The sequence below is a fragment of the Treponema socranskii subsp. socranskii VPI DR56BR1116 = ATCC 35536 genome, assembly GCF_000468115.1.
Taxonomy (GTDB): domain Bacteria; phylum Spirochaetota; class Spirochaetia; order Treponematales; family Treponemataceae; genus Treponema_D; species Treponema_D socranskii.
In genome coordinates, this window is sequence record NZ_AVQI01000001.1 from 1 (window position 1) to 47,888 (window position 47,888).

Sequence of the window (47,888 nt, forward strand, 5' to 3'; positions counted from 1 at the left end):
ATATACCGAAAGGGTATATCGCGCAACGCAAATGAAAAATAAATGCAAATAAAAATAAATCGGAGATATATCATCAGTGTCGTAAGTACAACAGCGAGAGGTAAAGACCTATTAAAATTATTATTAAAACAGCCGAAAATCGACGGCAACAATAAGGAAGTTATCATAAAAAGAAAATTGTAACATATACCGTAGATACAGGGTTTATGTAATTGGTAATGAGTAATTACATATTAAACGGAAAAAACAACGTTTTGGAGAAGTAATAATAAAAATGAAAACGATTTTCTTTGCCGTTTCGGCGCTTGCCCTGTTCGTAATGACTGCGTGTAAAGATCCGAGCGACGGTACGGGAACACTACCCGAAGCTCCCTTTGTCGAAGGCGTCTCATTCATCTTAAGTCCCGATAAGCGCACCATCACGGTTAAGGTAAAAACCGCCGTCGGTAATGTTACGGTAGAAGGCTGCGAAGAAACGACGCTTACAAGCGATACCGAAGCCGAACTGCATGCACAAGGCACAAGGGTAACGCTGAAAGGCGATATCACCGAGCTGAAATGCGACAACAATCAACTCATCTCTCTTAACGTGCAGGGCTTAACCGCTTTGAAAAGTTTGGAGTGTGTCAACAATCGGCTTACCGCTCTTAACGTGCAGGGCTTGCCGGCTTTGCAAGAGCTGGAATGTCGCAACAATGAGCTTACCTCTCTTAACCTGCGAGGCATGACCGCTTTGCAAGGTCTGTGGTGCAGCGGCAATAAGCTTACCGCTCTTAACGTGCAAAGCTTAACCGCTTTACAAACGCTGCGGTGTAACGGCAACCTGTTTACCGAGCTTGACGTGCACGGCTTAAAGACTTTGCAAAATCTGTCCTGTAAAAACAATAAACTTGTCGCGCTCAACGTGCAAGGTTGTACCGCTTTGGAGGAACTGGAATGCGATGCCAATCAGCTTACCGAGCTTAAGGTACAAGGCTTAAGGGCTTTGCAAACGCTGCGCTGTTACGACAACCGCCTTACTTCTCTTGACGTGCACGGCTTAGGGGCTTTGAAAGAGCTGGAATGCAACGACAATCTGCTTACCGCTCTTAACGCGCAAGACTGTACAGTTTTGGAAAAGCTGCACTGCCGTAAAAATCAGCTTACTGTTCTTAACGTGCAAGGCTGTACCGCTTTGCGAGGGGTGGACTGTTTGAGTAATAAGCTTGACGCACAAGCATTTACAAAGCTCTTTAGCGATTTACCGCAGTCGATCATTTATGCGTACTGCTATCTGTACACCGAAGAAAAAGGTGTTTCAGAAGGCAACTGCAAAGATTTTACAAATTCTCCGGACTTGAAAGCAGCCTTTGAAAAAGCAAAAGATGAAAAAAAGTGGACGATGTATAAGATTGATACAGACAAAAGTATGGTTGAGATTTAATGTAATTAACGGGTAATGGAACATACAAAGTTCCGGGCTGCGTGACTCGGAGATGCGCGCGGCGATGTACGGTTTTTTCGGCACGGAGGATAAAAAAATGAATACGCGAAACGCCCTTTGTATCGCGGCGCTTGCATTTATTTTGAGCACGCTTAGCTGTGTACCGCCTTCCGATTCTTCAGTGTCTCATATTACGATTACCGTACGCGGAGGAGAACACGTACGTATTATAAAAAATTCTTTTACCGTACCGGCGGGTCTTACATGGGCCGGTATTCTTGCATATGCGGATGGGTGCGTAAATTATGACGATAGCTGGGAGTTTAGTCTTTGGCGGATCGGGAACGAAACGGGACCGGAATTAAACGGTTATTATCAAGATATCTCCGTTGATGAGGATACGACCGTCTATGTCCAAGCGCAGGAAGCCGCACAGGAAATCGAAGACGGCATTTCGCTCATCCTGCATTCCGATGTATTGGCCGATCCCGATAAGCCGAGGGGAATTAAAATTAAAGTGATAACCGCCGATAAATCGCCTATCAAAGTAGAAGGCTTCAAATGGAAAAAACAACTGACGGCAGAAGAAGCGGCAGCGGAAGAATTGTATCTGTATCCGGAACGTACAAAGGTTACGCTTCGGGCAAAAAACATTACGGAATTCTATGTCGGACGCTGGAACATTGAATGGCAGTGCGGCGATTATTATCCTAATCATATTACCGGCATCAATGTACGGGGCTGTCCTTCTTTGAAAAAACTTGACTGCAGTTGTAATCTGCTTACCTCTCTCGACGTACAGGGTCTGAAAGATTTGGAGGAACTGCATTGTCAGGAAAATAACCTCACGTCTTTGGACGTGCAGGGGTTGTCCAAGCTCCGGGTTCTCGGCTGTACTCGGAATCGGATCAGAGCGCTCGATGTACAGGGATTGCGTTCTTTAAAGCAGCTCGACTGCAACGGTAATCGGATTAAAGCGCTCAACGTGCGGGGCTTGCCTTTGGAACTTCTCTATTGCGCTTCCAACGGCATCGATTCCCTTGACGTGCAGGGGTTGCCGCTCAAAAAGTTCTACTGTCCGGGAAACGATCTTACCGTACTCGACGCGCAGGGTTTGCGCTCTTTGGACTACTTGGCGTGCGACGGAAACGAGCTCACGCAGCTCAATGTGCAGGGCTGCACTTCTTTACAGCAGCTCATTTGCCGTGACAATCGACTCACTTCGCTCAACGTCCAAGGCTTACGCGCATTGAAATACATGGACTGCAAAAGAAATCCGCTTACGTCCCTCAATGTGAGAGACCTCGGTGTTTTGAAGACTCTTGACTGCAGTGAGAGCCGGCTTGCGTTTTTGAATGTGGAAAATTGCGCTGCGTTGGAAGAACTGCATTGTGAAGACAACCGCTTAGCTTCGCTCGATGCAAGCGGATTGAGTTCTTTGAAAAAGCTCCATTGCTACAGCAACTTCTTAAATGCGGACGCTTTTATAAAAATCTTTACCGCGCTGCCGGAACGGACTGCAGCCGATAACGGGGAATGCGAACTCTTTACCGAACGCCCCGGTGTCACCGAAGGCAACTGCAGGAATTTTACTTCCCCCCAGGCATTAAAAGACGCGTTTGTTGCGGCAAAAGATAAAAAGCATTGGAAGATGTATAAATACAATAAAAACGGAAATCAGGATTCGGCGGGTTAAGGGAGTCTGCGTTTGTTCGGCAGAAATTAATATTTTCCGCCGGTTCGGCGTTGCGCACCGGCGCGTCCTCTGCTATAATGGCGCTATGACACGGGAAGATAACGCTGCGTCGCGCGCCGTACGCCGTTCGACGCTTAAATCGATCAACGCGAAAAAGAAAGAGCGCATCAGACAGATAAAAGCGAATTACGATTCGGAAATCCGCGAAATAAATATCAAATACGCAAAGGATCCCGAACGCTTGCGCGCAAAATACGCCGCCGACGACTATGCGAAAAGCGAACGGGCGAAGCGGCGCGCCGAACGCAGAATAGCGCAGGAAAAACGCCGCATCGAACTGCGCGGAAAGGAACGGCAGTTTTCGCTCGGTGAAGAGATCTCCAGCGCGATCGTACAGGGACTCGGCGCGCTCGTATCGGTTGCGGCGACCGCCGTCCTTGCCGACCGCGCTCTAACCCATGCGAACGGCGCGCTCCGCGTGCTCTACGTTTCCACATTTGTCTGCAGTACGGGATTGATGATCGTCATGTATATCATGTCAACGCTGCACCACGCGCTCGTGCCGGAGGGTGCAAAAGAAGTGTTCGATCGTCTCGCTCACTGTTTTGTCTTTCTCGTGCTCGGAAGCGCATACACGTCGTTTATATTGATTTTCGCGCGCAGCGCCGGAGGCTGGGTGCTGTTCGGTCTCGTGTGGGGAACTGCGATCGTCGGTATCGTGCTGTATGCGGTATGGGGCAGCGAGTTGAAAATTGTCAATATCGTATTTTATTTTGTCATCGGCTGGACAGGGCTCTTTCTCATGCGACGGTTTTACCTCGAACAAGCGCTGCGAAGTTTCGTGTACCTCGTCGTTTCGGGTCTTTTATACAGTTTGGGATGTACCTTTTTTCTCTTACGTAAAGTCAAATACATGCACGCCGCCGGCAACGCCCTTATGCTCTTGGGAACGCTGTACTTGTACGCGTCTCTGTTCTTTTCCGTCGCATGAGCTTTGCCGATAACGTGTGTGAAGTTTCGCTCGATCGTACTATTGCCATATCTTCAAACGGCGCAGTTTTTCGTTCGGCCTACGCCGGACAGGAGCACCGCGAAGTGTTCCGTTCGCTCTCTTTTGCGAAAGCCGTCTCAAGTGCGGATACTGCGAACGGAACGAGCGTGAGCGAGGGGCGGATGGCCGGATCGCAAAACCGCTCCGTCCGAAAAAGGATTTTTCGATAAAAATATCTGCAATAAAATAAACATTATTTTATTTACTATCATCAAATGATAAAATGAATACGCTATGACTACGATACAAGCTGTTTTTTAAACACTTACTATAACCGTCGGTTCGGCGATCCGATGTCGCTCCCGTTGCTTTCGGTTACAGTCCCGCCTTTTTCGCGTCATTCCAAAACGCATCTTCGTCTTGCAGGTGATCGCCGTCCATCGGAATGCCGGCCTCTGTCATCCGCTCTTCGATGTAAGCAAAGCGCCTGTAAAACTTGCGGTTCGCTCTGTCCATCGCGGTTTCGGGATCGACACCTGAGTGCCGCATATAATTGACGACGGCAAAGAGGAGGTCGCCGAATTCTTCTTCGAGGTGCAGCGCCGCGCGTTCGGCCGGACTCATGCGATCGCTCGGTGCGCTTTGCGGCGGGGATGCCGTATGTGTACCGGCTGCCGCCTGTGAGCCGGAAGTGCCGTCCGCAAACTTTGTATCATGCAGCGCTTGGGATGCTTCCCGCACTTCTTCAAGTTCTTCGTACACTTTTGCCGAAACACTTTCGATCGATTGCCAATCGAAGCCTTTTTTTGCCGCTTTTTTTTGCATCTTATACGCGCGGAGGATGGGAGGAAAACCTTCGGGCACTTCGTCGAGGATCGTTTTCACGCTCTTTCTTCCTTCGACATTTTCTTTGATCCTGTCCCATTGATTTAAAACCTGTTCGCCTGTCGTCACTTTTTCCGTCACTTCCGACATGCCTTCGCTCTGCGGAAAAACGTGCGGATGCCGCCGTATCAATTTATCGGTGAGTTCGTTGAGGGCTTCCGCGACGGAAAAATCGTTTTGCTGTTCGTACATATACGCGATCATCGACGCGTTGAGTATGACGTCTCCGAGCTCTTCTTTTGCATGCGCCGCATCCCCTGTCGAAACGGCGTCGACGGCTTCGAAAGTCTCTTCGATCAGATCGCGCCGCATCGTGAGCGGCGTCTGCTCTCTGTCCCACGGACAGCCGCCCGGCGCGCGAAGCGTTCGTATCGTTTCGTACAGCCGCTTGTACGCCGCCGCCGTCCTGTCTGCGCTTGTATCGTTTTGTATATCGCTCATAGTATAATCCTTAACAATTATTAAGTCAAATGTCGAGTTTTGAAAATATTAGCAAAAGATATGCTTTCGGCGAAAATGACCGGCATACAATCTTTGTAGACGCATGTGAACGCGGCTCTCACAGCGGAATCCCCGCTTACGCTCCGGTTGTGCTTTTAAAGCAAAACTTGCGCAAGCTGAACGCACAAAGTCGCACGCGTGTCTCCCGCTGTTACGCCGCATCCCGCACACGTCAAGCAGTTCTGGTATACGGTCGCAACTTCGCTGTAAGCATAATTTTATTTATTTTCAAAACTCGCCATCTAATGTATTGCCGGTGAGGGTACGGAGCGATACCGCGCCGGCACACGTATCAGTCGGCGGACACTTTTTTCTTACCCCACGCCGCGACGAGTTTTGCCGGATCGTTTGAAAGAATTGCTTCGATAAACGGGATCGCCGCTGCGCTAAACGTCTGCGCCATCGTTATGCGCTCGTCGCTTGTAAAAGGCGAGAGCACGTAGCCGGCGACGTCGGGATTGTCCGGCCGCCCGATGCCGAAGCGGAATCTCCAAAAATCCGCCGTATTTAAAACGGCTTTCGTCGAACGGAGCCCGTTGTGTCCGCCGAGTCCGCCTCCTTTCTTTAAGCCGATCGTGCCTGCCGGAAGTTCAAGCTCGTCGTGCACGACGAGTATGTGATCCGCCGTGAGTTTGTAAAAGTTTGCGAGTTCACCGATGCTTTCACCAGACGCGTTCATATAAGTTTCGGGCTTTAAAAAATATATCGCGTCGGAAGCGGTTCGGGCGTTTGAAGTGCCGAGATGATATTCGTCCGCCCAAGAAGCGAGGCGGGATGCATCGAGCGAACAAAAAGCGCCTTTGAATTTATGCTGCCACGAAAGGCGGTGTGCAAAGGGCAATGAATCCGCAAAAAGCCACGCGGCGTTGTGGCGCGTATTTTCGTATGTGCGCCCGTAATTTCCGAGAAAAGCGACAAGCCGAATCATAGACGGAGTATAGCACAAAAACGGCGGAGTGGGAAATCGGACGGAAAAAGCTGCATATTTACGATAAAACTCATATCACTTTTCCTTTTCTTATCTGCGATATATAGCGGTAGATACTTGCCTGTGAACACTGCAAACGTATCGAAGCTTTGTTGACGGCACCCTTTAAAAGAAATATACCGTTTTTTTCAAGCGTCGCGATGATATGTATTCGCTCTTCGGCGGTAAGCCGTTCCGGCTCCACGCCTATTTTGGCAATTTCATAATCGATCGCATCGGCGGCAACGTCTTCCGCCATATTGTGAAATTTTTCGGTGCTGTCGGCATTTATACCGCGGCGTGCGGTTTCGGCACTGTAGTATTTTTCGATAAAGTGATCGGGATGGCAGAGATGTAAAACCGTATCTTTGAATTCCTGATATCTAGTGTCGTCGAAATTGATGCAGAGCATTCCGAGCAATTTTCCGTTTTCTTTTATAAATTGCGTACAGGAGCGAAGATTTTTTCCGCTTATTGAAACGCCTTGATAATGAAGACAGTAATCCTGTTTGAGATAAAGCTTTTCTTTTATGATTTTAAGCGCAAAATTCGTCAACGGTGCGCCGATTTCACGACCGCTGACGTTATTTGCAATAGCGATAACGGATTTATTTTTATCGGTTAAATCGTGAAGCACGATTTCATAATCCGGCCCCAGCGCATGTCCGAGAAATTCCGTCAATAATACATACTGTTGTAATATGGAATTCATTGTGTCCTTCTTTGTCTCATATATTCTAAGTCGAGTATATCAGATTTTTATCGCGTCCGCAAATTATATCGCAAATGCTTGCATAATTATTATATAGATAATAAATAATTCGCAATATAATAAAATTATACTATAAATTTACGGTAAATTGCAAGAAAAATACAAAAAAACGATAATTTTATTTTTTATTTGACAGATATTTATACTCGTGATAAAATTATATCACAAATATACCGTATTTGCGATACGGATACCGTAAGACAATTGAGATTGTACCGATCAATATCAGCAGTGTTATAGGAGGTATTTTATGGAAAACGGTAAACGGTTGGAATTCCGAGGCGGCAGTTTTTGCGCTTTGATTCCTTTTGTAATTTTTATCGTCATAACAATTTCACTGTCGTTTTTTAATGCAGCTGATTTAAATATGATGATCGGTGCCGGCGTTATCGGTTTGTTGGCAGGTATGGTGTTCGCAAAGGATATCAATTATTATTGGGATACCGTTCTTGAAGGACTCGGATCGAAAGTCGGTATGACGGCGGTGTTGCTTTGGCTGATAGTCGGTATTTACGGCAACATCCTTAAAAGCGGGCATATCGTAGAAGGACTCGTGTGGCTCAGCGTCAAACTGAACGTAAGCGGTTCGGCCTTTACCGTCGCTGCCTTTGTTTTTGCCGCTGTCTTCGCTATGGCGACGGGTTCCGGATTCGGAACGATCTCTACCATGAGTTTTATTTTGTATCCTGCAGGTATTTTACTCAGTGCAAATCCCGCCGTCCTTGCCGGTGCGATCCTTTCGGGCGCTGCGCTCGGAGACAACCTCGCCCCCGTATCGGATACGACGATTATCGCGGCGACAAGTCAGGAATATATCAACAAAAACGGTACGGCAGATATCGGCGGCACCGTACGTACGAGGACGAAATTCGTGCTTATCGCCGCCGCCATCGCAATCGTTCTGTTTTTTATCTTCGGCGGTGCGGGGCGCTCGACGGATGCGGCGCTTGCAGAACAGCTTCTTGAAAAATATCAAAATCCTGCCGGTCTCTTGCTTCTGATCCCGACTATTCTGGTTATCGTGTTAGCGGTTAAGGGCGGCAATATCTTTGTCGCGTTGGGAACGGGTATTGTGGCTGCGATCGTCATCGGGCTGAGCTTCGGTTTATTCGATTTTTCTGCCGTCGTAGCGTTACAGGGCGGAAAGCTTAGCGGCGCAATTCCGGAAGGCGTGGCGGGTATGACGACCGTTTCCATTTTATTGATAATGGTCGTTGCAATGGGCAATCTTTTAATAAAGAGCGGCTGCATGGATCAAACGGTAGATTGGTTGAACAGCAAAGTTATCAAATCTTCCTGCGGCGCCGAGCTTTCGATTTTCGTCCTTTCAACCGTATTCGGTATTTTAATCGCCGCTATCAATACGATTGCAAATATCTGCGTCGCGCCTTTTGTCAATGTCATCGGCAAAAAGAACGGTCTCCATCCGTACAGACGCGCAAATATTTTAGCAACGACGATCTGTTCGTTCCCGTTCTTCCTCCCTTACGGCGGCTGCGTACTGCTGCTGCTGGGCGGATTGTCCAGCATGAAAGATGCGTATCCGTTTTTACCGAGTCTTGCCCCTACCGATATGCTGTTCACCGCATTTTACAGTTGGGGTATTTGGATAGTCATGCTTGTCGCCTGTATTACGGGATGGGACAGAACTTTTGAGGGTGCCGGAGGAGAAACCGTTAAAACAAAATCGAATTGACGGTATTGTACCTTGGAATTTTTCGATGCGGCAGTTTGAAAATCAATAATTACCGTTTTCACTGCTGCCGCATCCTAACGGAGGAAATATCGATATGCATGCTTTGACAAAGATGATAAAAGACGATATGAAGCCGGCTCTCGGCGTAACGGAACCGGGAGCTATCGCATTTGCCGTTGCAAAGGCAAAACAGTATGCAACGGGAGAACTGATCAAAGTTCATGTCGCTATGAACAGCGGTATGTATAAAAATGCGTTTACCTGCGGCATCCCGAACAGCAGCGAAGTCGGGAACGTTTTTGCTGCAGCGCTCGGCTATGTCGCGGGAAATGCGGATAAAGGCTTGGAAGCGCTTGCAGATGTCACCGAAGCGGATAATGCCGAAGCACATCGGCTTGTCGATGCGGGAAAAATCGCAGTCGCTTTGAGCGGCATAACAAGCAGAATTTTTATCGAAGCGACGGTACAGACGAAAAGCGATACGGCTGTTGTAACGATTCGCGATTCCCACACGAATATCACGAAAATAACGGTAAACGAAAAAACCGTTTTTGAAGGAGAGGGCGAAAAAGAGGGAGAAAGCGAGCAACACGAAGAAGCTCATGCGATTCACACGTATACGCTGCAGCAGTTATATGAATATGCATCCACTGTGGACTATGATGAAATCGCTTTTATTAAAGAAGCGTATACGGTAAACTTAGCGCTGTTTCATGAAGCGATAACGAATCCGCGTACGACGTTTGCCAAACGCTTGCTCAAAAATAACGGCGGCAAAGAGATTTCCGATGATGAACAAAAGACTGCGACGCTGTTTTGCAATGCTGCGATTGAAGCCCGCGTAATCGGTCTCGATAAACCTGCGATGAGTATTACCGGTTCGGGTGCGCACGGGATTATCGCAACGATGCCGCTGTATGCCGCTTGCAAAGTTAACGGATATTCGGAAGAACAGTTGTTGCGGGCTACGGCGCTCAGCTATCTCGTGTGTATGTTTATAAAAGAATATTCGGGGCGGCTCTCTGCGTTTTGCGGGTGTGCGATTGCAGCGGGATCCGGAGCCGCATGCGCTCTTGTTTATCTCCGAGGCGGGAACGTTACAATGATGTCCCATACGCTGAATAACATCGCGAGCAGCATTACCGGCATGATTTGCGACGGCGGAAATCAGGGGTGTACGATGAAAGGAATTGCCGCCGTCGACGATATCTACAGAAGCGTCGATTTTGCGATGAACGACATCTATATCGATGACGTGCACGGTATCAACGGAAAGACACCGGAAGAAACTATGAAAAACATGGGATTGATAGCATCGCCCGGTATGGTCGGAACGGAAAAAGTAATCGTGGAAATTTTTGAAGATAAATTAAAACGATAATCTTCTGAACGTAATCGTCAAATATAAAAGGCGCCGATTGATTCAAATCTGAAATCATCGACGCCTTTTTTAATAATTGTTATACACTGCTCGGTTGCCCTTTATAGCCGTATGCGGCTTCCGCTTTCTCGCATCACCCTCGCTTTTTCCACAGCATGACGCGCATCGAATTCGCTACGGCGAGGAGGGCCACGCCCGTATCGCCGAAAACGGCAGTCCACATATTTGCGATACCGAAGGCCCCGAGCGCCATAATGCCGATCTTTACGATGAGGGAAACGACGATGTTTTCGGTGACGATGCGTACGGTTTTCCGTGAAATCGAAATCGCATCCGCTATCTTTGCCGGTTCGTCGGTCATGATGACGGCGTCCGCCGATTCTATCGCAGCATCGCTTCCGAGTCCGCCCATCGCGATCCCCGTGTCGGCCCGCGCGAGTACCGGTGCATCGTTGATGCCGTCGCCGGCAAAGAGGAGCGTCGGACGCCGCGGTTTTTCGCCGAGCTCCGCAAGCAGCGCTTCCACTTTATCGACTTTATCTTGGGGAAGGAGTTCCGAAAAAACGGTATCGACTCCGATTTCGGACGCGACTTCTTCCGCCGTTTCTCTGTTGTCGCCGGTGAGCATGACGATTTTTTTGACGCCGAGCTTCCGAAGCTTTTTGACGGCGAAGGCCGCGTCGTCTTTCGTTTGATCGGCTATGACGATGTGTCCCGCATACAATCCGTCCACTGCGACGTGTACGACCGTTCCGAAATCGTTTAAGCTGCACGGAACGATGCCTTCTACCGCGTGCGATTCCATGAGTTTCATATTACCGGCAAGTACGCGCTTTCCGTCGAGGACGACGCTGATGCCCTCTCCGCTTATCTCTTCCGCATCGGCGATCTTTACGAGATTGCAGCATGCTCCGGAATGCGCCGCTTTGATCGAATTCGATATCGGATGATTCGAATAGGTTTCCGCATGCGCCGCGATTGCGATGAGTTCGTCCGCCGGTATGCGCTCTTCGTCCGTCGGGTGAACTCCCGTAACGGCGAATACGCCTTTTGTTAAAGTTCCCGTTTTATCGAATACCGCCGTCTGTGTCCGCGCAAGCGTTTCGACGCATTCGCTTCCTTTGATAAGGATGCCGTTTTTGCTTGCCGTTCCGATGCCGCTGAAAAATCCGAGCGGCACCGATATGACGAGCGCGCAGGGGCAGGAGACGACGAGAAAGATGAGCGCGCGGTACACCCACGTGTGCGCATCACCCGTGATGAGGGACGGAATGAGCGCAAGCAAAACCGCCGCTACGCACACGATAGGCGTATACGCTTTTGAAAACCGTGTGATAAAGCGTTCCGATTTCGCCTTTTTTTCCTGCGCCTTTTCGACCAGTTCGATGATGCGCGCGGCGGCCGATTCTCCGGCGATCTTCGTCGTTTCGATTTCGATCACGCTGTCCGTATTGATCGCGCCCGCCATAACGTCGCTTCCGACGAATACGCGGCGCGGCACCGCTTCTCCGGTAAGGGCGGACGTATCGAGAAACGATTTCCCCTGTACGACCGTGCCGTCGATCGGAATGCGCTCCCCCGGTTTGACGAGTATGGTTTCGCCGACGTTCACATCGTCGGGCGATACTTCGATTATTTTATCGCCGCGTTTTACGAATGCTTTGTCCGGCCGGATTTCCATGAGCGATTGAATCGAATCGCGCGATTTGTCGACCGCTTTGTCCTGTGCGTATTCGCCGATTTGATAGAGCAGCATGACGCCGACCGCTTCGGGATATTGACCGACTGCAACGGCTCCGAGAGATGCGACGCTCATCAAAAATTTTTCATCGAAGAAATTTCCTTTAATAATATTTTTTACCGCGTCGATGACGACGCTCCTGCCGCACACGAGGTATGCTGCGAGTAAAAGTACGATTGAAACGAGTTCATCCGCCGACGCGAATTTACCGAGCGAAACATCGATCGCCCTGAAAGGATGCGCGTGTTCGACGATTAAGCCGAGTGCAAACAGCACCGCCGCAATGACGATTTCACGGACGCTTAATTCGCTCTCTTCTTCATGTTCATGTTCATGTCCGTGTGTATGTCCATGTTCGTGTTCGCTTTTGCAGCATGCATGACAGTGACATTCGTGACTCATAGCTCCTCCTAATAAAAACTTTTGCAGGAAATATCAATTTCCGAAAGAGTTTTTAGCCGTGCGCGCTTCTCGCAACGAGGAGCTTCGCTCCGACGTTTCAAGCGAGCGCACACGTTTAATAACCCGAGTTTGTTGAAAACAAACTCGTACGAAAGAAGTGCGGCGCAATTTCAGCCGTACTTCTTTCGCTCCTCCTAATAATAAATTTTATTCTTTGTAAGTCGAAAGTCGAAAAATGCTTGACGCATTTTTCTTTTATCCGATGCGCTCATAAATCCTCCGCACTGCTCGGATTTATTCGCTTATATGTTCGATGCCTTGGCTTAAAATCGTCGTTACGTGGCCGTCGGCGAGGGAATAGATAAGCGATTTTCCGTTTCGCGTATATTTTACGAGACCGTTCGTTTTTAAAATACGCAGCTGATGGCTTATCGCCGATTGCGTCATTTTGAGAACGCTTGCGATGTCGTTTACCGCCATATCCGATTCGAGCAGTACAAACAAAATCTTTATGCGCGTCGAGTCTCCGAAAATTTTAAACAGTTCCGCCAAATCGAACAGTTCGTCTTCATCAGGCAGTTTGTTTAAAATATCCTGAAAACGCTTGTCGCTTTGTCCGCCGTCACTCTTTTTTTTCGCCACGCCGATTCTCCATACGCGATTTGTTTTATTATAAAACAAATGAACAACTGTTCATATATTAGCAGTAAAAATGCTGTTTGTCAAGTAAAAAATAAAAAGGCCGTCGCAAAAGTTAGTGACCTTTTTGACAGCCTCTCTTTCGATATAGTTTTATCGATTTTACTTATTTGCAGCCATATCTGCTGCAGTTTTAAGGTATTTTCCCGCGGAGTAGCGGGAGAGCGAAAACTTGTACGGCGTTTCGCTGCACGTGCCGTAGTATTTCGCCTCGTCGCCGTCTCCTTCTTTATATACGCTCACCGTAATCGCGTTGCCGCCTGCCGTTATGACGGTAACGGATTCGCTTGCGGCGGGCAGGACAAAATCGTCGTCGAGCCATGAGTCCGCATTGAGAGTTGCAAGCGATGCCGCCCAACTCGCCGCTTTTTCCGCATCGACGCTTACCGCGCCTTCGCTTCCAGTCCATGCAGCGGGATCGCCCGATTTTACAATCGACAGCACCGTGCTTCCCATGCTTTCGGAAACGGCGGTGAGGTCACTCGTATCGACGGCGTACACCGATTTGCTGCGCAACGCGGCGACGTCTTTTTTGAACGTGTCGCGCAGCGTTCCCGATACGAGGTATATGTCTTTTTTGCCGTCGAGCGTAAGGTAGGACTGCGAACCCGTCGACGACGTTTTTCCTATCGTGAGTGTGCGCACAAGTTCGTTCCCTTTGTATGCCTTTACGACAATCGCATTCGCCTTGTCGATTTCATAACGCTCATCGACCGTATCGTTTCCGGCTTGGGCGACAGTGTCGAGAACGCGTATGTTTTTTACCGCATTGACAAGCGCGTCGGCGGCATTCGTATCCGCTTTGTAGCACCTTTCTCCGACCGTCCAACCGTCATCCGATTTTGCAAGTTCGATTACGGCGCTCGCGTTTTCGATTGTAAGCTTATCGGGATCCGCGCCGAGCGTTTTGTTTTTTATCGAACTTCGCAGAGAAGAGGCGAGCTGCGCGATATATATGCCGAGCAAAAGTACGCACGCCGTCAAAAGAATTATTTTTCGTTTGCTCATTTTGTATCACCTTCCTTCGATTTCGTATCGATGATGCGTGCATCGTTCGGATTGTATTTTGCGCGGATGCGTTCTCGGCGTTTGTTGCGCATGCGCCACACGATAAAGCCCGCGATGACGACGATGACGGCCAGTCCGAATTCGTTGAAATACTGCACGGCAAATGCGAGCGCGCTTCCTGAGTTATGCAGCGTATTGAGCGAAAGCCCTTTCGTACGCATGGCGCAAAAATCGCCGTTGCCGTTCATATAGTCGATGACGTTGCGCGTAAAAAGCGCGACCGGCTCGGAGCTGTTTTCTTCGATGAGCTGCGGACCGGTGATTTCGGACGTTCCCGCGACGAAGATTTTTCCGCTTTGCACGTTTTCAGCCAAGTGTGTTTTTGCCGTAAGCGCTCCTTCTGCGGATGAAGCGGGATCGGAATCGAAAGCGCTTTTGAATTTTCCTTCGGCGAGCGCTGCAAGCGTTTCCGCTTTTTCGACGGACTTGTCGTAGGGCGGCGACATCATCGGACTCAGCTGGATATTGTCCGAAAGCAGCCACGATTTCGGAGACGACTGCACGAGCTTTGTTACTTTAACATCTGCGTTGCTTTCGGCGCCGCTCGTGTCAATTGCGGAGGTTTGCAGAAAAATGATCCTGCCGAGGTTTTCCGTGATCGCGTTCTTTTTTGCAAGCTGTTCGGCAGGGATAACAGGCGCCCACCAGTACGATACGTTTCCGTAATTTTGCTGACGCGCTTTATAACAGTTTTCGTCGAGCACGTAGTTCGTTTCCGGCTTAATGCCGTAAGCGTTTAATAATTTTTCAAGCTTTGTCGAAAGCGGCGCGAACGACGGCGCTTGATAATAGCCTGCCGACTGCGAATCGAAAGGGTCGACAAAAAAGAGAGCGTTGCCGCCGCGCATGATAAACTGATCGATTTTATACAACTCTTCGTCGGAGAATTCCGTTTTCGGCCCGTTGACGATGAGTGAAGCGACATTTGCGGGAATCGCATCTTTTGAAAGATCGATTTCATCGAGTTCGTACATATCGTTTGTAAGCGATATGAGAGGAGAAACTCCGGCCTGCGAATAAAGCGGCGCCTCTCCGTGCCCCGTTACGTAGCCGATCTTCGTCGCCTTTAAGAGCAGGCTTTGAAGACTTTCCGAAAGCGATTGTTCGAGTTCTCCGAGTCCCGCGATGACGTAGCCGATGAGCGATCGCTGCATCGAAAGCGGGATGAGGCGGAACGCGTTTCCGTGTTCCAGCACGAGGCCGATCGCACCCGAGCCTGTCGAACCGTTTTCCGTCGTCCAATTGATGAGCGGTATGCCGAAGCGCGACTGCAGCGTATTCAAATCGGATGAAGAAGGATTTATTTTTTCATAATCGATTCTGCCCATGCTTTGCTTGTTGACGCTTTCGTACGCTTCGCGCACGGTCTTTTCGATATCGTCGAAGCCCCGTATGTCGAACTGTTTGAGCGCATCGGTTACGTAGAGCGTCAGTTTGATGCGCTCGTCTTTCGGAAGACCTGAAAGCACGTTCGCCGCCGAAATCATTTTGCTGATTTTCGTCGTAAGCTTGTATTCGAATCCCTCGGACGACGTGATGCCGTCGAGTGTTTCGACCGAGTCGGCGTAAGAGATGACGAGTCCCATATACGCCTGCTTGAAGCCTACTTCATTGTTTGCGACCTGTTGTATCTGCACTTGCTGCAGTCCGTACTGCTGTGCGAGCGTTTCGTTTTCCGCTTTACTCATATCGACGATCGAATAGGAAAAGTTGCGGTTTGCCGCTCCCTTGTATTCGACGAGGATGTCGCGTATGTACTGCGCGGTCGTGCTGTACGGAGCGGGCAAGTTGCTGCTGAAAAACGCGCGGACCGACAGCGGTTCGTCGAGCGTTTTGACAAGCTGTCTGCTCGCCTCCGACAACGAATAGGATTTCGGGCGTGTCAAATCGAAACGCAAAAATGCCCTGCGCCCGACAAGGTTTGCGAGAATTAATAAAACGATGAGAAGCGCAAAATCGCTCGAAGGGGAGCGAAACCGGTTGATGATTTTTTTCATTTTTACTTCCTTTCATTTTGCTGAACGATCACCGTGAGATAAAAGAAAAATACGGTGAGCGAAGCGAAGTACAAGAGGTCGCGCGTGTCGATGATGCCTCGTGCGATCGATGAAAAATGCGACGATGCGGAAATGTACGACAGTGCGGCGACGATTTCTGCCGGCAGGAAAATCAAAAACGAATCGATCAGCGTTAGCGAAATGCAGATGATAAAGGCTGAGAAAAACGCGATGATTTGATTTTTTGTCACCGACGACGCGAATACTCCGATCGCCGAAAAGGCGGCGCACAAAAAGAAAGCGCCCAAAAAGCCTCCGACGACAGGCCCCATATCGGGAGAGCCGAATATGAAAAGCGGAATGACGTACAGCATTGTCGGAGCGACCATGACGGCAGCGCTTAAAAAGGCTGCAAGCCATTTGCCTGCAGCGACGGAGCTTTCGGTGACGGGAAGCGTCATGAGCGTTTCGATCGAGCCGCTTCGCTTTTCTTCGGCGAACAACCGCATCGTCAGCGCCGGAATAAAAAACGAAAGCAAAATCGGAAGGAGCGAAAAATAATTCCGCAGCTCCGCCCGATCTTGAAAAAAGAAAAAGACGAAAAAGGTGATACCCGCGATGATGAGAAAGAGTGCCGTGACGATGTATGCGACGGGACTCGTAAAATACGCGGCGAGTTCCCGCTTCATGATGACGGCGGCGGGAGAATGTTTTTTGTTAAGCGTGTCGCTCATTTTTGCGCCTCCGCTGTAGTGAGTTCGTGAAACACGTCTTCAAGACTGTTCCGCTGCATTGCAAGTTCGTATAACCAGCCGCCCTTCGCTGCGATCGCTTTGAAAAGAGCCGGCCGGACTTCAGCCGTTCCTGAAATCGAAACGAGGAGAGAAAACGCATCCGCATCTCCGATTAAGGCTTCTCCGCTTACCGCCGAAACGTTTTCGACTCCCGCAATCGATTTGAGTTCGGCTGCGATATCGTCTTTTGAACATCCGCCTGCGGTCAGTTTGAGAGCGGCTTTATGGCCGTATCGTTCGCGCAGTTCATCGGTCGGACTGTCGGCGACGAGCTTGCCGTTTGCGATGATGATGACGCGGCTGCACAGCGTTTCCACTTCGCCGAGGATGTGCGTCGAAACGATAACCGTGCGCGTCTTTCCGATTTCGCGGATCAAGTTTCGCACTTCGCCGATTTGATTCGGATCGAGTCCGCTCGTCGGTTCGTCCAAAATCAATATTTCAGGATCGTGCATGAGCGCGTGCGCGAGCCCGACACGCTGCCTGTAGCCGCGCGAAAGCTCGGAGATATTTTTATCCATCACTTCTTTGAGGCCGCACTCTTCGCACAGACGGGGGATTTTTTCATCGGCATTTTCGCCCTGCATGTCCGCGATATAGCGCAGGTAATCTTCGACTATCATATCGCCGTAGAGAGGCGCGGCTTCGGGCATGTAGCCGATCTTTCGTTTCGATGCGACGCTTGCATCTTCGATGTTCGTACCGTCGATCGAAATCGTACCTCCGGACGGTTTTAAAAAACCGGTGATCATGCGCATCGTCGTCGTTTTGCCCGCGCCGTTCGGGCCGAGCAGACCGACGATTTGCCCCGTCGGGATCGAAAAGCTCACATCGTTTACCGCACGGAATGTCCCGTAATTTCGGGACAAGTGCGAAACTTCTATCATATATCCTCCATAAAAACTTTTGCAGGTACTTGCAGCGAAGCTTCAAGCAAAGTTTTGGCATCCGAAAAAAAATCAGTCGTACGCGTATTTCGCAGAAAGCGCGTCGGCGTATTTTAAAAACAGTTTGTACTATATCCATTAAAAAAAATTATGACAAGCGCAGGTTACGGGAAAACGCGGAAGTGCCGCACAGGAAGGTACGGAACCGTATTTTTTATGAGGTATTTTGTATCATTGAAGATACCGATTAAACGGTAATAAATAAAAAGATTCGGATTAAAAAGGCGCCGATAATCGCTCTATACCGATAAAAACAATAGAGGAATAAAATCATAGACGGCAAAAACTATTGCCGGTATACACATCGCCCCTCTACGGGCAGCCAATTAAGAACATCTTGAATATGCGTCTCCCAGTAGTTCCAATCATGCTTACCCTGCGGTGTACAGTTCTTAACGGAACATCCTTTTTCGCTGAGTTTTTGGGCAAAATCGGGTATCGCTTTGCAGATAGGATCGTCTTGTCCGCCCGTAAAATAAAACTGCGGTAAATCGGCGATAGTATCTTTGTATTGCTCCAACATTCGATATAAATTGAATTGATTTTCTTTTAATCCGCGTTCAAACAAGAGCCGCTTATAGTTTTCCGGCATTTTCTTTGAATAATTCATATCCATACGGTTTATAGCGGAAAAATCGGCTAAACCCGACATAACGGCGCAACACGAGTATTGATGCGGATTTTTAAATGAAAGGTACAAAGCGCCGTAGCCGCCCATCGAAAGGCCTGCAACAAAAGTATCTTTTCGCGCCTTTGATAGCGGAAATATCGTACGCAAAAATTCGGGAAGTTCTTTTCCGCAATAGGTCGCAAATGCGGAAGAGCCCGGCAAGTCGATATATGCGCTGTTTTCAACGGAAGGCATAATAACGGCAAGACATTTTTCCTGAGCATAGCGTTCAATATTGGAAAACAGGGGATAGTCGTCTCCATAGCCGTAACTGCCGTGCAAAAGATATAGGGTTTGGAAAACCGTATCGTTTTCAAAATAATTCTTTGAAACGTCATTTAAATAATCGTCGGGAGAAGTAAGCGGTATAAAAACTATACAACGCGTATTTTTCTTCAATGCCGAAGAATAAAAATTACATTCGATATGTGCCATTTTATATTCCTTTAGAAACGGCCGTTTTAGACGATAACCACTGCAAAGCCCGTTCCAATCCGGCATCCCAATATTCCCAATCGTGAATACCGTTCCTTTCTTCATAAGTTATATCGATGCCCATAGCTTTTATGCGTGCATATCCTGCTTTGTTCATGTCGTATAAAAAATCCTGCATTCCGCAGCTTTGAAAGATCTTCGGTATGCTTTTTTTGTTTTGTTGCAGCATGTGAAGTTGATAAAATATATCGGCATCCGTATTTTCAATGTGCGCGGGATCTTTGAATATATTTGTCCAGCAAAAGGGCAAATTTTTTTGTCGTTTTATTTCGTTGACAATATCGATTGCGCCTGAAAGGGAAATAATAGCACCGTATTTTTGCGGCTTTGCAAGCCCGATATGCAAAGCGCCGTAACCTCCCATTGAAAGACCGGCTATACAGGTTTGTTCCCGTTCGGTCGATACGGGGAATAATCGTTCAACGTATGCAGGTACTTCTTCGGAAACATAGGTAAAATAATTCGAACCGCAGTACATATTTTGATAAAAACTGTTATCTGCGGAAGGCATTGCTACAGCGACTTTATACTTTTGAGCATATCGTTCAACGCTCGTAAACCGGCACCAATCGCTGTAATCGCCGAAAGCGCCGTGAAGCAGATATACGACGGGAAAGCGTACTCCTGAGAAAAAATACGTTGAATCCTTTTCGTTCAATAATTCATCGGCATCCGGTGTCGGTATAATGACATTCAGGTCGGTTCCGAAACACAGTGTCGGTGAAAAATATTTTACAGTAAACAGAGCCATAATATTCCTTTTAAAAATTTATTCTGCCGCTTTTTTCAAACTTTTTAAATAATCTATGTAGACGGCACCCAAAATAATAACGCCTTTTAACGATGTTTGCCAAAAACTGTCGACGCCCAAAAGGTTTAGGCCGTTATTCAAAACACCGATGATCAGGGTGCCCAAAAACATTCCGCCGATCGACCCGATTCCGCCGGCCATACTTACTCCGCCTAATGCGCATGCGGCAATCGCATCCATCTCCGCTCCGCTGCCTGCTATCGGGTTACCGCTGTAAGAACGCGCGGACAATACGATACCGGCCATGGCGGCCATTAAACCGCTGAAGGTAAAAACAAGCATTTTTATTCTTTGTATTTTTATGCCGGAATAAACGGCAGCCCGCGGATTTCCGCCGACGGCATATATGTGCCGTCCGATACTTGTTCTGTTGAGCAAAACATACGCAATGATAAATACGGCAATCATATACAATATAGGTAAAGGAATTTCCCAAAGATAGCCTGCTCCCAAATTATTATATGCGGGATTATCTATGCGGACAGTCGTTCCTTTTGTTACGATATATGCGGCGCCCCGAAGTATACTCATCATTGCAAGCGTTACGATAAAGGGCGATAGCGTTGTCCGCGAGATTATAAAACCGTTTACGGCGCCGAAGCACATGCCGAGCAGTAAAGTTGCTATAATGCCGATAGCTAAGGGGATCGATGAATTTGCAAAATTGCCGCCTACAACACCGATAACCGCAATCACGGAGCCGACACTTAAATCGATTCCGCCGGATATCATTATCAGCGTCATGCCGGTGGCTAAAAAAAAGTTTGAAGAGATCTGCCGCAATACATTGAGGATATTTCTTTGAGTTAAAAAGATAGGATTGATAATACTGACAATGACACATAATACGCCAAGTCCTATTAAAATACCTCCGTTTCGATGTATATAGTTTATAATTAAAATTTTACATCGAGAAAAAAAAGATTTTTTGCTTTCATTCCCTTTCATGCTGTGGCTCCTTGATAATTAATATCGTATGGCATAATGCATTATGTTTTCTTGTGAAATCTCGTTTTGTTCGAGAGTTCCCGTAATTTTCCCGTCACACATTACGATAACGCGGTCGCTCATATTGATTAATTCGGGCATATCCGAACTTATCATGATTATGGATACGCCCTGGTCGGTAAGTTCATTCATTATCTGATAGATTTCGCTTTTTGCACCGACGTCGATGCCTCTCGTAGGTTCATCCAAAATTAAAACTTTCGGAACGGCGGCAAGCCACGATGCGATTATAACTTTTTGCTGATTCCCGCCCGAAAGCGCGCTGATTTTTGTATCTCTATGTGCAACTTTTATGGACAATTCCTTTACAAAATCTTCGTATATGGCATCTTCCTTTTCTTTGTTATATGAAATTCCCGATATGAACTTTTTTAGAACTTTCAATGTCATGTTATACTCAACCGACATTACCGGAAATAGACCTTCATCTCTTCTGTTTTCGGGTACCAAAGCAAAGCCTTTTTTTATCAGGTCGAACGGATTGTACCTTTTCGGAAGTTTTACACCTTCCAGTTCGATGCTCGCCGATATTTTTTTATCTATACCGAAAAGAGCGAGCATCGTTTCCGTACGACCGCAGCCGACAAGTCCGCCGAAGCCTAAAACTTCTCCTTTGTAAAGATCAAAACTTATGTTTTTTACTTTTTTTGTCGTAAGATTTTCAACATGTAGTATAGGTTCTTTTGATCGGGCTGTATGACTGCGTGAATAAAAATTACCTAAACTGCGGCCCACCATGAGCGATATGAGCTCATCGTTTTTTGTTTCCGATATTTTTTTTGTCGCAATATATCGGCCGTCGCGCATAACGGTTACTCTGTCCGCAATTTCGTACAGTTCGCTCATTCTGTGTGAAATATAGATGATACCGATGCCTTTTTCTTTTAATGTCCGTATCGTCGCGAATAATTTTTTAACATCGGTACTTGTCAATGAGGATGTCGGTTCATCCATAACGATTATACGCGCCGAAAATGAAACGGCTTTTGCAATTTCTACAAGCTGCTGCTGGGCTATCGTTAAATTGCAAACCCGTTCCGTTACTGGCAAATCTATACCGAAAGAGTGTAATGCTTCATTGCATTTTTCTATCATAGCTTGCGGATCCGAAAATCCGGTTTTCTTATGAATCTCGCGGCCTAAAAAAATATTTTCATATACGGTTAACTGCGGGACAAGGACAAGTTCTTGATGTATAATACTTATGCCATTTTTTCTTGCATCGGAAACGGAATCGATGTTCGAGGAGATACCTGCAATTGCAATGGAGCCTTCATCTTTCCGGTATATTCCGCCGAGAATCTTAATCAGCGTTGATTTACCGGCGCCGTTTTCTCCCAATAGAGCATGAACTTCGCCGGCATACAAATCAAAAGATACGTCATTTAAAGCATATACACCGGGAAATCTTTTATGAATATGATTCATCTGTAAAAGCTTCTTTGCCGTTTGCAATTCGGTATCTCCTCGTTTATTTTAGGGTTTATTGCCAGTTGTTTACATCAAAACCGGCAATATTTTGCTGGTTGATTGCAACCGTGTCGATTGAATATGTCTTTTCGACTTTTTTGCCGGCAAGAACATCATAGGCAACTTCGGCGGCTTTTTTTCCTATGGTAGCGGGAGATTGAGCAGCCGTTGAATATAATTTCTTTTGCTGTATCGATTTTTTTGCAGACGGAGAGCCGTCAACGCTGAACACTTTCATTTGTTTTTGCATTCCCGCACTTTCTACGACACCTTGTGCAATGAGTCCGAAATCGTCATTTAATCCCCAAAAGGCGTCTAAATCGGGATGCGCTTGAAGAAAGTCTTCGAATGTAGAGAGAACGGCATTCATGCTGGAATAATGCGCTTGTTCAACAATCGTTATTCCTGAACCGGCAAGAGCGTCTTCCAGCCCCTTCATTCTGTTTACAACGGATTCTGCAAGAGGATTATCGATCAGTGCGATTTTAGCATTTTTGCGCAAAACTTTTTTCATTTCTTCACCGCATATTTTGCCTGCCTGATAATTATTGGAAGAAATAAAGCTCTCCGTAAATTGGGGATCGGCAACACCTGAGTCGACAACTACAACTTTTACTCCGGCTCTTTTACACGATTCAAGTGCGGGTTTTACGCCGTTCTTGTCAACGGGATTTAAGAACAACAAAGTGATACCTCTCGTAATCATATCTTCGATAGCGTTGTTTTGTTTTGTTTGATCATTCATTCCGTCAATTGCAATGAGCGTGTCTCCTCGGCTTTTAACGACCGATTCGATTGCATTTTTCATTGTAATTTGAAACGGGTTGGTTTGATCCATACAAGTAAAACCGAAGATCCGTTTTCTTTGTGAAGACGGATTCGCATCCTTGTCTCCCATCGAAAAGATTTGAGCCGCAAGCATAAACAGAATCATTCCCATGAGTGTGAATCTTTTTTTCATCTCAGTCCTCCTGATAAATATATTTCAATGGAACAAAACGATTAGTTCCATGAATTCCGTATAATAAGCTCATTCGGTACGTAATGTTTTTGCGGTATATGCTTCGGATTTCGAAGTTTGTCGAGCAGGACTTCGCCGGCAATTTCCCCTATCAGCTTCGGGTTTTGCGTAATGGTTGTTAAAGAAGGCGTAATGACTTTGTTCCATAATGTGTCGTCAAAAACGGTAATGTTCACGTCTTCAGGAACCCTTCTGCCCGATTCAAGTATATATTTGAGTGCGCCGCTTCCGAGACTGTTCATTGTAATAAAGAGAGAATCGATATCGGAGTGTTTTAAAAACAGTTGTTTTGCAGCGCTGTATCCCAAATCATCGGAAGGGAGCACCGTAACGGAATATGTCATATCGTACGGTATCTTATTATCTCTAAGCGCTTGCATAAAACCGTCGTAACGATGTTTAACGTTTGAAAGCATAGAAGGATCGTCGTTGATAATACTTCCATTAATAATGCCGAATTTTTTCTTTCCGCGCCGTATCTGTTCCGTAACGGCATTATACATTGACGCCCGCGAATCGGATAACACGACGTCATATTGACCATCGGGCAAAAGAGACGGTTCACGGTCGATGAAAACAACCGGCATATCGGCTAATTCGGCAATTATTCGCTTTTGATTTAGAACCGGCAAGGCAAGCAGCATTCCTTCAATTTGAAATTTTTTTAATTGCCGAATAACGGTGCTTGTTACTTCATCATTTTCTTCGCTGTTGCCGAGCAAAAAAGAATAATTGGCTTTGGATAGTACAGGTTCACCGCCGAGCATAATCCACATATAAAACGAATTGGAAAATTCGAATTGCGGTAAAAAAGGCGCTATTATGCCTATCAGATTTGAAGATTGTTTCCTAAAGGCAACGCCTAAAATATTGCGTTCATAACGGAGTTCTTTTATCGCAGTATGTACTTTTTGTGCAGTCGTTTCGGAAACAAAACAAGTGTTGTTGATAACATGAGAAACGGTAGCTATCGAAACTCCTGCGAGCTTTGCAACATCTTTTATTGTAGCCATAAAGCCCCATTGAAACGTTTATATAAACGTTTCAATGGGTAAAGTATAAACCCTAAATTTCAAGTTGTCAAATTTTTTCGTAAAAATTTGACAACTGTCTAAGACAGCGTAAGTGCTTTTTAAAGTCTGTAATTCGTGGGCGGTCACGATGATCTGCGCGCAAATTGCGAATCCTAACGGACTATGCAGCCTTACCGAATTCCCCTAGCAGCGTTTGCACAAGCTTACCAGCCGCCGGAAGCGCCGCCTCCGCCGAAGCCGCCGCCCCCGCCTGAAAATCCTCCGGAAGAACCGCCGCTTGAAAAGCCTCCGCCTGAACTCGACGAAAAAAAATCGTTTCCGAATGCCGATCGGTATATCCTGCTTGAAGGATATCGCCTGTTGTAACGAGCGCTTATCATCGCGAACAGCACATTGATGAGAAAAAAGACGATAAACGCGACGATGGGAATGACGTCTGTGGGGACGGCTTCGTTTGTGACGCGCTTTGAAACGAGGTCGGCGTCGTCTGCAACGATTCCGACCATATTTTTTACGCCTGCGGTAATGCCTTCACCGTAGTCGCCGTTTTGAAAATGCGGCGCGATAACGTTCCGTATGATAAGGCCGCATTTCATATCGGTGAGTTTGTCTTCGAGACCGTAGCCGACTTCGATGCGTATTTTTCGTTCGGCAAGCGCAACGATGAGGATCGCGCCGTTGTCTTCGTCTTTTTGTCCGAGTTTCCATGTATCGGCGACTCTGATGCCGAACGATTCGAGCGAATCGCCTGCAAGCGTTGCGACGGTCAAAACCGCGATTTGCGCGCCTGTCGCCTCTTCGAGCGATTCGAGGAGAGATGTAAGCGCTTCCGTTTCCGAAGCGTTTAAGAGATTCGCATTGTCGACGACGCGCTCGGTGAGCGGGGGAACGTCGAGCGCCGAAAGCGGAAAAGCCGCGATCAGCAAAAGCGGACAGAGCAGCGCCGTCACACGGAAAAATTTTATCAACGAAGATGACGGCGCGCTTTTCGAAATCCGAAATGTTCCGGCCTCAATTCGATTCAATACCATTCCGCGTCCTCCAGTACGATAAGGCCGTCCGCGAGTTCGTTCGGATTTTCTTCATGTGCGGGAAAGTGTTCGGCGAGGAGTTCTCCGCATTTTTCGATCGCGCCGATAAAAGCGTCTGCCGCATTTCCGGATTTTATCTCCGCCGCGAGTTCATCCGAAATGATGCGCCACAGGTCGTGCGATATTTTTTTTGAAATGCCCGAGTCGGCGACGATGCGTACTTGTCGTTCCAAATACGAAATGAAAATCAAAATGCCCGAATGCTCGGCCGTATCGTAAACGCCGCATTCGACGAAGAGTCGGAATGCACGCCGCGTAACGCTTGCAATCCGAACGCTTTTCGGCACAACGATGCGGTCGAGCGCAGGTATATTAAAAAGTCTGAATGCCGCGGCTATGCTTACAAAGCACACAAAACCGTACAAGCCCGGCAGCATCCACGTCCGCTCCGTCCACGCAAAGAGACCGTACGTATCGGTTATTTTTCCGGCAAAGGGCAAGAGAAAAGCAAAGACGACGGCTGAAGCGCATACGGCGGCAAGCAGTTCCCAAAACGCATAGTGCGCGCTTTCCGGAGCGAGTACGATTTTGATTTCACCTGTCGTCTTCGATTCGGCTTTTGCAACCGCTTCCGCGATTCTATCGAATTCGGTGTTCGAGAGTTTCAGCTTTTTGAGCATGGTCTGCGTTTTCATATATCATTCACTATGCCTGCGGCGGCTTTTAAAACTGCACTTTCGGAGCCGACTGCGCTTCACCGTCTGCGCTGAAATATTGCTTTGCGGCAAATCTGCCGAAGGACGCGATAAAATTATTCGGAAGCCTTCTGATATATGAGTTGAACTCTTGGGCGGCTTCGTTATAACGCTGTCGCGCAACGGCGATGCGGTTTTCGGTTCCTTCGAGCTGATCCTGCAGTGCGAGAAAATTGGTGTTCGCTTTGAGTTCGGGATAATTTTCCGCGACGGCCAAAAGCCGCTGCAAGCTTCCGGAAAGACTGCTTTGAATTTGCTGGTAACGCGCAAAGGCTTCCGGATTCGTTAAAATCGATTCGTCGACATTGACGACACCGCCTGCACGCGACCTCGCTTCCGTAACTTGCGTGAGTACGTCGCTTTCGTGACTCGCGTATCCTTTGACGGTCGAAACGAGATTCGGAATCAAATCATACCTGCGCTGATATTGATTTTGCACTTCCGCCCATCGGCTCGTGACGCTCTCGTCCATCGTCACCATATTGTTGTAAACGCCGCACCCGCGCGATGCGAACAAAAAAACGATTGCCGCGGCTGCGATGAGCGCCGTCAGTCCCTTTGATAATTTTGCCATGATCATTCCTCTGTAAAAATAATGTATATGCGTTTATACTATACCGCTTTTTCGCTGCAGAAATCTATACGCCATATTGAAAAAAAAAGCTATTATCTATAATATAAAACAATAAGAGGCGTAAAATATGACAGATGAAAAATATGATTTTACGATTGAAACGCTTGGACAGTGTAAAATCTCTTCTCCGATCCAGCTTTCCAATGTCATCGGAGATTTCCGTGCAAACTATGTCAAAGACGATTCGTTTGTGCGTTACAGTGTAAACGTATTTCACGGCGGCGAAGAAGACGATCAGACATCGGCAAACCTCATGCAAAAAGCAGGCCCTCGTCAATATATCTATTTCGATCCGAATCACGTAAAGGCGGGCATCTGCACGTGCGGCGGACTCTGCCCCGGTCTCAACGATGTTATCAGAGCGATCGTGCGCAGTTTGTACTACCGTTACGGCGTGCGCCGCATACTCGGTTTTCAATACGGCTTCAAAGGTTTTTTTCCCGATCAGGGATTCGAAACGATCGAGCTGACACCCGACAAAGTCGACGAGATTCATAAAATCGGCGGTTCCGTACTCGGTACGAGCAGAGGCGGCGGCGACCGCGTTTCGGACGTGGTCGACTGTATCGAAAAGCTCGGCATCAGCATGATGTTTATCATCGGCGGCGACGGAACGCAGCGCGGCGCACTCGATATCGCAAACGAAATAGAGCGGCGCGGATTGAAAGTTGCCGTCATCGGTATTCCGAAAACGGTCGACAACGATCTTTTGTTTATCGATCGGTCGTTCGGTTTTGAAACGGCGGTGCAGCAGGCGAAGGAAGCCGTCGCGTCGATCCACATGGAAGCGCATTCGCAGATCAACGGCATCGGCTTGGTAAAACTCATGGGGCGGGAATCGGGATTTATCGCTGCCGAAACGGCGCTCGCGTGCCACGAAGCGAATTTCTGTCTCATACCCGAAGTTCCGTTCGATATGGACGGACCGAACGGATTCCTTTCGTACCTCGAACAGCGCTTAAAAGAGCGTCACCACGCCGTCGTTATCGTTGCAGAAGGTGCGGGACAGGAACTGCTCACAAAGACGAACGAAACGGATGCTTCAGGCAATATCAAACTTGCGGATATCGGCGTATACCTTCGCGACGAAATCACGAAGTATTTTAAAAACAAGCACTTTCATATCAATCTAAAATACATCGATCCGGGTTATCAAATCCGAGCGGCCGTTACGACGGCGAACGATTCCATCTACTGTGAGCGCCTCGGCAACAACGCCGTCCACGCGGCGATGGCCGGCAAAACGAAGATGGTCGTCGGTCTCGTGCACGATAAATTCGTCCACATTCCCATAAGCGAAGTGACGCGCCATCGCAACGTCGTCGACACCGAAGGCGCGCTGTGGCGCGATGCGCTCGAAGCGACCGATCAGCCGATCCTCATGGTAAACAATATGGAATCCGCCCGCGAGCGCACGGCAAAGGCCGCCTGCGACAGCAGAAAAAAACCGAGCGAAAAATAACATGAAACCTCTTTCCCTCTCCGAAACGCTGAAACAGAACGAATATCCCGGCCGCGGCATCGTACTCGGAAAATCCGAAGACGGCTCTGCCGCAGTTGCCGCGTATTTTATTATGGGCAGAAGCGAAAACAGCAGGAACCGCATTTTCGTTTCCGACGGTGAGGGGATCCGTACCGAAGCTTTCGACGCTTCTAAAATGGAAGATCCGAGTTTAATAATTTACGCTCCGGTGCGCGTGCTCGGTCAAAATACGATCGTTACGAACGGAGACCAAACCGATACGCTGTACGAAGGCTTGTCAAATGGGCTGACATTCGAACAGGCGCTCCGCTCCCGCACATTCGAACCGGACGAGCCGAACTACACGCCGCGCATTTCCGGCCTGTTGCACGTCGAAAACGGATTCTGCGACTACGCGCTTTCGATCCTCAAAAGCGACAACGGAAATCCTGAAAGTGCGTGCCGCTTTACATTCGCATACGACAATCCGCAGGACGGCGTCGGACGCTTTATACACACGTACCGCGGGAACGGAAATCCGCTTCCGAGCTTTGAAGGAGAACCGGTACCCGTCGTCATCCGCGGCGATATCGACGTCTTTACGAATCGAATATGGGAAAGCCTCAATGAGAACAATAAAGTGTCGCTCTTTACACGTTTTATAAAAATAGAAACCGGCGAATGCGAAACGCGCATCGTCAATAAAAACGCTTAATCGGCCGAGTCCGGCATATCCGCGTTATTCGATTTCGTAGCTTTCGCCGTATTTTACGATCGTCACATTCGGGTAGCCGTGTTCGGCGAGGTAGCCTTTGAAAAACGCCTGAGCATCTTTTTCGCCGTGCACCATAAAGATCTGTTTGAGGCGGCTCGTGTCGACAGCGTCGAGCCACGCCGTGATTTCCGTATAATCGGCGTGAGCGCTGAACGCGTCTATCTGTTCGACGGACGCACGCACCTCATAAAAGTCGTTCATTATCTTCACTTCTTTGTCGCCGTCGAGGATTCTGCGTCCGAGCGTGTTTTCCGCCATATAACCGACCGCGAGAATGATATTGCGTTCGTCGCCGATATTGTTTGCGAGGTGATGGAGTACGCGCCCGGCTTCGCACATACCGTCCGCGCTGATGATGATCATGGGACCGTCTTTTTTGTTAAGCGCTTTGGATTCGTCGACGCTCGCCGTAAAGTTGAGCGAGCTGAAGCCGAAGGGATTTTTGTGATGTTTTAAAAACGCTTCGTTCGTCTCTTCGTCGTAACATTCGGGGTGCACTTTGAACACGCTCGTTGCGTTCGTCGCCATCGGAGAATCGACGTAGATCGGGATGTTCGGTATTTTTTTTGCATCGACGAGCAAGTGCAGGTAAAACACCAATTCCTGCGCGCGTTCGATCGCAAACGAGGGGATGATGATTTTTCCGCCGCGGCGAACCGCTTCATTGACGACGCGTTCGAGTTCGTGCATAGCGAACTCTTTTTCGGCGTGCTTGCGGTTGCCGTATGTGCTTTCGATGTAGATGTAGTCGGGCGCGGGCACCTTCGTTTCGGGATCGCGGATGATCGGCTGGTTGCGTCTTCCCAAATCGCCGGTATACAAAATGCGCGTTTCGTTTTCGCCCGCGTGTCCCGGATGCGGCGCGTTGATTTTTCCGTGCAAGCCTTTTATCGTAACGCTTGCAAACGCCGAACCGAGGATGTGCCCCGCGTCGAAAAATTCGAGTTCGACGTCGGGCGCGATGTACATTTTTCGGTTGTACGAAAGAGAGACGATTTGATTCGCGGTTGCGATGCAGTCGCGTTCCGAAAAAAGCGGCTGCCACGTAAATCTTTCGCCCCGCCTATCGGCTTTTTTCTTCAAAAATTCGGCGTCTTTCGCCTGGATACGCGCGCTGTCCATCATGACGATGTTCGCTATGTCGCGAGTTGCCGGCGTCGCATAGATATTGCCGGTAAATCCCTTTCGCACGAGTACGGGAAGCTGTCCGCAGTGGTCGAGGTGTCCGTGCGTCAAAATCACCGCTTCGACTTTATCCGCTGCGATCGTAAAATTGCGGTTTTTTTCGTCGGCCGTTTTCCGCTTGCCTTGAAACGCGCCGCAGTCCACCATAAACGTACGCCCGTCGATTTCAAATATGTGTTTCGAACCGGTTACTTCTTCGGCCGCACCGAGCGAATACAGCTTGATCCCCATCGTACAACTCCTTGCATACGTATACTATTGCAATTTACCGCATTGCTCAAGTAAACGAATACGACACGCAATGAGAGTATGCGATAAAAGTATTTCCCTTTTTTTTAATATATGGTATACTTTGTTAATCAATTTTAAACCGATTTTCTATCGGTAATTCGGAGATATCATGGCTGTACAAAAAATGGCAGTCGATCTTGAAAAGATCAAAATGGCGATTCATTCGGGCATCCCGCTTTCGATCACGACATATACGCTGCCGCGCGAGATGGAAACGTATATGGGCGACATACTCAGTGCATTTTTGACCGAGTTGGATCAGCAGCAGATGATTCAATATTTGAGTTATTGTTTGAGCGAGCTTATGACGAATGCGAAAAAGGCGAATACAAAGCGCGTCTATTTTGCGGAAAAAAAGCTCAACATCATGGATCCGGGCGATTATAAAGCCGGTATGACGACGTTTAAAGTCGACACGCTTAACAATATCGAACATTATCTGCAGCTGCAAAAACAAGCGCGTTTATACGTAAAGCTTTTCCTGCAAGTCCGCGCAAATAAAATAAAAATCGAAGTACATAACAACTGTCCGCTCACTGTTTTCGAATACAAGCGCATTCACGACAAACTCACACGGGCGCAGCAGTACGCATCGATGGAAGAAGCGCTTTCGCAGATTCTCGACGATTCCGAAGGCGCGGGACTCGGCCTCATCATTATGATTTTGATGCTAGAAAAGATCGGCTTAACTGAAGAGAATTTTCAAACGGTTTCGGAAAACGGCGAAACGATCACGCGCATCATATTGCCGGTCAGCGAAAAGACAAAGCGCGAACTTTCGATCGTCGCGCTGGAATTTATTAAAACCATAAACGATTTGCCGCAGTTCCCCGACAATATCGTGCGGCTCAACAGACTTTTAAACGATCCCGATTCGAAGATGTCGGACATAGCGATGCAGATCAGCAACGATGCGACGCTTACCGGTGAATTATTAAAACTCGTCAACTCCGCGGCTTTTGCGCTTGCAAATCCGTGTGCGAATATAGCAGATGCGGTAAAGCTCGTCGGCATCCGCGGTATCAGAAACTTGCTGTACAGTATCGGATCGATTAGAACGTTCGAAAGGGTTCCGGGCAGCAAAAAAGGGTTGTGGGCGCACGCGTATCAAGTTGCATTCTATTCGTACAATATGGCGCGCAATTTTTGTGCGAACGAACGCGCTGTCATCGACGACGCGTACATCTGCGGACTTTTGCACGATATGGGAAAGATCATCTTTGAAACGGCGCATCCCGATTTGCTCGAACGGGTTATGACGGTTTGCAGCAGTAAAGGCATCGCAAAAGAAACCTTCGAAAAATTGATATCGGGCGTAAACCACGGCGAAATCGGTGCGCGTGTTGCGGAAAAGTGGAATTTTCCGGAAACAATTTCAAACGTCATCCGCTATCACCACGAACCGGAAGAAGCGCCGAAGGATATCAGAAAGCTCGTATCTCTCGTATACCTTGCGGATGCGACCGTGCACTATCAAAAAGAAGACATCGATTTTTATCAAATCGATCCCGCGGTGCTCTCGCTTTTCAATATCACGTCGGAAGCGCAGCTGAAATCCATCGCCGACAGACTGTACATCGCATTTAAGCGCGACCGAATATAAATTAATAATTAATTAAATCGCTCTGCCTTGTGCGACGGATTGCGTCCATGAGGCGAGGAGCACGCCGAAGGCGACGCCGACGTTGAGCGATGCTTTGAGTCCCTTCATCGGAATCGATACGCGCCCGTACTCGGCGCAATCGAGGGCTTGGGGGCTGAGGCCGAGTTCTTCCGAACCGATGAGGCAGATGCCGCGCTTGGGGAAAGCGAATTCGAAAATCGGCGTGCCGCCCGTTTCGAGCGCGAAGATCGGAAGTTCGTGCGGTAAATCGGCAAGCGCTTTTCGTTCCCATCCGAGCGTTTCGATGCAGCCCATACCGCTTCGAAGCGCGCGCGTTTGGCGGGGATCGGCGCAAAACGGCGACAGATACACCGTATCGACGCCGAAGGCTTCCGCGCTTCTGAAAATCGAACCGAGATTGAACGGCGAGCGTATGTCTTCCGCATAGATGCACATACCGGGGTAAAAGCCGCGCTGCCTGACGGTGCCGTTATTATCGAACGGAAAAGCGTGCGGTGCTATGACCAAATCCCATTCGGCAGGAAAAGTTCCGATGATTGCAAGGAGATGGTTGCGCGCGCAATTGCATACGCGCCGCTCGTCAAAGACTTCGGCATCGATGAGCGAACGAAGTTCCGCCGCCGCAGGGGAGGGGAGAGCGGGATCGCGCAGCACGATTTCCGCAAGACGCTTCGTGTATGCCGCTCTTGTCATGGACGGAAAATCGTATGACGAACCTTTTTCCGCGATGCCTGCGATGTCGCGTTCGAGTGCTCCGAACGTAAGCGCGAGCTTCCGCCTGCGCTGTCCGCCTTCAAGCTGAAACAGTTTTCCCGGCTCGATCATAGCGATGCTGCGAATGCGCGAGCCTCAGTACGCCAGTTTGATGAAGTCGAACAGATCGTCCGATGTCATGCTGCGCGGCAGCGTATTTACGAGTTCGAGCCGACCCGCGTCTTCGGCGGCGAGCGCGAGCTGTTCGATCGAAATCGACAATTCTTTTAAGCGCGAAGGAAGATTCGCTTTGGCGAACAGCTGCCGGATGTACTCCGCAAAACGGGCGGCCGCTTCTTCACCGTGTACGTCGGAAGGAACGATGCGGGAAATGTGTGCGAGTTTTTCGACGCGCTCGATTTTAAATTTGCCGGCGTCTTCAATGATGCTTGGAAATAAAATCGATGCGATGAGCGAACGCGAAACGGCAAAACGGGAATTGATACACAGCGAAAGGAGTGTGCCGAGACCCGGTGCGCTTGCGGCGGCGGCGAGAGACGCCATGCAGCCGGCCTGCGATTTTAAGATCTCTTCCGGCGTCGTGATTTCGAGCGTCGGAGAACCGCCGATCGCGTAGCCCATGAGCTCGACCGATTTTTCGACGAGCATATCGCTGAAAAACGTCGCCTTTTGTGAAAGGTATGCTTCAAGGGCGAGACACATCGTTTCAAGCGCCATTGCCGTATTTTGGTTGTCGGTGAGCGTCAGCGTCAAATTCGGATCGATGACGGCGAGCTTACACAACCCGTTCTGCGCTTTGAGCAGTTTTATTTGACGTGAGCGCGAATCGACGATCGGAGTGACGGATGCATAGATAAAGGGTTCTCGGATCGTCGTCGGCACGCAGACGAGCGGCAATGCTCCCGTCGTCGGAACGGCTCCGTCGACGTAATCGTAGAGGTCGTGGTTTTCGTTGTAGAGCGAAGCGATCGCGCAGCCGACACCGAGCACTTTCGAACCGCCTGAGGCGATGATGCCGTGGATGTGTCCGTCGCGCGCGAGAGCGAGTACACGTTCGATTGTCTTCGTGTCTGCGTTTTCGCCGAATTCGTTGAAAACAAAGTAGTCGATTTTGCGTTCGGAAAGCGGCTCGAGCAGTTTATCGGCGAGATTCACTTCTTTCAAAATCGGATCCATGACGATGAGAAAACGCGAACCGTATTCGCGCACATATTGGCCGATGCGGCTCAGCGTATACGGTCCCAACACGATATTCGGTGAAATACGGAAAATAAAATCAGCCATATTGCTCCATTATAACGGCCGGTACAAATAAAAAAAGACGGAACGATACTTCCGCCTTTTTTACATCGATTATTTTTTTATCGTCCAATGCGTATGCGCCGGATAATCAAAGTCCGAAGCTCGTCATAATGCGATCCGCTGCGGAATCGATTACGGCATTATTCAGATAAGACGGATCTTTAATCTTTTCTTTTACGGCTGCGACGCGGTCGGAGCGGACATCCGGCGTTTCAGCCGAAACTTTGTTCATGTAGTACAAAGCCGCCATGCGTTTCGCTTCGTCGGAAACGCTGATCGAATCGTTGCCGACTTTCGGTGCTCCCTGTTCGTTTATCCGGTGAGCGTTCTGTACATTGTTAAGAGGATTTACTCCCCCGATTTTGTCTATCATCATTCCGTCCTGCCCCTCTACCGATTAATTATCGGCAGATTTATCAGAAAGTTTAATTTTTTTTACACCCGAAACGAAAACCGCACATTCGCCTTTTATCGACTCTCGGGACGCAAAGTCGTCGCGCAACGCCTGCGCCGTTCCTCCGATAATCTCTTCGTGCAGTTTTGTCAGCTCCCGTCCGATCACGATACGGCGCTCACTATCAATATCGGCTAAATCGTCGAGCAACTTGAGGATTCTGTACGGCGATTCGTACAAAATAACGGCATCGCCCGAAGAGAGCAGCTCTTTCAGGCGGCGTCGGCGTTTCCCCGGTGAAGGTGACAAAAACCCTTCGAAGACGAGGGTTTTTCCGCCGGCTCCCGCGACGCTTACGAGCGCGGTAAGCGCCGAAGGGCCGGGCACGGGTACGACGGCAAAGCCCGCATCCCGTACGATACCCGCCAAGAGGGCTCCCGGATCGCTTATGCCCGGAGTACCCGCATCGCTCGCGTAGGCGACGTTTTTGCCGCTTTTCAGCAAGTCGACGATTTTTTCGGCCGACTTTTTTTCGTTTTGCGCCCTGCACGACACGAGCGGCTTGCGTATGCCGAAATGCGTGAGCAGCTCAAGCGTGTGCCGCGTATCTTCGCATGCGATGACATCCGCCGCTTTGAACGTTTCGAGTGCGCGGAGCGTGATGTCGCCGAGATTGCCGATCGGCGTTCCTACGATATATAACGAGGCCACGATGGAATCAGTATAAACCTTCAAACGCAATTTTGCAAGAAGACAAAATCGATTACCGTGCAAAAAAAACGGCGAACATTTGACAAACAAAATAAGCGATGATACACTGAAAAACATATTCTATTTCAAGGAGGATTTCAAATTATGAAAAAAACAATGTTCGCCGCCGTTTTTGTTGCTTTAACCGCATCGGTATTCGGGCTCGGATCAAATGATTCCGCTTCCGGAAAGGCGCAGCATCTTACCATTTATTCCGCGGTATACGACGACGAAACTCAGGCCATCTGCAAAAAATTTCAGGAAAAAACCGGCATTAAAACGGACTGCGTCGTCCTCGGATGCGGAGAAATCCTTGCCCGCGTAAAAGCGGAACAGCACAATGCGACGGCATCCGTCTGGTTCGGAGGTCCGTGCGATTCTTTTATCACGGCAAAAGAACAGGGTTTACTCGCGCAGTACACGTCGCCGAATGCCGCATCGATCGACGCAAAATACAAAGATCCCGACAATTACTGGACGGGCATTTACATCGGCTATGTCGGTTTTGTAAGCAATAACAACCGTCTGGCTGAACTCGGAATAAAAGCGCCGACGACGTGGAAAGAATTGCTCAACCCGAAACTCAAAGGCGAAATCATGATGGCATCTCCTGCCGCTTCTTCGACGGGCTACGTTATTTTAGCGTCCGTACTGCAGCTTATGGGAAACGACACCGGATTTGCCTATATGACAGACCTCAATAAAAACGTTTTGCAGTACACGGAACGCGGATCGGGATGTATTGCTTCGGTCATCTCCGGAGAAATCGCAGTCGGCGTCTGCTTCGCCCACGATGCGATCAAAAACCAGCTTTCCGGCTATCAAAAGCTTTTAACCGTTACGGTTCCGGCGGAAGGTACGGGCTATGAAACGGGCGCCATCGCCGTCATCAAAAACGGTCCCGACCAGGAAGCCGCCCGCGTTTTCTACGATTGGGCTTTGACCGCGGAATGCCAGGATATGTACCAGCAATACGGCGCATTCCAATTCCTTACGGCAAAGGACGGTCACAATCCCGAAGCGACGAAATCGCTCGCAAAGGCGAAGACGATCAACTACGATACGGCATGGGCAGGCGCAACCCGCTCCGCCAATACCGCAAAATGGGCTCAGTTGACCGGCAATTGACGGTTGCATTTTCTAAAAAACTCAGTTCACATTAAGATGAATGTCGGAGCCGCACGCAATCAATAGAGCGCAAGGGTATTAAAACCCTCCGCACGAATAAAGAATACGTTTTCGGCGAAAATTTCGTCCGCACTACGCGCGGCTGAACCCTGACATTCTATCGCTGCATAAAAAGGGAGGCGCAGATCTGCCCTCCCTTTGTTACGGAGCTTTCATGGAAAAAAACGCCGCCGTTTCCGATAAAAAGAATTTACTGCAGGAACCGATTGTCTTTTTCGGTATCGTCTTCGTCATCGTCGTCCTCTTCTTTTTCATTCTGCTTCCGCTTATTTCCATCATGCGGGGAAGTTTTTTGGATGACAATAACAGCATATCGTTTTCATCTTACGTACGGCTGTTTCACAATAAACAATTTTTGACGACGCTTTCCAACACCCTCAAGCTCGGTTTTATCGTCGGTTTTTTTTCTACCGTCGTCGGCTTTATGTTCGCATACGTAAAGCAATGGGTCAAAAGCCCGTTCAAAAAATTATTCAGCGTTATCGAAATCATGCCTATCATCACGCCGCCCTTTGTTCTCGCGCTGTCGGCAATCACGCTGCTCGGACGGCGCGGTCTCATCACTTATTCATTGCTGCACATTTCGAATTTCGATATCTACGGATTAAAAGGATTGGTCGTCGTACAGACGATGACGTTTTTTCCGATCGCCGCTCTTACACTCGACGGTATGCTCGCAAACTTCGACGGCACGCTTGAAGAAGCCGCTCGCAACATGGGTGCGGGCCGCTTAAAAGTTTTCGTTTCGATCACGCTGCCGATGCTCGCATCGGGTCTCGCAAACGTATTTTTGCTCTCGTTTATCGAATCCGTCACCGACTTTTCGAATCCGATGATTTTGGGCGGCGGATACAAAACGCTCGCTTCGCAAATCTATATTCAAGCGATAGCGAACTACGATATGCGGGCGGGAACCACGATCGCAGTCGTTTTATTTTCGGTAACCCTGCTCATCTTTTGCATTCAAAAAATTCTGCTCGATAAGCGGAGCTATGTCACGCTTACCGGCAAAGCGAGCCGCGTCCGTGAAATGATCGAAGATAAAAGCATCGTCATCCCTGCAAATATCATCTGCCTGTTCATATCGTTTTGGGTGCTGCTGTTCTACGTGTTCCTCGTGTTCGGAGCGTTTTTTAAAACGTGGGGAGCGGATTTTACTTTGGTCACGGATAATTTCAAATACGTATTCCGCTACAGCATGAAGCCGGTAAAAGATACGCTGCTCATCGCCATCCTCGCATCTCCGATCTGCGGCGTCTTTTCGATGATCATCGCGTATCTCGTCGTTCGCAAAAATTTTATCGGGAGACGCTTTATGGAATACGTTTCCATGTTCGGTATGGCGGTTCCCGGTACGGTTTTCGGACTCGGATACATCCTCACGTTCAACACGAAACCTTTCGTCCTTACCAACACGCTGTGGATTCTCGTCATCGTCCTTGTGATGACGAGGCTTCCCGTCGGCGTGAGATCCGGCATGGCTTCCCTGCGGCAAATCGACGGAAGCATCGAAGAGGCTGCGACGAATCTCGGCGCCGGTACGGCAAAAGTATTTACGTCCGTTACGCTGCCGCTCATCCGCCCGGCATTTTTTACCGGTCTCGTATTCAGCTTTATCAAAAGTATGACGGCAATAAGCGCGGTCATCTTCCTCGTCTCCGCAAATTACAATCTGCTTACGGTGCGCGTCATGCAGCACGTCGATAAAGGTCAGTTCGGCTACGCATCCGCACTGTCGGTAATTCTCATGGCAATCGTTTTCGTCGCAGTCGGAATCATGAACGCCGTATTGAGCCGGCTCGGTCAAAGCGTCGATAAAAATTATATGTAACGATTAAACAGAAAGAGGAAAAACGATGGGTTCAAAAAGCGTCACTTTACAAAATTTATCAAAAATATACACGGACAGGGGAACGGGCGGAAAAAAATTTGTCGCCGTCGACGATATCTCCCTTACGATACAGCCGGGTGAATTCGTCACTCTGCTCGGCCCGTCGGGCTGCGGCAAAACGACGACGCTCAGAATGATTGCGGGCTTCGATAAGCCGAGCGGCGGAGACATCCTCCTCGACGGCAAATCGATAAAAAATCTGCCGCCGAATAAACGCAATACCGCTATGGTGTTCCAAACCTACGCGCTCTTTCCGAACTACAACGTGTACGATAACATCGCATACGGATTGCGCATCAAGGGGCTCGCAAACGATGTCATCCCACAAAAGGTCGGCTCTATTTTAAAGATGATCGGCTTGACCGGATTGGAAAACAGGCACACGAACGAGCTCTCCGGCGGTCAGCAGCAGCGTATCGCTCTCGCGCGCGCTCTTGTCATGGAACCCGACGTTCTGCTCTTCGACGAACCGCTTTCGAATCTCGACGCAAAGCTCCGTATTCAAATGCGCACCGAAATCAGAAAGATTCAGCGTACCGTCGGCATTACGGCGATCTATGTTACCCACGATCAAGCCGAAGCGATGAGTATGTCGGATAAGATCGTGATTCTCAATAACGGAAAAATCGAACAGGTGGGTAATCCGCGCGAAATCTATTATCACCCGAACAGCGAATTTACGGCAAATTTTATCGGAACGGCGAATATCCTCCGCGCGACGGTACAAAGCGTCTCCGAAGACGGAACCGTTTCCGTCGTTCTTTACGGAAAGCGGCTCGACCGTATTCCGACGCATAAGCGATATTCGCCGGGAGACACCTGTACGCTCATCGTGCGGCCCGAAGCGTGTTCGGTGCGCGACAGCGGCACCTTTGAAGCGGAGGTCACCGTGTCGATGTTTATGGGAGAATATCAGCTGTACGAGTTGAACCTCGCGGGGCAGAATTTCATCGTACACGAAAACAATCCGAAAAATAAAAATATCAAAGATGCCGGCGAAAAAGCCTGTCTATCGATCGACACGACCGACATTCATGCGATTTGATTGAGGGAGATATTATGGATACGACAACATACATCGCCGATTATATCGCACTGGAAAAGAAGACGCTCGAAGATTTGAGCGTCGGCGACATAGAGCGCGTACTCGATCTGTTTATGGAAGCGTATAAGTCCGAAGGAACGATTTACGTATTCGGCAACGGCGGCAGCGCGAGCACCGCTTCACACATGGCGAACGATTTTAATAAGGGCATCTCAGAATATGTCGAAAAAAAATTCCGCGTGATCTGTCTCAACGACAATATCGCGACGCTCATGGCGATCGCAAACGATATCGGCTACGACGAAGTATTTCGCTTTCAGCTTACAAACAAACTCAAACCGAATGACCTCGTCGTCGGCATCAGCGGCAGCGGCAACAGCAAAAATGTTTTATATGCGATCGAGTACGCAAAAGAGCTGCACGTCAAAACGCTCGGTATCTGCGGCTACGACGGCGGAAAACTCAAACAAACGGCGGACGCGGTCTTTCACGTCGCCGTGCCCAATATGCAGATCGTCGAAGACGTGCACATGATACTCAATCATCTGTTGATGAACGTCATAAACCGCGTGCTCGGCATCACGGACAAGTGCTGATGGCGCCCTTTATCCTCATTGTCACCGGCCCGCCGGGATGCGGCAAAACGCATTTTGCAGCGCGCGTCAAAAATTATTTTCCTTCACTCACGGTGCTCTCATACGACACGATAAAAGAGCGCTACTTCGACGAATACGGTTTCGACAACATGGAAGAAAAGTCGCGCATCAACGATATGTCGATCGCGGCGTTTTATGCGCTTTTGGAAGACACGATGCGGGCGAAAAAGAATATCCTCATCGAATATCCGTTTAATAAAATACACGAACAAAAGCTTTGCGATATCGTTTCATCGCTCGGATACAAAGCTGTGACGATCCGCCTCACGGGCGACTGGCGCGCGCTGTACGAACGCGCCGTGCACCGCGACGTACATGAACCGCGGAATCCGGGACACCTTTTACGCGCGTACCACAAAGGCGTTCCTCCCAAACCGGAAGACGTCATTCCCGAACCCGATTTTGAAAGTTTTGTTGCAAGCTGCGAGCGGAAAAATTACAGCATCGAAATCGGGGACGCGTTTACCGTCGACGTAACCGATTACGACGCCGTCGACTGCAATTCGTTTTTTGCCGAAATCGAAAAAGCGGTGACGGCGGAATCATAAGCGCCGGAGCCATCAGAAAACTTCAGTTTTGGATGGCTGCCTTGATTTTAATTCCACGGTTTTATTCGCAGATAGGTTTCGTTCCTGTCTTGCCCGACGGATACAATCCCGACGGGCGTTTCGCAAAACGCTTCGATAAATTCCACATAAGCCTTCGCGTTCGCCGGCATCTTTTCATACGAACCGCACCGGCGGAGGTCGCTTTTCCAGCCGTTGAATTTTTTGAGCACGGGACGTGCCGCGTTGAGTGCGGGAATGCTCGCCGGAAAATCCGTAACCGTTTTCCCGCCGATATCGTATGCGATGCAGGCTTCAATCGATTCCATTTCATCGTAGATGTCGAGGTGCGTCAAAACGAGTGAATCGATCGAATTGACGCGGCATGCATAGCGGAGCGCAACCAAATCGAGATAGCCGCACCTGCGCGGCCGCCCCGTCGTGACTCCGAATTCGTTTCCGGTCGTGCGTACATAATTGCAGAGTTCGCTTTCGGTGTCGTTGTTAAATTCGCTCGGCATGGGACCGTTTCCGACACGCGTTTCGTAAGCTTTAAAAACGCCGTACACTCTGTCGATCGCGCGCGGCCCGATTCCCGAACCTAAAGCCGCTCCCGCCGAGCACGACGCTCCGGAACTCACGTAGGGGTAGGTTCCGCTGTCCAAATCGAGCAGTGCTCCTTGAGCACCTTCGAACAAAATATTTTCGCTTCGGTATTCCCACAACTTTGAAGCGATATCGACGCGCATCGCCATGAGGCGGGATGCGTACGTATCGATAAATTGCCTGTCTTCGGTATCGAGGTCAGTCATCTTTTCTTTCCAATCCAGATCGGCGAGCCTGATTCCGTCGCGTTCGGATTTTTGAGAATATGAAGTTCCGATGCCCCTTCCCGTCGTTCCGATCGGGCGCTTGCGGGCAGCATCGCGCTCTTTGTCCATTCTGCGGTACGCGGGCAAAACGATGTGCGCGCGGTCGGAGATGAACACGCGGTCCTTCCACGAAATGCCGTTGTCGGTGAGCATCTGCAGTTCCGCAAAGAGCGCTTCGGGGTCGATTACCATACCCGAGCCGAGAAATACCGATTTATCGGGATATAAAATGCCCGAGGGCACTTGGTGCAGCGCATACTTTTTTCCGTCGGCGACAATCGTATGGCCTGCATTTGCACCGCCGGCAAAGCGCACGATGTATTTCGCGTCCTGCGCAAGAAAATCGACTATCTTTCCCTTTCCTTCATCGCCCCACTGTGCACCCATAACAACAATGTTCATCGTTTCCTCCACCTGCAGCATCATCGACAGTATATTTCGCCGATTGCATCAGTATATCGCAAGATACCGATTCTTACAACTTCAATGTTGACGGCTCAATGTGCTCTTATAAGTCTGAAATCGAAAAACGGGCAAGCCGTTTTTTCTTTAAAAGATATGAAAGCCGACTGCAATTCCTTATGAGGACACAAAGCACGGCGTCTACGGCACACTTTGTGATAGGAGACGCGCATAATTCCTGCGCGGGGAACTTCGCGCTCACGCGCTCGTTGCAAGTCGCGCGGGGAACTTCCTTCAATGCACGGCACGGACGCCGTGTCGCACCTTTGCAAAAACGGTCGCGTATTTTTGCGCAGCAAAAATACGGTAGTGAGCGGTTCACGGATGTACCGCGAACGAGCACTGCTCGGAATTATGCGCTCTTGCCGTGTATGCGGAGAAGCGCTATACTCTTTAGTACAGATGTTACGTTTGTGATAGCCTACAGCCGAATCCCTTGCGGCGGCATTACCGGCGCCCACGGCGCGCCGCGTATCAGCATCGACAAAGTATATCAATTACCGAAATTATTATTTTCCTCGAGGTGTTCTATGAACAAGTACTTTAAACGGTATGTCGTCGATGCGTTCGGCGGAATGTCGCTCGGCCTTTTTTCCACGCTCATCATCGGATTGATTATAAAGCAGATCGGCGGATTCTTTCCGTCGGCAGTCGGTTCGGGATGTGCAGGCGGTGCGAGCGTCTATACATCTCTCGCGTATGCGGGAAGATTTTTTATGCTCACGGGGCAGGTGCTCACCGTACTCACCGGAGCCGGAATCGCGTGCGGAGTTGCGCATTCGCTCGGCGCGCCGAAGCTCGCTTTGTACGGAAGCATCCTCACCGGTACGATCGGCGCGTATTCCGTAAAATGCGCCGCATACTTGAGCGCAGGGCAGGCGGCCTTTATCGCGGAAAACGGCAGCGTGCTTTTTGCGGGGCCGGGAGATCCGCTCGGCGCTTTTGCCGCGGCTTTAGTCGGCGCCGAATGCGGAAGGCTCGTCGCGGGAAAGACTAAAATCGATATCGTCGTCGTGCCCGCCGTAACCGTCATCGCAGGCGCCGCCGCCGCATTGCTCTTCGGGCCCGCCCTTGCATCCGCATCGGCAGCTCTGGGGAGCGGTATACAGAGGGCGACGGAACTCGAGCCGTTTTGGATGGGCATTGTGCTCTCCGTCGTCATGGGGATGATTTTAACGCTGCCCATAAGTTCCGCGGCTATCGCGATCATACTCGGCATGACGGGGATCGCGGGAGGAGCTGCGACTGCGGGCTGCTGCGCGCAGATGATAGGCTTTGCCGTCATCAGCTTCCGCGACAACGGTTTTAACGGTTTTTTCGCGCAGGGACTCGGAACGTCTATGCTGCAGATTCCGAACATCTGCAAAAACCCTTTTATATGGATTCCGCCGACTCTCGCTTCGGCGATCACCGGTCCCATCGCTTCGTGCCTCTTTAAGATGCGCACGCTTCCTGCGGGAGCGGGTATGGGAACGAGCGGTTTGGTCGGGCCGATTATGACGTTTCAAGCGATGCAGGGAAGCGAAAGCGCTTTCCTTATCATCGCAAAGATAATCGCAGTCGATGTGTTTTTTCCGGCCGTACTCGCATACGTTTTTTATGCGGCGCTTCGCGCTCGGAGTTTAATCCGTGACGGTGATATGAAACTCGACGCATAGCGGAAATCCCTACGGCAAGACATAAAGAAGCGAATATGCTAAAATAGACCATCCTGTCATATCCGGTTGGAGGATTATAATGACCAGTTTCGGTATGTGGGGCATCATCCCCCCGCTTTTAACAATCGTGCTTGCCTTCGTCACTAAAGACGTGATCGTATCGCTCTTTTTCGGCATTTTGTCGGGCACGCTTATCGTCACGGGGGGTAATCCCGCCCTTGCGCTTATGCATCTCACCGATGCGCTCGCTTCTTCGCTTGCCGACGGATGGAATATCCGCATTTTCCTTTTTTGCGCGCTCCTCGGAGGCCTTGTCGGTATGCTTTCGAAAACGGGAGCCGCAGGCGCCTTCGGCAGATGGGCGTCGCTGAAATTGAAGACGAGCAAAGGATCGCTTCTCATGTCGTTTATCTTCGGCTTGATAATTTTTATCGACGATTATTTCAATTCGCTCACCGTCGGAACGATCATGCGCCCGATCTGCGATAAGACGAAAGTCGCGCGCGCAAAACTTGCCTACGTGCTCGATTCGACCGCCGCTCCCGTGTGTATCATCGCGCCGATTTCGAGCTGGGTCGTCACCGTCATGTCGATCGTAAAGGGTGCGGAAGGCTTCGATGCGATGCACATGACGCCGTTCGAATTTTTTATCCGCTCCATACCGTACAACCTTTATGCGCTCGGCACGCTCGTCTTCGTACTCGTCATCATTTTAACAAAACGCGATTTCGGACCGATGAAGTCTTCCGAAGCGCGTGCGGCACAGGGAAAACTCTTTTATGAAAGAAAGTACGGAGCCGTTGCGGGCGAAGTCGAAAACACCGTAAACGATTCGGCGAAGCCTGCCGACATGCTTTTTCCGATCATCGTTCTCATCGTGACGGCTCTGATCTTTTTTCCGGTGACGACATGGATGAGTGCGATCGACGGGGAGTCGATTGCATCGTTTCTTGACGCCGCACGCTCGATTCCGCTCGGAGACGCATTTAAAGATACCGACGCATCGGTTGCGCTTTTTTACGCTATCATCTTTACGATATTTGCGACGTATATTTATTATATTGCAAGAAAATTGTTGAACTTGAGCGGAGCGGGTGAAGCGCTCCGCGACGGCATCAAATCGATGATACCGGCGCTGATCATTTTGTCGATGGCGTGGACGATCGGAACGATTATCAAATCTTCGCCGTCGGACGGAGGACTCGGACTCGGCGTCTACCTTTCGGAAATCGTCGTGAAGCAGCGCTTTCCGCTCGAACTCATTCCCGTCATCGTCTTTGCGCTTTCGGCTCTCATTTCGTTTGCGACCGGCACGAGCTGGGGCACGTTCGGCATTATGATTCCGCTTGTCATGCCGATCGCGACGGGACTTGCGCAGGCGAAGGGCTTGCCGCAAGAGGCATTCGTCAACGCGTGCATGATCTGTATTGCTGCCGTCGTCGGAGGCGCCGTATTCGGCGATCACGCATCTCCCATTTCCGATACGACAATCCTTTCGTCTACGGGAGCGGGCTGTCCGCACCTCGAACACGTTGCGACCCAGATGCCGTACGCGGTGTTTATCGCACTTTGTTCGGCGATCGGTTTTATCGCAGGCGGTTTTTCGGAAAATATAATTGCCGCGTGGCTTTCGTTCGCGCTTGTCCTCGTTATCGGCATCGTGTTTTTGCCCAAAACGGTAAAATCGAAAGCGGACTGAAAACGGCCGGCGTGCTTTTCCGTGTAAGCGATACGAGTGCGGCGGACGTTTATGCGGTTTTTACGGCGCCGAGCACTTTTCCGATCGAATCACGGATGACGAGCGTTGCGATCGCATCGCCTCCCGTCGCGGTTTTATTGATAACGACGAGCTTGTTCCCGCGGTAATAGTTGACAAGGCTTGCCGCGGGGTAGACGACGAGAGAGGTGCCGCCGATGATGAGCATGTCCGCATCCCGTATCGCGCGGACTGCGCCTTCGATGCAGGCTCCGTCGAGACCTTCTTCGTAAAGTACGACATCGGGTTTAACGATGCCGCCGCACTTTGTGCAGTGCGGTATGCCGTCGGGAGCGTTTGCACTTTCGGCGATAAAATCGATATCGTAGGGAGAGCCGCATTTCATACAGTAATTGCGCAGCGTGCTTCCGTGCAGTTCGAATACGTTTTTGCTTCCCGCCGCCTGATGCAATCCGTCGATGTTTTGCGTGACGACGGCGCTGAGCTTTCCCGCCTTTTCGAGTTCTGCAAGTTTTTTGTGCGCCGCGTTCGGCTTTACGCCTTTGACGATGAGCTTTTCGCGGTAAAAGCGGTAAAACTCCGCGGGTTTCGCGTCGAAAAAACTCCTGCTGAGCATTTGCTCGGGAGGATATTTCCATTTTTGGTGATACAGTCCGTCCGTGCTTCTGAAGTCGGGGATACCGCTTTCCGTCGAAACGCCTGCTCCGCCGAAAAATACGATAGAGCGGCTTTCGTCTATCATGCGCTGCAGTTTTGCAATCGCTTTATCGAAATCGTTATCGTTCATAGCATACAGTATACCGCATTTTGCGGCGCGATGTTATAGGGCTGTGTTCCTTGAGTTCAGCACTTGTAACATTTGTCCGAAACGGCTATTTTATAACTGATGGAACAGGATTTGTATGTGGTGCTCGGAATCGCAAAAACGGCAAGCACCGATGAAATTAAAAAAGCGTACCGCACTCTCGCATTCAAATATCACCCCGACAGAAACCCGGGTGATAAAAGCGCGGAAGAAAAATTCAAAGCGATAAACGCCGCTTACGATGTACTCGGAGACGAAACGAAGCGTTCTCAATACGACCGTTTCGGAAGCGCGGAGACCTCATACGCGGGGCGGCAGGATACGCAGTATGCATACGGCTCTTATTCCGGTACCCGCTTCAGCGACGAAGATATGTTTTGGCAATGGTTCGGCAGTAATTACGGAGGCAGGCAAAACGGCGAGCGGCGCTATACCTATACGTGGACAAACGAAAAGAGACGTGATACGCGAGAAGCGCTCCGCTCTCAGCTCTATTCAAAATTGGGACAGGCGTTTTTCGGCATAATCGCGAGCAGCATATTCGGCTTTTTCCCGCTGTTCGGGCTCCTGTGTCTCTTTGTCACGATCAACGGCGTCATCGGTGCGGTAAAATCCGCCGTGGCGCTTATTAAATTGGGAAGGCAAAAATAAAGCGGCTGACTGCAGTGCTTGCCGATCGGTACATCGGCGAAAATCGGGTTATCGTTGGCGGAAGATGATTCGGCCGCGGTTCAAATCGTACGGTGAAAGCGCGACTTTGACCGTATCGCCCGGCACGATTCTGATATAGTGTTTTCGCATCTTTCCGGACAGCGTCGCCAGGATGAGATGTCCGTTTTGCAATTCGATTCTGAACGTTGTATTGGGAAGCGCTTCTTTTACGACGCCTTCCACTTCGATAGCTTCTTCTTTTGCCACAGTTCCTCCGCTGCGTGACCGAATAACAAGAGTTCCTTAAAGTTAAATTGAACGTCTAAAACAGCGCCGTTCAATTTAACCTTGTTTTTATTCCGATTTGGTCGTATACTCTTCAGTATGTACAAAATTTCCGCGCTTGTCAACACGGGTGCGGGTTCATTGCACGGAGTTCATCTATTATGGATAAAAAATTTATTGAAAGCATGAAAAACGATTTGCTCGCGCGCCGGCAGACTATTCTTGCCTCGCTTGCGGAACAGAGCGATGATATGAAAAAATTGGTAAAGACCGTTGCCGCAGGCGACGTTATAGATGTCGCATCCGATGCGATCGATCGTACGCTGCTCGATTCGCTCGGCTCTCAGGATGCCGCCCGACTGCAGCTTGTGGACAACGCGCTCGACCGCATCCGTCAGGGAAAATACGGGAAGTGTGTCAAATGCGGCAAAGACATTCCGCAGCAACGTTTAAAGGCACTGCCGTATGCACTTATGTGTGTGACCTGCGCATCCGAAGAAGAACGCAAGCGCCGCTGAATGCGTGACGCTCCGCTGCCGTCCGCCGCTTATTCGTGCGGATGGTTAATACCCCCGCACTTTGCATTTTTTTTCAAGCGCCGCGATATATTTCGAGTTTGTCGGGTAAACTTGATAGTTGGATCCTACGCTTCTTTTCCGTGTATACATTGCCCGCACGGTTGTCTCGCTTTCGTTTTGTCCCTCTGTATTGCTCTTTGCTGAAAATC

43 protein-coding genes are annotated in these 47,888 nt (G+C 49.3%); 17 read left to right on the top strand and 26 right to left on the bottom strand.

All coding sequences use genetic code 11. From position 1 onward, the window contains the following. Positions 1–274 precede the first annotated feature (274 nt). From HMPREF0860_RS00005 to trhA, 3 genes are all read left to right on the top strand, one after another. Entirely contained in the window at positions 275–1,423 is a 1,149-nt protein-coding gene (locus HMPREF0860_RS00005) for a leucine-rich repeat domain-containing protein (RefSeq protein ID WP_021329284.1), read from the top strand. A 97-nt stretch (positions 1,424–1,520) separates the two neighbouring features. Then, positions 1,521–3,119: a leucine-rich repeat domain-containing protein gene (locus HMPREF0860_RS13060; protein ID WP_156001979.1), complete on the top strand. Its 1,599-nt coding sequence runs from the start codon at positions 1,521–1,523 to the stop codon at positions 3,117–3,119. Between the two features lie 85 nt (positions 3,120–3,204). Continuing rightward, entirely contained in the window at positions 3,205–4,110 is a 906-nt protein-coding gene (trhA, locus tag HMPREF0860_RS00015) for a PAQR family membrane homeostasis protein TrhA (RefSeq protein ID WP_021329253.1), read from the top strand. Between the two features lie 375 nt (positions 4,111–4,485). Here trhA and mazG read toward each other — a convergent pair whose 3' ends face one another. The 3 genes from mazG to HMPREF0860_RS00035 all read right to left on the bottom strand — a co-directional run bounded on the left by mazG (position 4,486) and on the right by HMPREF0860_RS00035 (position 7,175). After that, positions 4,486–5,436 (bottom strand): nucleoside triphosphate pyrophosphohydrolase, encoded by a 951-nt coding sequence (gene mazG / locus HMPREF0860_RS00025; protein WP_021495387.1) that lies wholly within the window; start codon positions 5,434–5,436, stop codon positions 4,486–4,488. A gap of 352 nt (positions 5,437–5,788) precedes the next feature. Next, positions 5,789–6,424 (bottom strand): aminoacyl-tRNA hydrolase, encoded by a 636-nt coding sequence (gene pth, locus HMPREF0860_RS00030; RefSeq protein ID WP_021329275.1) that lies wholly within the window; start codon positions 6,422–6,424, stop codon positions 5,789–5,791. Between the two features lie 70 nt (positions 6,425–6,494). Further along, positions 6,495–7,175, bottom strand: coding sequence for a helix-turn-helix transcriptional regulator (locus HMPREF0860_RS00035; protein ID WP_021329299.1), 681 nt, complete (start codon positions 7,173–7,175; stop codon positions 6,495–6,497). Between the two features lie 310 nt (positions 7,176–7,485). Between HMPREF0860_RS00035 and HMPREF0860_RS00040 the strand changes: the two genes are divergently transcribed. Further along, entirely contained in the window at positions 7,486–8,931 is a 1,446-nt protein-coding gene (locus HMPREF0860_RS00040; RefSeq protein WP_021329283.1) for a Na+/H+ antiporter NhaC family protein, read from the top strand. A gap of 94 nt (positions 8,932–9,025) precedes the next feature. Beyond that, the gene (locus tag HMPREF0860_RS00045; RefSeq protein WP_021329279.1) at positions 9,026–10,312 is read left to right on the top strand and encodes an L-cysteine desulfidase family protein; all 1,287 of its coding nucleotides are present in this window, start codon (positions 9,026–9,028) and stop codon (positions 10,310–10,312) included. 133 nt (positions 10,313–10,445) lie between these two features. On the opposite strand, the gene HMPREF0860_RS00050 is transcribed toward HMPREF0860_RS00045, so the two are convergent. From HMPREF0860_RS00050 to HMPREF0860_RS00120, 15 genes are all read right to left on the bottom strand, one after another. After that, positions 10,446–12,455 (bottom strand): heavy metal translocating P-type ATPase, encoded by a 2,010-nt coding sequence (locus HMPREF0860_RS00050; protein WP_021329324.1) that lies wholly within the window; start codon positions 12,453–12,455, stop codon positions 10,446–10,448. A 294-nt stretch (positions 12,456–12,749) separates the two neighbouring features. Continuing rightward, positions 12,750–13,097 (bottom strand): ArsR/SmtB family transcription factor, encoded by a 348-nt coding sequence (locus tag HMPREF0860_RS00055; RefSeq protein WP_021329306.1) that lies wholly within the window; start codon positions 13,095–13,097, stop codon positions 12,750–12,752. Positions 13,098–13,256: 159 nt separating this feature from the next. Further along, positions 13,257–14,162, bottom strand: coding sequence for a DUF4340 domain-containing protein (locus HMPREF0860_RS00060; RefSeq protein ID WP_021329251.1), 906 nt, complete (start codon positions 14,160–14,162; stop codon positions 13,257–13,259). After that, positions 14,159–16,219 (bottom strand): GldG family protein, encoded by a 2,061-nt coding sequence (locus HMPREF0860_RS00065; RefSeq protein ID WP_021329249.1) that lies wholly within the window; start codon positions 16,217–16,219, stop codon positions 14,159–14,161. Before HMPREF0860_RS00065 ends, HMPREF0860_RS00060 begins: the two co-directional genes overlap by 4 nt. A 2-nt stretch (positions 16,220–16,221) precedes the next feature. Then, the gene (locus HMPREF0860_RS00070) at positions 16,222–16,953 is read right to left on the bottom strand and encodes an ABC transporter permease subunit (protein ID WP_021329311.1); all 732 of its coding nucleotides are present in this window, start codon (positions 16,951–16,953) and stop codon (positions 16,222–16,224) included. Then, the gene (locus HMPREF0860_RS00075; RefSeq protein WP_021329257.1) at positions 16,950–17,900 is read right to left on the bottom strand and encodes an ABC transporter ATP-binding protein; all 951 of its coding nucleotides are present in this window, start codon (positions 17,898–17,900) and stop codon (positions 16,950–16,952) included. Before HMPREF0860_RS00075 ends, HMPREF0860_RS00070 begins: the two co-directional genes overlap by 4 nt. A 346-nt stretch (positions 17,901–18,246) precedes the next feature. Continuing rightward, positions 18,247–19,065, bottom strand: coding sequence for an alpha/beta hydrolase (locus HMPREF0860_RS13065; RefSeq protein ID WP_021329274.1), 819 nt, complete (start codon positions 19,063–19,065; stop codon positions 18,247–18,249). A gap of 1 nt (position 19,066) precedes the next feature. Beyond that, the gene (locus HMPREF0860_RS00085; RefSeq protein WP_021329338.1) at positions 19,067–19,876 is read right to left on the bottom strand and encodes an alpha/beta hydrolase; all 810 of its coding nucleotides are present in this window, start codon (positions 19,874–19,876) and stop codon (positions 19,067–19,069) included. Between the two features lie 18 nt (positions 19,877–19,894). Beyond that, positions 19,895–20,884 carry an ABC transporter permease gene (locus tag HMPREF0860_RS00090; RefSeq protein WP_021329349.1) on the bottom strand — a complete coding sequence of 330 codons (990 nt, stop codon included), beginning with the start codon at positions 20,882–20,884 and terminating at the stop codon, positions 19,895–19,897. Positions 20,885–20,902: 18 nt separating this feature from the next. Further along, positions 20,903–22,372: a sugar ABC transporter ATP-binding protein gene (locus HMPREF0860_RS00095; RefSeq protein WP_038080337.1), complete on the bottom strand. Its 1,470-nt coding sequence runs from the start codon at positions 22,370–22,372 to the stop codon at positions 20,903–20,905. Between the two features lie 55 nt (positions 22,373–22,427). After that, on the bottom strand, positions 22,428–23,375 hold the full coding sequence (locus HMPREF0860_RS00100) for a sugar ABC transporter substrate-binding protein (protein ID WP_021329331.1): 948 nt from the start codon (positions 23,373–23,375) through the stop codon (positions 22,428–22,430). A gap of 41 nt (positions 23,376–23,416) precedes the next feature. Further along, entirely contained in the window at positions 23,417–24,448 is a 1,032-nt protein-coding gene (locus HMPREF0860_RS00105) for a LacI family DNA-binding transcriptional regulator (protein WP_021329292.1), read from the bottom strand. Between the two features lie 224 nt (positions 24,449–24,672). Beyond that, a complete protein-coding gene (locus HMPREF0860_RS00110; RefSeq protein WP_021329317.1) occupies positions 24,673–25,500 on the bottom strand; it encodes a TPM domain-containing protein in 828 nt (275 codons plus the stop codon). After that, positions 25,491–26,195 carry a TPM domain-containing protein gene (locus HMPREF0860_RS00115; protein ID WP_021329298.1) on the bottom strand — a complete coding sequence of 235 codons (705 nt, stop codon included), beginning with the start codon at positions 26,193–26,195 and terminating at the stop codon, positions 25,491–25,493. Before HMPREF0860_RS00115 ends, HMPREF0860_RS00110 begins: the two co-directional genes overlap by 10 nt. Before the next feature lie 28 nt (positions 26,196–26,223). After that, positions 26,224–26,829 (bottom strand): LemA family protein, encoded by a 606-nt coding sequence (locus HMPREF0860_RS00120; protein ID WP_021329305.1) that lies wholly within the window; start codon positions 26,827–26,829, stop codon positions 26,224–26,226. A gap of 127 nt (positions 26,830–26,956) precedes the next feature. On the opposite strand from HMPREF0860_RS00120, the gene HMPREF0860_RS00125 reads away from it, so the two are divergent. Together HMPREF0860_RS00125 and HMPREF0860_RS00130 are read left to right on the top strand one after the other, a co-directional pair. After that, on the top strand, positions 26,957–28,351 hold the full coding sequence (locus HMPREF0860_RS00125; RefSeq protein WP_021495388.1) for an ATP-dependent 6-phosphofructokinase: 1,395 nt from the start codon (positions 26,957–26,959) through the stop codon (positions 28,349–28,351). A 1-nt stretch (position 28,352) separates the two neighbouring features. Beyond that, positions 28,353–29,066, top strand: a complete 714-nt coding sequence (locus HMPREF0860_RS00130) for an IMP cyclohydrolase (protein WP_021329343.1) — start codon at positions 28,353–28,355, stop codon at positions 29,064–29,066. Between the two features lie 24 nt (positions 29,067–29,090). Here HMPREF0860_RS00130 and HMPREF0860_RS00135 read toward each other — a convergent pair whose 3' ends face one another. Beyond that, positions 29,091–30,542 carry an MBL fold metallo-hydrolase RNA specificity domain-containing protein gene (locus HMPREF0860_RS00135; protein WP_021329270.1) on the bottom strand — a complete coding sequence of 484 codons (1,452 nt, stop codon included), beginning with the start codon at positions 30,540–30,542 and terminating at the stop codon, positions 29,091–29,093. A 169-nt stretch (positions 30,543–30,711) separates the two neighbouring features. Here HMPREF0860_RS00135 and HMPREF0860_RS00140 point away from each other — a divergent pair, with 169 nt between their 5' ends. After that, complete coding sequence (locus tag HMPREF0860_RS00140) at positions 30,712–32,205, top strand: HDOD domain-containing protein (protein WP_021329269.1); 1,494 nt, start codon at positions 30,712–30,714, stop codon at positions 32,203–32,205. A gap of 12 nt (positions 32,206–32,217) precedes the next feature. On the opposite strand, the gene HMPREF0860_RS00145 is transcribed toward HMPREF0860_RS00140, so the two are convergent. From HMPREF0860_RS00145 to rsmI, 4 genes are all read right to left on the bottom strand, one after another. Further along, positions 32,218–33,051, bottom strand: a complete 834-nt coding sequence (locus HMPREF0860_RS00145) for a TrmH family RNA methyltransferase (RefSeq protein ID WP_021329303.1) — start codon at positions 33,049–33,051, stop codon at positions 32,218–32,220. A gap of 24 nt (positions 33,052–33,075) precedes the next feature. Further along, a complete protein-coding gene (locus tag HMPREF0860_RS00150; protein WP_021329294.1) occupies positions 33,076–34,224 on the bottom strand; it encodes an iron-containing alcohol dehydrogenase in 1,149 nt (382 codons plus the stop codon). 106 nt (positions 34,225–34,330) lie between these two features. Further along, positions 34,331–34,618 carry a flagellar biosynthesis anti-sigma factor FlgM gene (locus HMPREF0860_RS00155; RefSeq protein WP_021329260.1) on the bottom strand — a complete coding sequence of 96 codons (288 nt, stop codon included), beginning with the start codon at positions 34,616–34,618 and terminating at the stop codon, positions 34,331–34,333. A 21-nt stretch (positions 34,619–34,639) separates the two neighbouring features. After that, positions 34,640–35,347 (bottom strand): 16S rRNA (cytidine(1402)-2'-O)-methyltransferase, encoded by a 708-nt coding sequence (gene rsmI / locus HMPREF0860_RS00160; RefSeq protein WP_038080342.1) that lies wholly within the window; start codon positions 35,345–35,347, stop codon positions 34,640–34,642. Between the two features lie 144 nt (positions 35,348–35,491). Here rsmI and HMPREF0860_RS00165 point away from each other — a divergent pair, with 144 nt between their 5' ends. The 5 genes from HMPREF0860_RS00165 (at position 35,492) to HMPREF0860_RS00185 (ending at position 40,714) form a co-directional block, all read left to right on the top strand. Beyond that, entirely contained in the window at positions 35,492–36,514 is a 1,023-nt protein-coding gene (locus tag HMPREF0860_RS00165; RefSeq protein ID WP_021329333.1) for an ABC transporter substrate-binding protein, read from the top strand. Positions 36,515–36,728: 214 nt separating this feature from the next. Continuing rightward, the gene (locus tag HMPREF0860_RS00170) at positions 36,729–38,405 is read left to right on the top strand and encodes an ABC transporter permease (RefSeq protein ID WP_021329329.1); all 1,677 of its coding nucleotides are present in this window, start codon (positions 36,729–36,731) and stop codon (positions 38,403–38,405) included. Positions 38,406–38,430: 25 nt separating this feature from the next. Next, positions 38,431–39,510 (top strand): ABC transporter ATP-binding protein, encoded by a 1,080-nt coding sequence (locus tag HMPREF0860_RS00175; RefSeq protein ID WP_021329322.1) that lies wholly within the window; start codon positions 38,431–38,433, stop codon positions 39,508–39,510. Between the two features lie 14 nt (positions 39,511–39,524). Next, the gene (locus HMPREF0860_RS00180) at positions 39,525–40,106 is read left to right on the top strand and encodes an SIS domain-containing protein (protein ID WP_021329297.1); all 582 of its coding nucleotides are present in this window, start codon (positions 39,525–39,527) and stop codon (positions 40,104–40,106) included. Next, positions 40,106–40,714, top strand: coding sequence for an AAA family ATPase (locus HMPREF0860_RS00185; RefSeq protein WP_021329268.1), 609 nt, complete (start codon positions 40,106–40,108; stop codon positions 40,712–40,714). Before HMPREF0860_RS00180 ends, HMPREF0860_RS00185 begins: the two co-directional genes overlap by 1 nt. Before the next feature lie 47 nt (positions 40,715–40,761). Here HMPREF0860_RS00185 and purA read toward each other — a convergent pair whose 3' ends face one another. Beyond that, entirely contained in the window at positions 40,762–41,985 is a 1,224-nt protein-coding gene (purA, locus tag HMPREF0860_RS00190) for an adenylosuccinate synthase (RefSeq protein ID WP_038080343.1), read from the bottom strand. Positions 41,986–42,575: 590 nt separating this feature from the next. Between purA and HMPREF0860_RS00200 the strand changes: the two genes are divergently transcribed. Together HMPREF0860_RS00200 and HMPREF0860_RS00205 are read left to right on the top strand one after the other, a co-directional pair. Further along, positions 42,576–43,703 (top strand): PTS sugar transporter subunit IIC, encoded by a 1,128-nt coding sequence (locus tag HMPREF0860_RS00200; protein WP_021329316.1) that lies wholly within the window; start codon positions 42,576–42,578, stop codon positions 43,701–43,703. Between the two features lie 79 nt (positions 43,704–43,782). Beyond that, complete coding sequence (locus HMPREF0860_RS00205) at positions 43,783–45,402, top strand: Na+/H+ antiporter NhaC family protein (protein WP_021329287.1); 1,620 nt, start codon at positions 43,783–43,785, stop codon at positions 45,400–45,402. Positions 45,403–45,451: 49 nt separating this feature from the next. On the opposite strand, the gene HMPREF0860_RS00210 is transcribed toward HMPREF0860_RS00205, so the two are convergent. After that, a complete protein-coding gene (locus tag HMPREF0860_RS00210; RefSeq protein ID WP_021329348.1) occupies positions 45,452–46,207 on the bottom strand; it encodes an NAD-dependent protein deacylase in 756 nt (251 codons plus the stop codon). A 99-nt stretch (positions 46,208–46,306) separates the two neighbouring features. On the opposite strand from HMPREF0860_RS00210, the gene HMPREF0860_RS14280 reads away from it, so the two are divergent. After that, positions 46,307–46,876: a DnaJ domain-containing protein gene (locus HMPREF0860_RS14280; RefSeq protein WP_021329341.1), complete on the top strand. Its 570-nt coding sequence runs from the start codon at positions 46,307–46,309 to the stop codon at positions 46,874–46,876. A gap of 48 nt (positions 46,877–46,924) precedes the next feature. Here HMPREF0860_RS14280 and infA read toward each other — a convergent pair whose 3' ends face one another. Next, a complete protein-coding gene (gene infA, locus HMPREF0860_RS00220; protein ID WP_016521760.1) occupies positions 46,925–47,143 on the bottom strand; it encodes a translation initiation factor IF-1 in 219 nt (72 codons plus the stop codon). 179 nt (positions 47,144–47,322) lie between these two features. Between infA and HMPREF0860_RS00225 the strand changes: the two genes are divergently transcribed. Continuing rightward, the gene (locus HMPREF0860_RS00225; protein ID WP_021329277.1) at positions 47,323–47,679 is read left to right on the top strand and encodes a TraR/DksA family transcriptional regulator; all 357 of its coding nucleotides are present in this window, start codon (positions 47,323–47,325) and stop codon (positions 47,677–47,679) included. Positions 47,680–47,888: the final 209 nt, after the last annotated feature.

Excerpts from the sequence above, each read along its gene's own strand:
- HMPREF0860_RS00140 (WP_021329269.1), top strand. The coding sequence starts at position 30,712 with ATGGCTGTACAAAAAATGGCAGTCGATCTTGAAAAGATCAAAATGGCG.
- HMPREF0860_RS00110 (WP_021329317.1), bottom strand. The coding sequence starts at position 25,500 with ATGGTATTGAATCGAATTGAGGCCGGAACATTTCGGATTTCGAAAAGC.
- HMPREF0860_RS00225 (WP_021329277.1), top strand. The coding sequence starts at position 47,323 with ATGGATAAAAAATTTATTGAAAGCATGAAAAACGATTTGCTCGCGCGC.
- HMPREF0860_RS00185 (WP_021329268.1), top strand. The coding sequence starts at position 40,106 with ATGGCGCCCTTTATCCTCATTGTCACCGGCCCGCCGGGATGCGGCAAA.
- HMPREF0860_RS13060 (WP_156001979.1), top strand. The coding sequence starts at position 1,521 with ATGAATACGCGAAACGCCCTTTGTATCGCGGCGCTTGCATTTATTTTG.
- HMPREF0860_RS00035 (WP_021329299.1), bottom strand. The coding sequence starts at position 7,175 with ATGAATTCCATATTACAACAGTATGTATTATTGACGGAATTTCTCGGA.
- HMPREF0860_RS00095 (WP_038080337.1), bottom strand. The coding sequence starts at position 22,372 with ATGAATCATATTCATAAAAGATTTCCCGGTGTATATGCTTTAAATGAC.
- HMPREF0860_RS00060 (WP_021329251.1), bottom strand. The coding sequence starts at position 14,162 with ATGAGCAAACGAAAAATAATTCTTTTGACGGCGTGCGTACTTTTGCTC.
- HMPREF0860_RS00145 (WP_021329303.1), bottom strand. The coding sequence starts at position 33,051 with ATGATCGAGCCGGGAAAACTGTTTCAGCTTGAAGGCGGACAGCGCAGG.
- HMPREF0860_RS00040 (WP_021329283.1), top strand. The coding sequence starts at position 7,486 with ATGGAAAACGGTAAACGGTTGGAATTCCGAGGCGGCAGTTTTTGCGCT.
- HMPREF0860_RS00045 (WP_021329279.1), top strand. The coding sequence starts at position 9,026 with ATGCATGCTTTGACAAAGATGATAAAAGACGATATGAAGCCGGCTCTC.
- HMPREF0860_RS00075 (WP_021329257.1), bottom strand. The coding sequence starts at position 17,900 with ATGATAGAAGTTTCGCACTTGTCCCGAAATTACGGGACATTCCGTGCG.
- HMPREF0860_RS00070 (WP_021329311.1), bottom strand. The coding sequence starts at position 16,953 with ATGAGCGACACGCTTAACAAAAAACATTCTCCCGCCGCCGTCATCATG.
- HMPREF0860_RS00105 (WP_021329292.1), bottom strand. The coding sequence starts at position 24,448 with ATGGCTACAATAAAAGATGTTGCAAAGCTCGCAGGAGTTTCGATAGCT.
- HMPREF0860_RS00120 (WP_021329305.1), bottom strand. The coding sequence starts at position 26,829 with ATGGCAAAATTATCAAAGGGACTGACGGCGCTCATCGCAGCCGCGGCA.
- HMPREF0860_RS00175 (WP_021329322.1), top strand. The coding sequence starts at position 38,431 with ATGGGTTCAAAAAGCGTCACTTTACAAAATTTATCAAAAATATACACG.
- HMPREF0860_RS00165 (WP_021329333.1), top strand. The coding sequence starts at position 35,492 with ATGAAAAAAACAATGTTCGCCGCCGTTTTTGTTGCTTTAACCGCATCG.
- HMPREF0860_RS00155 (WP_021329260.1), bottom strand. The coding sequence starts at position 34,618 with ATGATGATAGACAAAATCGGGGGAGTAAATCCTCTTAACAATGTACAG.
- HMPREF0860_RS00135 (WP_021329270.1), bottom strand. The coding sequence starts at position 30,542 with ATGGGGATCAAGCTGTATTCGCTCGGTGCGGCCGAAGAAGTAACCGGT.
- mazG (WP_021495387.1), bottom strand. The coding sequence starts at position 5,436 with ATGAGCGATATACAAAACGATACAAGCGCAGACAGGACGGCGGCGGCG.
- HMPREF0860_RS00005 (WP_021329284.1), top strand. The coding sequence starts at position 275 with ATGAAAACGATTTTCTTTGCCGTTTCGGCGCTTGCCCTGTTCGTAATG.
- HMPREF0860_RS00065 (WP_021329249.1), bottom strand. The coding sequence starts at position 16,219 with ATGAAAAAAATCATCAACCGGTTTCGCTCCCCTTCGAGCGATTTTGCG.
- HMPREF0860_RS00130 (WP_021329343.1), top strand. The coding sequence starts at position 28,353 with ATGAAACCTCTTTCCCTCTCCGAAACGCTGAAACAGAACGAATATCCC.
- HMPREF0860_RS00210 (WP_021329348.1), bottom strand. The coding sequence starts at position 46,207 with ATGAACGATAACGATTTCGATAAAGCGATTGCAAAACTGCAGCGCATG.
- HMPREF0860_RS00200 (WP_021329316.1), top strand. The coding sequence starts at position 42,576 with ATGAACAAGTACTTTAAACGGTATGTCGTCGATGCGTTCGGCGGAATG.
- HMPREF0860_RS14280 (WP_021329341.1), top strand. The coding sequence starts at position 46,307 with ATGGAACAGGATTTGTATGTGGTGCTCGGAATCGCAAAAACGGCAAGC.
- HMPREF0860_RS00150 (WP_021329294.1), bottom strand. The coding sequence starts at position 34,224 with ATGGCTGATTTTATTTTCCGTATTTCACCGAATATCGTGTTGGGACCG.
- HMPREF0860_RS00090 (WP_021329349.1), bottom strand. The coding sequence starts at position 20,884 with ATGAAAGGGAATGAAAGCAAAAAATCTTTTTTTTCTCGATGTAAAATT.
- HMPREF0860_RS00050 (WP_021329324.1), bottom strand. The coding sequence starts at position 12,455 with ATGAGTCACGAATGTCACTGTCATGCATGCTGCAAAAGCGAACACGAA.
- HMPREF0860_RS00100 (WP_021329331.1), bottom strand. The coding sequence starts at position 23,375 with ATGAAAAAAAGATTCACACTCATGGGAATGATTCTGTTTATGCTTGCG.
- HMPREF0860_RS00170 (WP_021329329.1), top strand. The coding sequence starts at position 36,729 with ATGGAAAAAAACGCCGCCGTTTCCGATAAAAAGAATTTACTGCAGGAA.
- pth (WP_021329275.1), bottom strand. The coding sequence starts at position 6,424 with ATGATTCGGCTTGTCGCTTTTCTCGGAAATTACGGGCGCACATACGAA.
- purA (WP_038080343.1), bottom strand. The coding sequence starts at position 41,985 with ATGAACATTGTTGTTATGGGTGCACAGTGGGGCGATGAAGGAAAGGGA.
- HMPREF0860_RS00115 (WP_021329298.1), bottom strand. The coding sequence starts at position 26,195 with ATGAAAACGCAGACCATGCTCAAAAAGCTGAAACTCTCGAACACCGAA.
- HMPREF0860_RS00085 (WP_021329338.1), bottom strand. The coding sequence starts at position 19,876 with ATGGCTCTGTTTACTGTAAAATATTTTTCACCGACACTGTGTTTCGGA.
- HMPREF0860_RS13065 (WP_021329274.1), bottom strand. The coding sequence starts at position 19,065 with ATGGCACATATCGAATGTAATTTTTATTCTTCGGCATTGAAGAAAAAT.
- trhA (WP_021329253.1), top strand. The coding sequence starts at position 3,205 with ATGACACGGGAAGATAACGCTGCGTCGCGCGCCGTACGCCGTTCGACG.
- HMPREF0860_RS00205 (WP_021329287.1), top strand. The coding sequence starts at position 43,783 with ATGACCAGTTTCGGTATGTGGGGCATCATCCCCCCGCTTTTAACAATC.
- HMPREF0860_RS00125 (WP_021495388.1), top strand. The coding sequence starts at position 26,957 with ATGACAGATGAAAAATATGATTTTACGATTGAAACGCTTGGACAGTGT.
- HMPREF0860_RS00180 (WP_021329297.1), top strand. The coding sequence starts at position 39,525 with ATGGATACGACAACATACATCGCCGATTATATCGCACTGGAAAAGAAG.